At 35.5% G+C, this 57,671-nt stretch carries 52 protein-coding genes (2 of these 52 only partly in view); 16 read left to right on the top strand and 36 right to left on the bottom strand.

The features are described 5' to 3' along the window. Both KO493_RS06090 and KO493_RS06085 read left to right on the top strand, forming a co-directional pair. Positions 1 to 366, top strand: partial view of a PASTA domain-containing protein gene (locus KO493_RS06090; RefSeq protein ID WP_216067052.1) — the 3' portion only. It extends 192 nt beyond the left edge of the window; the window shows 366 of its 558 coding nt (coding positions 193-558); its start codon lies beyond the left edge, outside the window; the stop codon is at positions 364 to 366. A 3-nt stretch (positions 367 to 369) separates the two neighbouring features. Beyond that, positions 370 to 1,404 (top strand): RluA family pseudouridine synthase, encoded by a 1,035-nt coding sequence (locus KO493_RS06085; RefSeq protein ID WP_216067051.1) that lies wholly within the window; start codon positions 370 to 372, stop codon positions 1,402 to 1,404. 619 nt (positions 1,405 to 2,023) lie between these two features. On the opposite strand, the gene KO493_RS06080 is transcribed toward KO493_RS06085, so the two are convergent. The 30 genes from KO493_RS06080 to KO493_RS05935 form a co-directional block, all read right to left on the bottom strand. Then, positions 2,024 to 3,529 carry an aminotransferase class V-fold PLP-dependent enzyme gene (locus KO493_RS06080; RefSeq protein ID WP_216067050.1) on the bottom strand — a complete coding sequence of 502 codons (1,506 nt, stop codon included), beginning with the start codon at positions 3,527 to 3,529 and terminating at the stop codon, positions 2,024 to 2,026. A 428-nt stretch (positions 3,530 to 3,957) separates the two neighbouring features. Further along, positions 3,958 to 5,949, bottom strand: coding sequence for a protein-disulfide reductase DsbD family protein (locus tag KO493_RS06075; RefSeq protein ID WP_216067049.1), 1,992 nt, complete (start codon positions 5,947 to 5,949; stop codon positions 3,958 to 3,960). Positions 5,950 to 6,583: 634 nt separating this feature from the next. Further along, positions 6,584 to 8,926, bottom strand: a complete 2,343-nt coding sequence (locus KO493_RS06070; RefSeq protein ID WP_216067048.1) for a GumC family protein — start codon at positions 8,924 to 8,926, stop codon at positions 6,584 to 6,586. 10 nt (positions 8,927 to 8,936) lie between these two features. Further along, on the bottom strand, positions 8,937 to 9,713 hold the full coding sequence (locus KO493_RS06065; protein ID WP_216067047.1) for a polysaccharide biosynthesis/export family protein: 777 nt from the start codon (positions 9,711 to 9,713) through the stop codon (positions 8,937 to 8,939). Positions 9,714 to 9,733: 20 nt separating this feature from the next. Continuing rightward, positions 9,734 to 10,828: an MraY family glycosyltransferase gene (locus KO493_RS06060; RefSeq protein ID WP_216067046.1), complete on the bottom strand. Its 1,095-nt coding sequence runs from the start codon at positions 10,826 to 10,828 to the stop codon at positions 9,734 to 9,736. Position 10,829: 1 nt separating this feature from the next. Next, positions 10,830 to 11,582 (bottom strand): glycosyltransferase family 2 protein, encoded by a 753-nt coding sequence (locus tag KO493_RS06055; RefSeq protein WP_216067045.1) that lies wholly within the window; start codon positions 11,580 to 11,582, stop codon positions 10,830 to 10,832. Between the two features lie 15 nt (positions 11,583 to 11,597). Next, positions 11,598 to 12,533 carry a UDP-glucuronic acid decarboxylase family protein gene (locus tag KO493_RS06050; RefSeq protein ID WP_216067044.1) on the bottom strand — a complete coding sequence of 312 codons (936 nt, stop codon included), beginning with the start codon at positions 12,531 to 12,533 and terminating at the stop codon, positions 11,598 to 11,600. A 13-nt stretch (positions 12,534 to 12,546) separates the two neighbouring features. Beyond that, positions 12,547 to 13,092 (bottom strand): WcaF family extracellular polysaccharide biosynthesis acetyltransferase, encoded by a 546-nt coding sequence (locus KO493_RS06045; protein WP_216067043.1) that lies wholly within the window; start codon positions 13,090 to 13,092, stop codon positions 12,547 to 12,549. A gap of 3 nt (positions 13,093 to 13,095) precedes the next feature. After that, positions 13,096 to 14,241 (bottom strand): glycosyltransferase family 4 protein, encoded by a 1,146-nt coding sequence (locus KO493_RS16030; protein ID WP_216067042.1) that lies wholly within the window; start codon positions 14,239 to 14,241, stop codon positions 13,096 to 13,098. Beyond that, on the bottom strand, positions 14,234 to 15,268 hold the full coding sequence (locus tag KO493_RS06035; RefSeq protein WP_216067041.1) for a glycosyltransferase: 1,035 nt from the start codon (positions 15,266 to 15,268) through the stop codon (positions 14,234 to 14,236). The genes KO493_RS16030 and KO493_RS06035 overlap by 8 nt, the downstream gene beginning before the upstream one ends. Next, entirely contained in the window at positions 15,265 to 16,554 is a 1,290-nt protein-coding gene (locus KO493_RS06030) for an O-antigen ligase family protein (RefSeq protein ID WP_216067040.1), read from the bottom strand. Before KO493_RS06030 ends, KO493_RS06035 begins: the two co-directional genes overlap by 4 nt. Further along, the gene (locus KO493_RS06025) at positions 16,532 to 17,668 is read right to left on the bottom strand and encodes a glycosyltransferase family 4 protein (protein WP_216067039.1); all 1,137 of its coding nucleotides are present in this window, start codon (positions 17,666 to 17,668) and stop codon (positions 16,532 to 16,534) included. The genes KO493_RS06030 and KO493_RS06025 overlap by 23 nt, the downstream gene beginning before the upstream one ends. Then, positions 17,665 to 18,645, bottom strand: coding sequence for a glycosyltransferase family 2 protein (locus KO493_RS06020; RefSeq protein WP_216067038.1), 981 nt, complete (start codon positions 18,643 to 18,645; stop codon positions 17,665 to 17,667). The genes KO493_RS06025 and KO493_RS06020 overlap by 4 nt, the downstream gene beginning before the upstream one ends. Positions 18,646 to 18,692: 47 nt before the next feature. Further along, on the bottom strand, positions 18,693 to 19,310 hold the full coding sequence (locus tag KO493_RS06015; protein ID WP_216067037.1) for a sulfotransferase: 618 nt from the start codon (positions 19,308 to 19,310) through the stop codon (positions 18,693 to 18,695). A 381-nt stretch (positions 19,311 to 19,691) separates the two neighbouring features. Then, on the bottom strand, positions 19,692 to 20,873 hold the full coding sequence (locus tag KO493_RS06010; protein ID WP_216067036.1) for a glycosyltransferase family 4 protein: 1,182 nt from the start codon (positions 20,871 to 20,873) through the stop codon (positions 19,692 to 19,694). Positions 20,874 to 20,964: 91 nt separating this feature from the next. Further along, on the bottom strand, positions 20,965 to 22,263 hold the full coding sequence (locus KO493_RS06005; RefSeq protein ID WP_216067035.1) for an MOP flippase family protein: 1,299 nt from the start codon (positions 22,261 to 22,263) through the stop codon (positions 20,965 to 20,967). Continuing rightward, positions 22,260 to 22,538: a hypothetical protein gene (locus KO493_RS06000; protein WP_216067034.1), complete on the bottom strand. Its 279-nt coding sequence runs from the start codon at positions 22,536 to 22,538 to the stop codon at positions 22,260 to 22,262. Before KO493_RS06000 ends, KO493_RS06005 begins: the two co-directional genes overlap by 4 nt. A gap of 78 nt (positions 22,539 to 22,616) precedes the next feature. Then, on the bottom strand, positions 22,617 to 23,897 hold the full coding sequence (locus KO493_RS05995; protein WP_216067033.1) for a nucleotide sugar dehydrogenase: 1,281 nt from the start codon (positions 23,895 to 23,897) through the stop codon (positions 22,617 to 22,619). Positions 23,898 to 23,914: 17 nt separating this feature from the next. Then, positions 23,915 to 25,357: a UDP-glucose 6-dehydrogenase gene (locus KO493_RS05990; RefSeq protein WP_216067032.1), complete on the bottom strand. Its 1,443-nt coding sequence runs from the start codon at positions 25,355 to 25,357 to the stop codon at positions 23,915 to 23,917. Positions 25,358 to 25,545: 188 nt separating this feature from the next. Continuing rightward, positions 25,546 to 26,421, bottom strand: coding sequence for a KilA-N domain-containing protein (locus KO493_RS05985; RefSeq protein WP_216067031.1), 876 nt, complete (start codon positions 26,419 to 26,421; stop codon positions 25,546 to 25,548). A 129-nt stretch (positions 26,422 to 26,550) separates the two neighbouring features. After that, a complete protein-coding gene (locus KO493_RS05980) occupies positions 26,551 to 27,564 on the bottom strand; it encodes a GDP-L-fucose synthase family protein (protein ID WP_216067030.1) in 1,014 nt (337 codons plus the stop codon). A gap of 215 nt (positions 27,565 to 27,779) precedes the next feature. After that, on the bottom strand, positions 27,780 to 28,145 hold the full coding sequence (locus KO493_RS05975) for a four helix bundle protein (protein WP_216067029.1): 366 nt from the start codon (positions 28,143 to 28,145) through the stop codon (positions 27,780 to 27,782). Between the two features lie 372 nt (positions 28,146 to 28,517). Then, positions 28,518 to 29,633 carry a GDP-mannose 4,6-dehydratase gene (gene gmd / locus KO493_RS05970; protein ID WP_216067028.1) on the bottom strand — a complete coding sequence of 372 codons (1,116 nt, stop codon included), beginning with the start codon at positions 29,631 to 29,633 and terminating at the stop codon, positions 28,518 to 28,520. Positions 29,634 to 29,929: 296 nt separating this feature from the next. After that, the gene (gene cysQ, locus KO493_RS05965) at positions 29,930 to 30,721 is read right to left on the bottom strand and encodes a 3'(2'),5'-bisphosphate nucleotidase CysQ (protein ID WP_216067027.1); all 792 of its coding nucleotides are present in this window, start codon (positions 30,719 to 30,721) and stop codon (positions 29,930 to 29,932) included. Between the two features lie 5 nt (positions 30,722 to 30,726). Beyond that, the gene (locus tag KO493_RS05960; protein WP_216067026.1) at positions 30,727 to 31,980 is read right to left on the bottom strand and encodes a sulfate adenylyltransferase subunit 1; all 1,254 of its coding nucleotides are present in this window, start codon (positions 31,978 to 31,980) and stop codon (positions 30,727 to 30,729) included. Positions 31,981 to 32,047: 67 nt separating this feature from the next. Next, a complete protein-coding gene (gene cysD / locus KO493_RS05955; RefSeq protein WP_216067025.1) occupies positions 32,048 to 32,953 on the bottom strand; it encodes a sulfate adenylyltransferase subunit CysD in 906 nt (301 codons plus the stop codon). Then, positions 32,946 to 33,554, bottom strand: a complete 609-nt coding sequence (cysC, locus tag KO493_RS05950) for an adenylyl-sulfate kinase (protein ID WP_216067024.1) — start codon at positions 33,552 to 33,554, stop codon at positions 32,946 to 32,948. The genes cysD and cysC overlap by 8 nt, the downstream gene beginning before the upstream one ends. Continuing rightward, positions 33,509 to 33,967 (bottom strand): DUF2061 domain-containing protein, encoded by a 459-nt coding sequence (locus tag KO493_RS05945; RefSeq protein WP_216067023.1) that lies wholly within the window; start codon positions 33,965 to 33,967, stop codon positions 33,509 to 33,511. The genes cysC and KO493_RS05945 overlap by 46 nt, the downstream gene beginning before the upstream one ends. A 41-nt stretch (positions 33,968 to 34,008) precedes the next feature. Then, entirely contained in the window at positions 34,009 to 34,674 is a 666-nt protein-coding gene (locus tag KO493_RS05940) for an outer membrane beta-barrel protein (protein ID WP_216067022.1), read from the bottom strand. A 405-nt stretch (positions 34,675 to 35,079) separates the two neighbouring features. Beyond that, positions 35,080 to 35,541: a UpxY family transcription antiterminator gene (locus KO493_RS05935; protein WP_216067021.1), complete on the bottom strand. Its 462-nt coding sequence runs from the start codon at positions 35,539 to 35,541 to the stop codon at positions 35,080 to 35,082. A gap of 571 nt (positions 35,542 to 36,112) precedes the next feature. Here KO493_RS05935 and KO493_RS05930 point away from each other — a divergent pair. The 3 genes from KO493_RS05930 (at position 36,113) to KO493_RS05920 (ending at position 38,945) form a co-directional block, all read left to right on the top strand. Continuing rightward, positions 36,113 to 38,239, top strand: a complete 2,127-nt coding sequence (locus tag KO493_RS05930; protein WP_252723164.1) for a thioredoxin domain-containing protein — start codon at positions 36,113 to 36,115, stop codon at positions 38,237 to 38,239. Between the two features lie 204 nt (positions 38,240 to 38,443). Further along, on the top strand, positions 38,444 to 38,665 hold the full coding sequence (locus KO493_RS05925; protein ID WP_216067020.1) for a helix-turn-helix domain-containing protein: 222 nt from the start codon (positions 38,444 to 38,446) through the stop codon (positions 38,663 to 38,665). After that, a complete protein-coding gene (locus KO493_RS05920) occupies positions 38,652 to 38,945 on the top strand; it encodes a hypothetical protein (protein ID WP_216067019.1) in 294 nt (97 codons plus the stop codon). The genes KO493_RS05925 and KO493_RS05920 overlap by 14 nt, the downstream gene beginning before the upstream one ends. A 136-nt stretch (positions 38,946 to 39,081) precedes the next feature. Here KO493_RS05920 and KO493_RS05915 read toward each other — a convergent pair whose 3' ends face one another. The 6 genes from KO493_RS05915 to KO493_RS05890 all read right to left on the bottom strand — a co-directional run bounded on the left by KO493_RS05915 (position 39,082) and on the right by KO493_RS05890 (position 49,197). Continuing rightward, positions 39,082 to 40,617 carry a phosphatase PAP2 family protein gene (locus tag KO493_RS05915; RefSeq protein ID WP_216067018.1) on the bottom strand — a complete coding sequence of 512 codons (1,536 nt, stop codon included), beginning with the start codon at positions 40,615 to 40,617 and terminating at the stop codon, positions 39,082 to 39,084. A gap of 112 nt (positions 40,618 to 40,729) precedes the next feature. Further along, positions 40,730 to 41,854 carry a BamA/TamA family outer membrane protein gene (locus tag KO493_RS05910; protein ID WP_216067017.1) on the bottom strand — a complete coding sequence of 375 codons (1,125 nt, stop codon included), beginning with the start codon at positions 41,852 to 41,854 and terminating at the stop codon, positions 40,730 to 40,732. A 453-nt stretch (positions 41,855 to 42,307) separates the two neighbouring features. Further along, positions 42,308 to 44,698: an arylsulfatase gene (locus tag KO493_RS05905; protein ID WP_216067016.1), complete on the bottom strand. Its 2,391-nt coding sequence runs from the start codon at positions 44,696 to 44,698 to the stop codon at positions 42,308 to 42,310. An 18-nt stretch (positions 44,699 to 44,716) separates the two neighbouring features. Further along, positions 44,717 to 45,535 carry a hypothetical protein gene (locus KO493_RS05900; RefSeq protein ID WP_216067015.1) on the bottom strand — a complete coding sequence of 273 codons (819 nt, stop codon included), beginning with the start codon at positions 45,533 to 45,535 and terminating at the stop codon, positions 44,717 to 44,719. A gap of 80 nt (positions 45,536 to 45,615) precedes the next feature. Next, the gene (locus tag KO493_RS05895) at positions 45,616 to 48,006 is read right to left on the bottom strand and encodes an arylsulfatase (protein ID WP_216067014.1); all 2,391 of its coding nucleotides are present in this window, start codon (positions 48,004 to 48,006) and stop codon (positions 45,616 to 45,618) included. 321 nt (positions 48,007 to 48,327) lie between these two features. Further along, on the bottom strand, positions 48,328 to 49,197 hold the full coding sequence (locus KO493_RS05890) for an AraC family transcriptional regulator (protein ID WP_216067013.1): 870 nt from the start codon (positions 49,195 to 49,197) through the stop codon (positions 48,328 to 48,330). A gap of 281 nt (positions 49,198 to 49,478) precedes the next feature. Here KO493_RS05890 and KO493_RS16025 point away from each other — a divergent pair, with 281 nt between their 5' ends. From KO493_RS16025 to KO493_RS05840, 11 genes are all read left to right on the top strand, one after another. Beyond that, entirely contained in the window at positions 49,479 to 49,607 is a 129-nt protein-coding gene (locus KO493_RS16025; RefSeq protein WP_354667425.1) for a HipA domain-containing protein, read from the top strand. Positions 49,608 to 49,631: 24 nt separating this feature from the next. Continuing rightward, the gene (locus KO493_RS15870; RefSeq protein WP_252723163.1) at positions 49,632 to 49,853 is read left to right on the top strand and encodes a hypothetical protein; all 222 of its coding nucleotides are present in this window, start codon (positions 49,632 to 49,634) and stop codon (positions 49,851 to 49,853) included. A 919-nt stretch (positions 49,854 to 50,772) separates the two neighbouring features. Next, complete coding sequence (locus tag KO493_RS05880) at positions 50,773 to 51,438, top strand: DUF4255 domain-containing protein (RefSeq protein ID WP_216067012.1); 666 nt, start codon at positions 50,773 to 50,775, stop codon at positions 51,436 to 51,438. Continuing rightward, on the top strand, positions 51,431 to 52,768 hold the full coding sequence (locus KO493_RS05875) for a hypothetical protein (RefSeq protein WP_216067011.1): 1,338 nt from the start codon (positions 51,431 to 51,433) through the stop codon (positions 52,766 to 52,768). The genes KO493_RS05880 and KO493_RS05875 overlap by 8 nt, the downstream gene beginning before the upstream one ends. 27 nt (positions 52,769 to 52,795) lie before the next feature. Next, complete coding sequence (locus KO493_RS05870; protein ID WP_216067010.1) at positions 52,796 to 54,205, top strand: phage tail sheath family protein; 1,410 nt, start codon at positions 52,796 to 52,798, stop codon at positions 54,203 to 54,205. Positions 54,206 to 54,243: 38 nt separating this feature from the next. After that, entirely contained in the window at positions 54,244 to 55,146 is a 903-nt protein-coding gene (locus KO493_RS05865; RefSeq protein WP_216067009.1) for a hypothetical protein, read from the top strand. A gap of 18 nt (positions 55,147 to 55,164) precedes the next feature. Then, positions 55,165 to 56,082, top strand: coding sequence for a hypothetical protein (locus KO493_RS05860; protein WP_216067008.1), 918 nt, complete (start codon positions 55,165 to 55,167; stop codon positions 56,080 to 56,082). A 27-nt stretch (positions 56,083 to 56,109) separates the two neighbouring features. After that, entirely contained in the window at positions 56,110 to 56,583 is a 474-nt protein-coding gene (locus KO493_RS05855; protein ID WP_216067007.1) for a phage tail protein, read from the top strand. Positions 56,584 to 56,591: 8 nt separating this feature from the next. Then, positions 56,592 to 57,056: a phage tail protein gene (locus KO493_RS05850; protein ID WP_216067006.1), complete on the top strand. Its 465-nt coding sequence runs from the start codon at positions 56,592 to 56,594 to the stop codon at positions 57,054 to 57,056. A gap of 3 nt (positions 57,057 to 57,059) precedes the next feature. Continuing rightward, the gene (locus KO493_RS05845) at positions 57,060 to 57,221 is read left to right on the top strand and encodes a DUF5908 family protein (RefSeq protein WP_216067005.1); all 162 of its coding nucleotides are present in this window, start codon (positions 57,060 to 57,062) and stop codon (positions 57,219 to 57,221) included. Continuing rightward, a protein-coding gene (locus KO493_RS05840) for a CIS tube protein (RefSeq protein WP_216067004.1) crosses the window boundary here: on the top strand, positions 57,221 to 57,671 show its 5' portion. It continues 254 nt past the right edge of the window; only the first 451 of its 705 coding nucleotides appear in the window; it begins with the start codon at positions 57,221 to 57,223; the stop codon falls past the right edge of the window. The genes KO493_RS05845 and KO493_RS05840 overlap by 1 nt, the downstream gene beginning before the upstream one ends.

The raw sequence follows: 57,671 nt of genomic DNA, 5'->3' as shown, positions 1-57,671 counted from the left end.
AATTTGGTTATGAAAATACAGGATTCTGCAAATTATAACCCAAATTACCCTAAGTTTTCTGTTATTGAGCAAGAACCTTTATCTGGGACAAAAGTAAAAGAGGATAGAAAAATATACATTACTTTAAACCCATCGGGATACCGAAAAATGACGATTCCAGACGGACTTATTGATAAAACCTTCCGTCAAGTTAAGCCTACCTTGGAAGCTTTTGGTTTTCAAATTGGAAAAATTACTTACGTAAATAACATTGGTAAAGACATGGTTCTTAAATTATCACATAAAGGAACCACACTTAATGCCGGCGATAAACTGGCAAAAACATCTGTGATAGACTTACAACTAGGAAACGGCAACCGCCCTTAAATTATGGATGATTACACACCGCAATTACCAGACGAAGACGATTTGTTTGAACATCATGCTTTTACAGTAGATAAAGGACAAACCCCACTTCGAATTGATAAATATTTGATGAATTTTATTGAAAACGCCACGCGTAATAAAATTCAAGATGCCGCCAAAAATGGTAGTATTTACGTGAATGACACGCCGGTAAAATCCAATTACAAGGTGAAACCCTTGGATAAAATCCGTGTATTGTTTGCCCACCCACCTCACGAAAATTTATTGGTAGGTGAAGATATTCCACTTGATATCGTTTATGAAGATGACGCACTTTTAGTGGTTAATAAACCTGCTGGTATGGTTGTTCACCCCGGCCATGGTAATTATTCGGGAACACTTATTAACGCGCTTATTTATCGTTTCGAGAATCTGCCTAACAATTCCAGTGAACGTCCAGGACTAGTTCACCGTATCGACAAAGACACCAGTGGATTGTTAGTCATTGCTAAAACTGAAGAGGCTATGGCACATTTATCCTTGCAATTTGCCGAAAAAACAAGCGAACGTGAGTATGTCGCGCTAGTTTGGGGCAATGTGCAAGAAGATGAAGGCACGATTGAAGGTAATATTGGTCGTCATCCCAAAAACAGATTACAAAACACCGTTTTCTTTGATGATGAAGCTGAAAAAGGAAAACCTGCCGTTACCCATTATAAAGTACTTGAGCGCTTAGGCTATGTAACCCTAGTATCTTGTAAATTAGAAACAGGGCGCACGCATCAAATTCGTGTGCATATGAAGCATATCGGACACACACTTTTTAATGATGAACGTTACGGTGGTGAGAAAATATTAAAAGGAACTACCTTTACAAAATACAAACAGTTTGTGGATAATTGCTTTAAAGTGCTACCTAGACAGGCGCTTCATGCTAAAACTCTCGGTTTTGTGCACCCTACCACTCAAGAATTTATGCGATTTGATAGTGCTGTTCCAGAGGATATTGAGGCTTGTGTGGAGAAGTGGCGTGGGTATTCTAGGCATTTGGATGGGTAGTTTGGGGGTTGAAGGAGTTGAGTAGTTAAGGAGTTAGTACTTCGCGGGCTCAGTTTTTTAGGAGTTAAGTAGTTAGCACTTCGCGGGCTCAGTTTTTAGGAGTTGAGTAGTTAGCACTTCGCGGGCTCAGTTTTTAGGAGTTGGGTAGTTAAGGAGTTAGCACTTCGCTGGCTCAGTTTTTAGTAGTTATCACTTCGCTGGCTCAGTTTTTATAGTTAAGGTGTTTGGCTTCGCTAGCTCAGCCTTGTAGTATGGTTTGTCAGGATTTGGCTAGTAGCAGTAGTTAAGTAGAATCATCTTCGCACGCTCAGAGTTAGTACGTTGCGAATTAGAAAAGTTCACACTTCAACGATTTCCTTGTGCCGTTTAGGTAAAGCAAAGCCCTTGAGGGGATCATAGGGGTGTTTGAGTCCGAGTTACTCACCTCTACAATACACTTTTAAAATTTTCACCTAATACCAATTTAACTGTATCATGTCGTATTTTTAATTTGAATTATTTTTTGTTCAGATGAGATAGAAAATTCAAGCATAGCATTAGCTACGGTTTTATTTTATATTGAAATATGGGCGAAAAAGAAACAAATTATATGCGATATAATACAGTTAAATTGGTATAATTACTCAAACCACTTTTCCGTAATGGTTTTTTCTACGTCTAGATTATTCTTATTGATGAATTCGTTTTTAACGGCATTATAAGTGTAGTCCTTTCCCCAGGTTTCATGGTTTTTGGTAACTTCTTGGATGGCGTCGCAAATGAATGTAACTTCTGCATTAGTCATTGTTGGGTGAATTGACATTCTAACCCAGCCTGGGCGCTCAATTAAACAACCTTCTAAAATTTTCTTTTCAATGGATTTGGAAGTCGGTTCATCTACATTTAATAAATAATGGCCATAAGTTCCAGCACACGAGCAACCACCACGGGTTTGTACGCCAAAACGGTCGTTTAGTAACTTTACAATGAGATTGTAATGTGCGTTTTCTATAAAAAATGAAAATACGCCTAGCCTATCGGTGTGTTTTGGTGCTAATATGTTTAAGTGCTTTATCTTAGAGAGTTTTTTAAAAATGAGAGTGTTTAATTCATGCTCACGATCTAAAATATTTTGAATGCCCATTTCCGCTTTCAGCTGGATGGAAAGTGCGATTTTTATGGCCTGTAAAAAACCTGGTGTTCCACCGTCTTCTCGAGTTTCAATATCATCGATATAATCATGATTACCCCAAGGGTTGGTGTAACTTACGGTGCCGCCACCTGGGTTATCGGGTACTAAGTTTTTATATAGTTTTTTATTGAACACCAATACACCGGAAGTTCCTGGGCCACCTAAGAATTTATGCGGTGAAAAAGTAATGGCATCTAAATATTCATCTTCATTTTTAGGGTGCATATCGATGTTAACATACGGCGCAGAACAAGCAAAATCTACAAAACATAAACCATTGTTTTTATGCATGATTTTAGCAATTTCATAGTAATTGGTGCGAATACCTGTTACGTTAGAGCAGCCAGTTACAGCGGCTATTTTTAAAGGGGTATCCTTGTATTTTTTTAATAATTCTTGCAGTCCCTTTAAACTGGGAAGTCCCTTTTTATTTGAAGGAATCACTTCTACCCGCGCAATAGTTTCTAACCATGAGGTTTGGTTTGAGTGATGTTCCATGTGGGACACGAAAATAATCGGTCGTTTTTCCTCTGGAATAACGGTATGATCTTTTAAATTTTCACTAAGCTTAAGCCCCAAAATACGCTGGAATTTATTAATAGCCCCAGTCATCCCGGTGCCAACAGTTATTAATACATCATCTTTAGAAGCATTAACATGGTTTTTTATGAGATGTCTTGCTTCATGATAGGCACGCGTCATTGTGGATCCCGTTATGGAAGTTTCAGTATGTGTGTTTGCCACAAAAGGCCCAATGTCGTTTAATAACTTTTCCTCAATGGGTCTGTATAACCGTCCGCTAGCTGTCCAATCCGCATAAATTATTTTTTGCTTTCCGTAAGGTGAAATAAAATAAGTGTCGTTACCTATAATTTGATTCCTGAAAGGCGCAAAATAGGTTTCTAATTTACTTGGTTTTTGGTCTTTGTTCAAAATATTGGATATGAAACTCATTTGAAAAGCGGTATGTGGTTGGTTGTGATATTTTAAATTTTATAATGTGTGAAAATGTTCTCGACTCCGCTCGAACACCGTTCTAAAGTTGATTACTACGTTTTTGTAGGTCGTAATCAGACTATTATTTCTATACGTTCTCCACTGTACTCGAACACCGGTTTTATCGGGTTTTCGTTACGGTCTTCGAGCGGAGTCGAGAAGTATTCATAAACTGGTGTAAAAAAGCTAACTTCATATGCTTTACTGTTATGTAAAACGTATTCCTAAAAGCGAAAAAATAAATTATTCGAGACGTTCTCGACTCCGCCATTCTGCCGATAGGCAAGCTCGAACACCATTTCTTAAGTTGATTTCAAGTTCAGAAGTGTTTTAATCAACTGCATCGAAACCTGAAACCTAAATACTTCAAACTTCAAACTATTTATCTACTTCTCAAACTTTGAAATCCCTTCTTTCAACCAATTGTAATAGGCATCAGCGTCAGGGGTATACGCCACAGGATCTAAAAGGTTTTCTTCGTTATGATCCATTAAAACATAAAAAGGTTGCGAATTGGTTTTGTATTTAATGGTTTGCAATTCGCTCCATTTTTGTCCGATGTATTTTAGTTTCTTGCCAGGTTTTAACTTTGAATCTACAATCTCGGCATCTTTTAATTTACGTTTATCATCAACATATAATGAAATTAAAATCACATCATTCTTTAAAATATCGAGCACCTTTGGTTTAATCCAAACGTTTTGTTCCATTTTTCTACAATTCACGCAGGCATGTCCTGTAAAATCAATCATAACGGGTTTTCCAACTTGCTTTGCATAAGCAAGGCCTTTATCATAATCATTAAAAGCTAAAATATTATGAGGCGGCATGAGGTGTGCCCCTTCAGGAACTTCATTATGTTGCCCTCCAGGAACATGACTTGAAGCCAATTGCGTATAGCCAACACCATAAGGGGATTCACTGTAATGTTGAGGTGGTGGGAAGGCACTTATTAAATTTAAAGGTGCGCCCCAAAGCCCTGGAATCATATAAATGGTGAATGATAACACAACAAGTCCTAAACTTAATCGGCCTACGGAAATATGTGTTAACGGAGAATCATGTGGTAGCTGTATTTTTCCGAATAAATAAAAGGCAAGGGCACCGAATATGGCAATCCAAATTGCGATGAATACTTCACGTTCTAACCAATGTAATTGTAAAACCAGATCGGCGTTCGATAAGAATTTAAAGGCTAACGCTAATTCTAAGAACCCTAAAACCACTTTTACGGTATTTAACCAGCCTCCAGATTTTGGTAAAGAATTTAACCACCCTGGGAATGCCGCGAATATAGCAAAGGGTAACGCAATGGCCATAGAAAATCCAAGCATACCCACAATAGGACCAATTTGACTTCCACCAGCGGCGGCTTGGACTAACAAAGTTCCAACAATTGGCCCGGTACAAGAAAAAGATACAATTGCTAATGCCAAAGCCATAAAAAAGATGCCAATTAACCCACCTCTATCGGCTTGAGAATCTACTTTGTTTGCCCAAGAATTTGGTAGCATGATTTCAAAAGCGCCCAAGAAAGAAGCTGCAAAAACCAAGAGTAGTAAAAAGAAAATGATATTAAACCACACATTAGTTGACAAGGCGTTTAAGGCATCGGCACCGAAAATAAGGCTCACTAAAATGCCAAGGATCACATAAATAACAATAATGGAAAAGCCGTAAATGACCGCATTTTTAATACCAGCGGCTTTGGTTTTACTCTGTTTGGTAAAGAAGCTCACCGTCATTGGAATCATAGGGAACACACAAGGTGTCAATAATGCTGCAAAGCCTGAAAAGAAGGCGATAAAAAAGATGCCCCATAAACCTTGTTCCTTTGATTTGTTAGTGCTTGAATTGGTATGGTTTTTTAGGGTAGATGTATTAGTATGAGCTTCTTCTTCAGTTATAGGCTCAGAAATTGACGCTGCTTTTTCCGAAAGGGTAAAAACCAAATCCACTTCAGTAGGGGGTAGGCATCTGGCATCGTCACATACCATGAACTCCACCATAGCTTCTATGGATGTTTCGTTTCCTGAAACCTCAACCTTCTGTTCAAAAGTAGCCGTGTTTTCAAAATAGGTGATTTCCATTTCAAAAACAGGATCGTCCACTGTATGTCCTTCGTTTTCTATGGTATTCCCTTTGATTTTAATCGCACCAGCGCCATCATCATAAGTGAACGTTGTTGGAATCGGACCGTTTTCAGGAACATCTTGAGAATATAAGTGCCAACCTTTTTCAATTGTAGCTGTTGAGATCAACTTATACTCGGAATCTGAAAGTTTTTCAACGGAAGTAGACCATTCAACTGGGTTGAAAATTTGTGCTTGTCCAAGTGAAACGAAAAGGAGGGTGCATAGTAGGAATATTTTTTTCATAAGTTGGATGGTTTATTAAAAAAGGTGCTTATCTGAAAAATTAATAATGGTGTCATCACAAGGGTGCCAGGAATCTTAGTGATTAGTAAAAAATTCTTCAGTCGTTCCTCCTTCTGAATGCCAGAATGTGTTACTTTTTAGATAGTTTCTTGTTTTAAGTGTCTTTTAAATTATTGATGCGTTATCATCTCATAGCATGTATACCCAAAAATAGCTAAAGTAAACTTTTGATATACAAGTCCTCTATATAGAGTACAAAAATCGTGTTTACCCTTATTAATGAAATGTTAAATGTTTTCATTTGGTGTTAAAGTTGAGGGTTTTGGTTTGGGATTGTAAGTTTTTGGGGAGATTTGCTATTGGTTTTATTACACAGAGAGGCACTGAGGATTTCACAGAGCCCCATAGAGGATTTTTTTAGACACAGATTACACTGATTTTCACAGATTTTATATCGTATTTTTTGTGACTAAACAAGAAATTAATATTACACAGAGGCACTGAGAAGTTCACAAAGACTCACTGAGGGTGTTTTAGACACAGATTTGTTCTCGACTCCGCTCGAACACCGGTTAAATTGATGATTCGTGACGGTCTTCGAGCGGAGTCGAGAAGTATTGCCCTCGAGGGGACATTATTTATTAAAACGCCACCAAGGTGTCTTTTCTTCGTCGTTACCATAGCCGTAACCACCGTAGCCGTAGCCGTAACCTTTTTTAGGATCCGTGCCATTCATAACGAGCGACATGTTAGGTAAACGTTTTTCGTTATACAATTGTTTAGGTACGTCTAGAAGGCGTTTGTCTAAGTAATTGGCTCTGGTGATGTATAAGAATAAATCGGCTTTAGGAGCGATTTGGATGGTGTCGGTCACTAGGGTAACCGGAGCGGTATCAACAATCACCACATCATAATGCTGCTTGCTGTAGGCTAAGAGTTCATCTAAACGGCCGTTCATAAGGAGTTCGGCTGGGTTTGGGGCGATGATACCGGATTGTATGAGGTCGAAGCCCCTTTCTTGAGGTTCTATAATGTCTTTAAATGTTACAGTTTTATCCGCTAGGTATTCTGTTAAGCCCTTGTGTGTGGCACTAATATCTAAATATTCAACCACTTTAGGTTTACGAATGTCTGCTCCAATAAGTAAAACTTTTTTATCAGTCATAGCAAAAACGGTAGCCAGATTAATGGTGACAAAAGTCTTACCCTCACCAGGTAGGGTAGAAGTAACAAAAATAGCCTTGCCACTTACCTCTGTATTACCTAGCATAAAATTTAGGTTGGTTCGTACCATTCTAAAGGCCTCTGCCAAACTTCCTCGATCTCCTTTAACCAACATGCGATCTTTTTTAGAAGTTGTTGGAATGGCTCCCATAAAAGGTGCTTTGATGGTCTCTTCTAATTCTTTTTGTGTGTGTACCTTATTGTCTAATAAGTCTACTATAAAAATAATACCAAAAGGAATAGCTAGCCCCAGAAGAATTGCTGTTAGATATATCATTTTTCTATTGGGACCCACGGGGTGTGCTGCGCCTTCAGCCGCGTCTACTAATTTTGCGTTAGGTGCAGTAACCGCTAGAGAAATCGCATTTTCTTCTCGTTTTTGTAGTAAAAACAGGTATAACGTTTCAATAATTTGTTGCTGGCGTTGAATGTCCCTAAATTCGCGTTCCCTTTTCGGAGCTGTAGAAATTCGAGAAGCCATTCTTTGCTCTTGGACTATAGCATCGTTCAGAGAAATCTTTAAACTAGATTTTAAATTATCGAGTCCTTGTACAATACTTTCACGTATCTGGTTGAGTTGCGTGTCTAAGTTTATGATTACCGGGTTTTTACCACCGGTACTTTTTGAAATTCTGTTACGTTCTAATAGTAATTCATTGTATTGGCTACTACTTGTGTTGATATTAGAATCACTAAGGCCTAAACTTTCAGGTATTAATGTGTTTTGATTGTCTTTTAAGTGAGCCTTTACATAAGCCACTAGTTTTAATTGGGTGTTGAGTTCAATAATTTGTTTTTCAATTTCAGAATTCGTGGCTAGTACAATACCGGTTTCTGTATTAATGTCGGTAAGTTTATTTTCGGTTTTAAAGGTTTCAGCATTTTTATCTACTTGAATAAGGTCTTGTTCAATAAGTGCTAAACGTTCTTTTATAAAGGCGTCTGTATTATTGCCTATCAGGTTTTTGTATTCTACAGCGTCCTTATTGTACTGGCGCACCAATTCATCTAAAATCAATTGAGCTTTTGCCTTCTTACGGCTTTGCATTTTTAATTCTATAACACTGGCATTAGGATTTAAAAGTGTGACCTGTATTTGATTTCGTAAACCTTGAACTACCTGTTTTAAAGGACTTATTGAAACAGTGAATGTCTCATCGGTGTTTTTAATAGTTTTCGGTGTAATAATTAATTTTAATCCATTGTAATCAATAGGAGATCCAAAACTATGCTGTTCCTTGTTTTCATTCTCAAGATTAGATATTTCAAATGCTGTATCAGATACGATATTGATTTTAAAAGCTGTACTAAAGTCAAAAAGGAAGGAATCAGCGGTTAAGAAGTTAATATTAAAAGGGAGTTCGTTCTTCAGTTGTTCAGTACTTCTTATATTTCCGTCTTTAAAATACGCTATATTGAGTTTAAGGTTTTCTCCAACTTTGTTTATTAAGCTTCTTGATTCTAATATGGTGATTTCGTTGGCAATGTTTTTTTGATTGCCTCCAATGCCTAGTTCTTCAAAAACAGCTAATTCTGGTGAAGCCCCTTTGGCATCATCTTCTATGAGGATGGTGGTAGCTACCTCATAAAGGTTAGGCGTATATCGTAAATAGAGGAAGGCGCCTATTCCTGCTAAAATTATACTCAATACAAACCATTTCCAGTGGATAGCGTATTTTTCAATTTCTTGACGTATGTTGGTGGTTTCCTCCTCAGCAATGATCATATTTGGAGGTATCTCTTGATTTTGCATGTTTGTTTTTTTAAATGATAAGGGCTATTACGGCAAGTAGCACAGAAATAGAAGAAAAGATTACAGAGGTATTAGGGCCAACAGATGAGGCATTAACTCTCGTTTTATTGGGTGTCACGTAGATGATGTCGTTTTGTTTCACATAAAAATAAGGGGAGTTAATTATATCACTACGCGTTAAATCAAGATTGATGTGTTTTTTTTCGCCGTTTTCGGTGCGTATTAAAAGTACATCATCGCGTTTTCCATAAATGGTTAAATCTCCTGCTATAGAAATAGCTTCAATAATAGACATGTGTTCATTAAGTACCGGAATAGCACCTGGGTTTTTGACTTCACCAAGCACCGATACTCTGAAATTCGCAAAGCGTATGTTAATCACAGGGTCTGAGATGTAGTTTTTTAGCTGTTCCTCGAGATTTTTAGTAAGTTCTTTCGTCGTTAAACCTAAAATATTTAATTTTCCTAAGACCGGAAAATTAATAACCCCATCGGTATCCACTAAATAAGCTTGAGGTTTTGCTGCCGCGGCAGCGCCAATTATAGGCGATTCGTATAAATTAAAGGGGATTGCCGCTTCGGCATTGGTGGCACTTATGTTAATGAAAATTAAATCACCTGTTTGTATTTCTGGTTCGTCATAACTTATATCGCTTTCTAAAGCCTGACCCTCAGTCTCCTGGAAATATTGAATTTTTTTTGGAGACGCACAGGATCCTAAACATAAAACACTAAGGCAAAAAAGGATAGCATTAAAAGTTAATTGAAAAGGGAATTGTTTATTCATAAGAAGTGATGGATTAATCTTTATTTGGTTTGCTTTAGGGTATTAATACGATTACTAAGCCTATAAAATACAGCTAGTAATACAAGAAAGATTAATAGTATAGCCCCAAGCATGGCAAAACTATTAAGATTCGCTGACAGGTAAAATATTAAAATGGCTAAGCAGTAATTTAGACCGCCCAAAATTAAGGCTATTTTATAATGCGGCAAGCCTAAATCTAGTAAAATGTGGTGGATGTGGTTACGGTCGGCAGTTAAGGGATTTGATCCTTGAAGTAGTCGGACTCCAATAACCCGAAGCATGTCGAAAAAAGGAACCGCCAATATGCCAGACACCAAAAAAAACTTGTTTTCTGTTTTAAAGGAAAAAAGCTCATGTAAATTACTATCCATGGTTAAAAACCGAAGACATAAAAAAGCTAAGCAAAAGCCGATGATTAAAGAACCGGTGTCTCCCATAAAAATTTTCTTTTTATGGGAAAAATTATACTTTAAAAAGGCTAATAACATGCTTATGAGGACTAAGGCTAATATAAAGTAAAAATGAAAATCTATTTTATGGAAAATTAAAGCCAGAATGGAAAAGCCACTGATACCTATGGCAGAAGCTAAGCCATCTACACCATCTATAAGGTTATAGGCATTGATAATAGTTAGAATGATTAAAATATGCAGAGCATCTATAATCAGTTGAGGGACTTGGCTAAACCCTAAAAAACCATCTAGAGAGCTGCTATGAAAGCCTGGGTGAAAGAGAACAATTAGTATAGCTGCAGCTTCTATTAAAAGCCGTGCTCTAGGGGTTGACACTGATAAATCATCTTTAAAGCCTATTATAAATACCAAGGTTAAGGCAGCGGCTAAGTTTAAGCCTATGGCATCTACATCAATATGTTTGAATAAAAACAAGTTAATGATGAGGGCCACAAAAAAAGCGAGACCACCCATAGTAGGTGTTGCTCGGGTATGTGAACTTCGATGTCCTGGTGCTTCACTTAAATTATGGTGATTGACCATAAAAATAATTTTAGGAATCATGTAATTTACCAAACCAAAGGACCCACAGCAACAAATGATAGCTAGAATAATAGGATTAGATAAAGTGGTTGTAAGCATATTATTTTTTATAAAACTGACTTAGTTTAGACACATTTTTGATGATTAAGGCATTCCAACTGCCTATATTATTCTTATACAGTGCCTTATAATCTTCTTTCGACTTTAAGATGATATTTTTTAAGCTTCGGTTACTGGCACCGCCAATGCGCATTTTTGTAATGACTTCTGGAATGTACACAAAACGAAGCTCCGGATTTTTAAAAACTCGTAAAATAAAATCATAGTCCGCTGCAATTTTAAAATCTAAATCAAATATACCATGTTTTTTATAAATGTCAGATTTTAAAAATAGGGTAGGGTGGGCGGGCATCCAACCTTTTTTTAGTAATTTTTGATCAAAATCACAGCTTTTCCAATAGCGAATCACTTTATTGGTGTTTTGTTGGTCTACGTATTCCAAGTCGCCATAGACCCCATCACAGTTTTTTGATTTAAAAGCCTTTACGATATTAGAAATTACGCTGGGGTTGGCTAAAAAATCATCGGAATGCACAAAACCAATCACATCACCAGTAGCCCTTTGTATGCCTTTATTTAGCGCATCGTAAATTCCCGAATCGGGTTCGGAAATTACTTTGATGTTGGCATACTTCTTTTGGTATTCAACAACACGATTTAATGTATGGTCTTTAGATTGGCCATCGATGATGATGTATTCAATATTAGGATAATCCTGATTTAATACCGACTGCATGCAGTTTTCAATAACATCGGCACTGTTATAGGTGGCTGTGATTATAGATACTTTCATAAAAGCGAAGCTGCTTTATATTTTAGTTTTAAAATATTTGATGGTTTCAAGTAGCCCTTCTTCCAATTGAATGTTCGGTTGCCAGCCGTCTAACTTTTCTTTAGCTAAATTGATATCTGGCTGACGTTGTTTAGGATCATCCTGAGGAAGCGGCATGAATTTAAGTTTAGAGTTAGAATTGGTTAATCGAATCACTGCTTCGGCCAATTCAAGCATGGTAAACTCATTCGGGTTTCCTAAATTCACAGGTCCTAAAAATTTAGGGTCTGAGTTCATCATTCTGATGATCCCTTCTACCAAATCATCTACATATTGAAAGCTTCGTGTTTGTTTTCCGTCACCAAAAATGGTAATGTCTTCCCCGCGTAAAGCCTGCATAATAAAATTAGAAACTACGCGACCATCGTTAGGGTTCATACGTGGTCCATAAGTATTAAAAATTCTAATGATTTTAATCGCCACGTCGTTTTGACTGTGGTAGTCCATAAATAAAGTTTCAGCGCAGCGTTTGCCTTCATCGTAGCAAGAACGAATACCAATTGGGTTGACGTTCCCCCAATAACTTTCTGGTTGTGGATGTACGGTAGGATCTCCATAAACTTCAGACGTAGAAGCCTGTAATATTTTAGCCTTAACACGTTTTGCCAAGCCTAAAGTGTTTATAGCCCCCATCACCGAGGTTTTAATAGTTTTTATAGGGTTATATTGGTAGTGTACGGGCGAAGCAGGACAGGCCATGTTATAAATTTCATCCACTTCGGCGTAGAAAGGTTCTGTAATGTCGTGACGTACCAACTCAAAATACGGGTTGTCCAACAGGTGTACCACATTTTCTTTGTTCCCTGTAAAATAATTGTCTAAGCAAATGACGTCGTTACCTTCGTTTAATAAGCGTTCGCATAAGTGGGATCCTACAAATCCGGCACCTCCTGTTACTAGAATTCTTTTCATTTATAGTGTGTTGTTAATTTATAGTTCTTTTTTTTGTGTTTATGGCTGGATTGCCTTGATAAATATGATAAGCTTCAAGATCTTTAGTTGCTATAGAACCTGCAGTTAAAACAGCATGGGTATGTGCAGTAACGCCTGGGCAAACTGTAGATTTTGCGCCAATCCACGCCCCTTCTTTAAGGGTGATTGTACCGAGAAGTAAATCAAAGCTTGATTTTTTATAATTATGATTGCCACAGAGTAGCATGGCGCCTTGTGAAATGCACACATGGTCTTCAATGCGTACTTCGGTTAAGTTGTCAATCCAAACCTTTTCACCAATCCAAATGTTGTTTCCTAAGTTTAAAAACCAGGGGTGTTTAATATTAACACCCGGTTTAATCATAACTCCAGATCCAACCCTTGCTCCAAAGCATTTTAAAAGTATGATTTTTAATTTAGAAGAAGGATTCAGTGGGTTTATAAAAAACAGTACGTTGGTAAAATACCAAAGTAGCCGTTTTAGTTTGCTGCCTGGACGATACCAAGCATTGTTATAACTGGATAGATCGGTTTTCATTTTTTATTCAAACAGGGCTTTTGTTTTTGAAATTAACTCTGGGTTTTCTGTGAATTTTTTAGCAAAATTAAAACTCGCTTGTGACCAAACATGAAATTCTTCTTCGTTCATTTTAGCAAATTGTTCTATTTTTTGCTTTAAAGTATCTTGGTGATCTAATGGGATGTCAAACCCTATTTGCTTTGGTTCTAAATTTTTCCATGGGGTATTTTTAGAAATAATAACTGGGCAGGCGTTTTGCCAGGCCTCCATAATCACGTGACCAAAATTTTCATGCTGTGTAGGTAAAAATAAGACATGTAAATCTTTTAAAGTGTCTTTTAGTTTAAAATTTGGGATGGCTCCTAAATATTCACAGGTCACGTTACTCGGTAATTTCTCAATTTCCCTTTGGCACTGCGCCCAGTATGTTTTTTCTTCAATTGGACCAATGATTTTAAACTGAATAGCTAGTTTTGAATTTATAGCTTGTAAGGTCTTAACACAAGCTAATAAATTTTTTTTAATTGAAATTCGTGAAACAAAAAATAAGTTTAGGCTATTAGTTATTTTTAGTTTAGGTGTGGGTTCGCTATTTATTTTTGCCGAAAGGTTTGGAGCGACATTGATCTTCATATTTTTACCAAAATGCGCTTCTATTTCTAGTTTCTCTGAAACATCTGTAGCATGCCAATAAATTTTACTAGGCAATCCAGAAGCTTTAAGCGCAGCTAAAAAGAGCTTCTTTTTTAAAGGTTTAATAGCTAATGCCCCTTTACCTAGCATTCCACGAGGGGCTAGTACCTTTTTTATATCTAAATTTTGGGTAAGCCACAGGGGAAGCAATGTGAACTTAGGAGAAAATAAAGAATTAAAATATACCGCCTTAAAATTTTGTTGGGTTATAATCTCCTTATATGCCTTTAAATTCTGATGCTGAGCATCTAGATAAATGACTTGGTAATTATCCTTTTGTAGCCATACATTAGTTTCCTCAGACCTTAGTGGTAGGGGAGCGTCCAAATCGGTGTTTGAGGTTACCACCCAGAAATTGTAATCCTGACCTAAATGATTGACCAAGTTGGCTACCGATTGAATGGGCCCACCTGCCTTATAAGCTGGTAAAAACCAGTCGCTAAATATGAGGATATGCGGTTTTGTGTTACTCACGAATTATAGAATTAATTTTAGCCGACCAGTCGTTCAGGTTTATTTTATGAGCAAGCGCTTTGCTGTGTTTCGAATATTTTAAATAGGTGGTTTCATCGAAAACCGCATATTTTAAAAGTAACTTTTTTAAAGCCTCAGCATCGTTTGCTTGGTAGGTATGACCGTTATAATTATTGATTACGAATTCTGAAGCCGCTCCAGTTTCTTCAGTCGTAATGATAGGCATACCAGCTAAAGCTGCTTCATGTACCACGACTCCCCAGGCTTCATAGAGGCTTGGTAAAATAAAGGTTCCTGCGTTTTCTAATAATTTAGGTAAAGCTTCAGGCCTTACAAAGGAGGTATGCTTAATATTATTATGTTTTGGTATTTGCTCAGCTAAGGGGCCATTGCCTATAAAATGAACTTTAAAGTTGATGAGTTCTTCTTGAATTAACTCGTTAAGAACTTTAAAAAGTACTTTTAAGCCTTTATGTTCCACTAGGCGACCTATAAAAACAAACTGCTTGTTGTGTGATGTTTGCACGGTGTTTTTAAATAAATTTTCATCAGCACAATAAAGACCGGTTAAAATATTTGTAGATTCAAAACCTAATTTTTTAGCATAATAATACTGCGGCATGCCGGCTACCCAGATATGCGAAAAATAAGGGCGGATAAACAATGGGCTTAAATAACTCGCTAAATGCTGTTTAGGATTTCCTAACCATTGGTTGTCCATACCTGTAATGACCGGGATACCTGATTTTTTATAGCTTTTTGCGATTTGCAAGTAGCGTTTATCGGTCCAGCCTGCCACATAAATTAAATCGGGATTAAACGTTTTAACCTGTTGTTGCAAAGCTTCTGAATCTAGTGAGTCAACATTTTTAAGTGCTATGTTTTCTGTAGAGTGTAATTGAAAAGGAGCGTCTGGACTAGGTGTCTTTCTAAATACTAAATAGCTGTTGTTATTAATGGTTGCATCATGTTGCATGCAAGCCATCCAATAGCCAGTTAGTTTTGTAAATAGGACTAAAATTTTCATTGATAGATGCGTGTGTGTTTAAGAGGTTGATTTTGAATAGCAAAATATAAAAATAAAAGTGGCGTAAAAGGATTCATAGAGGCTGCCATCCAAGATTCTGTAATGCCAATTAAAAGTATAGTAATTATGTAAATAACGGCTGTGGCTTTTAATGTTGCTTTTTGATAGAATTTAAAAAGCATCCACCCAAAAGCAATTACACCAACAATACCCACATTTAAGAGTAATGAAAAATACGAGCTCCATATACCACTCCAATGACGTGCACGTACGGCGCCTATATATTTGTCGGCATAGTCTTTAATGAAATAATTATCATACATAAAGCCTTGACCATACCACAAATGAGTAGAGATTTCCTCCCAAGCCACCTTCCAGACAATGGTTCTTCCACTGGCAGTTTCAAGGCTATTTAAACGTAGCTCTATGTTAGAGCCAATAAAGGTTAATAGATCTTGAAGGCTTATATAGTAAATGAATAGCACCCCTACAGTTGCTAGAACGGCATAAGGTACAAAGGCTTTTTTGTTAGTTAAAACCTTGTTGGCCAACGTGTAAAAGAGCATACTGACCAATGCAGTTCTAGAGCCAGTCAATAGTATTAATAAAACTATTATGAAGATGTTAATTAAAATGAATTTTTTATTGACCCCTAATAATTCACCACGTTGTTTTAATAAGTCTATTATGGCATAAATAAAAACGAGAAGCATGCCTAATCCATTAGGATTTCCAGTAAGTCCCATGAAACGACCAACTAAATAATAACTTGGGTTTATTAATAGAACAAAATTTATTAAAATAAAACCAAATAAAAAGTAGAATAAAAGAATACCAATGTTATTTTGTTTTATGTACAGGATGTTTACCAGATTAAAAAGAGCATAGCCAACAAAAAAATAGGCTAGACATCGTAAAATGGCATCATAACCTAGCGGCGAAAAAAGTAGAGTAATGATTAAACTGATGAAAACAAAAGGAAGCGTGAACCAAGCTAAATTCAGTTTTTTAATCTTTATTTGATATACTTTTACTAGTGTTAAGGCTAATATGATAAAACGTAAATTGCCATTATAGGCGAGGGGACCAGAAAAATTGTTGGCTAAAAAAAAAGTTAGTAAAAATGAAATTAATAAAAAATCTAGTTTTTGTTTTGTAGGTAAATATGATATAATCGCTAAAAGCGCCAAAATAGCACCTGGTAAACCTACTCCAATTCCAAGTAACAGGAAAATGAAGGTAGAAATAAATAATTGTTTATATTTATGATAAACTTGTTGTATCAATTAATAGGTTTTTAATTAAAGTTTGAATGACACAATCCCATTGGAAATTCTTTGCTTTTTCAATAGAGTTTTGCTTTAATTTATCTAATTGAGACGACTTAATAGCTTCATGAATGGCAATGGATAGACCTGTTTCAATATTAGAGGCCTTTAGTAACCACCCATTATTTTTATCAACCATTTCACTAACCGCGCCAACATCCGTTGCAATAATCGCGCAGCCGCAAGTCATAGCTTCTATAATAACTGTTGGCATGCCTTCTGAAAAACTTGGGCAAACCATAATATCCGAATTATATAATATTTTTTTTATTTCATTACTGTCATGAATGGTGCCTAGATATTTTACATTATGATGTTTTATTTGTTTTTCCTTTGGAATTGGTCCAACAAATTGCACCTCGTAATTAAGACTATCAATTGTGTTTTTTATGACGTTATGAAACTCTTCAATACCTTTTCTTCTTTCATATCTACCAATGAATACTAATTTTAGTTTTTCTGAGGTATCATTAAAATCAACTTTATTACTAAGCCAACTATCATCAATAGCATTAGGTATCTCAATTACTGAGTTGTTTTTAGCTTTATTTAGATAAAGTATGTTAGTTAATTTCCCTCCTAAAGAAACTTGTAGGTTAGCATTTTTAATAATTGTCTTAGCAGGAATTCTTAATAAGAATTGCTCTAATTTATTTTTTAGATTAATACTGTATTGAAACATTTCTAATCCATGTAAATTAGAAATTAAATTGTTTAAAAAAGGGTTTTTCTTTAGAAAATACCAAGCAGTAAAACCTTGTGCGTAAATAACATTAGGAGCCTCTGTTAAATCAATTTTATTATACAATGCTTTTGAATATAAGTATGATGCATAAATATAATGACCAGGGAATTTAGGTGTTTTAGGAAAAGGGATTACAATAAAACTTAAATAGTCTAGTTCCTCATCTACAAAATAGTTCTCTATGTTAATGTCATTATTACTAGTAGGGTGGTATACATCTACGTGAATTTTGTTTTTCGCTAAATGTTTTGCTAAATTGAAAGAGTGTTTCTGCATTCCTCCAATAACATATGGGTATATGCCATTTGTTAGTAAACTAATTTTCATAAACAAAGTAAATATTTCATAGTATAATTAAAACCCTTTATTTTCCAAAACCCTTTTTTATATAAATAAACATAAAAATTAATGTATTTAAGTTTGAATAGATTAGAAGGATGTTCTTTTATGAACTGAATTATTTCTTTATAAATTTCGACATGTAAACTTACTTCATTATTTAGTACTAAGCAGTTATAATTTAGCGCTGTAATAAATTCAAATATAGTACCGTTAATAGCTCTTTTTTGTTTATTTGTTTTCAATAAAGGAGTTGTTTTTTTGAGATATGTTAAAACGCCATTTTTCTGTTTTTCTAATTGTTGTTTGATATCTTGGCCTGTTCTTTCGGTATCTATTCTATAAAAAGCATCAGCAAGATGTGTGGGGTATGTCTCGAAAGAGACACTTTTATCTAGAAGGGCGCGTGTATGTAGCTCTACATCTTGTAATCTTGTAAAATCTGTATCAAATCCATTTAACTGATTAATATAAGTCCTATCCCATACAACAGACATGATATTCCAGGGTAAGTTATGTTTTAAAAAACGAATTAAGAAATTATCTCCTTTTGGAACCCATATGGAGTTACTATCTCCAATTTTTTTATAGAAAGTACCTGTTGAAAACACCCAAAAGTTGTTGTTGGGGGATTGTGAAATCAGAGACAAACGTTGATTAAGGCATTCTTGGGCTAATAAGTCATCAGCATCTAAAAATAAAATATATTTTCCTTTAGCTTGTTTTAATCCGATGTTTCTACATGTTGAACCACCTTTAGGGAGTTTTACCCTTTCATATAACTTTATTCTTGAATCTTGATTACAAAAAGCATTTATTATATCAATAGAGTTATCTGTAGAGCCATCATCAACAATCACAGCTTCCCAGTTAGGATAGGTTTGATTTATTAAAGACTCCAGGGTTTCTGCTATAAAAGGAGCTTTGTTATAACTTGGAATAATTATACTAATAAAATTTTTCAATTTGTCTCAATTTTTATTATGCTTTTTTAAGCCGTCTTACTCAATAACTAATTACTAGATTCATTAAATCTTGGAAAACTTTTTCGAAAACTTTCTTTACCTAAAAACAGTGCCAATTTTTCAAAGCCATATTTATCCTTAACGTTCAAAATAATAAAATCTTTCTTTGGGTGTGTTTTAAAATAATCTAAAACAAATTTCTCATGATTTTTATAATCTTCCCACCCTTTTTCGATATCCGGATAATGTCCTTTTACTTTGTAAGTCCAATTATAAAAAGATTTTTTCCATTCATTTTCATCTCTAGTTAAGTATATAAACTTACTTTCAGGGAAAGTTTTATCTAAAATTGGTATCATATCTTCCTTTAACCACGGTAGATCGTCAAATGACTCAAACTTAGCAGTATATTTTAATATTTTACTATAATTTTTGGTTAAATAATATTTACGGTATATTCTCCTGTTAAAAGAACTATTTTTATAACCTAACATTTCTAATGACTTACCCAATGTAGTTGTACCCGTTTTGTTGTACCCTATACAAAATACTTTAGAATTATAATTTGATTTTCTAAAATAGGTAAATAGTATATTTTTGATTATGAAAATTTCATTTTTAGATGCCTTAATAATTTTTTTAGATACGTAGATTACATTTTTCATGTTAAATCTTTTTTATTTGAAGTTGGATATAGTTATTTTCTTTATAAAAGAGCCAATTGGAAATACCTAAAACTTAATGTTATGATATTTTACAATAGGTTTAGCTGCCTTTTTTTTAAAATATTTAACTAGAATATTATAATCGTATTATTTATAATTATTTAACCGTTTACTTTACCACATGTTTCTACAATAGAACCTTCTTTTTGTGTATAATGACTTGTGAAATACTACTAACTTGCTTATGAAATCATTATCTACAGTTAGAGCTTTTAAGTTAGGATATTTCTGATCAAAAGAAGTTTTTGAAGGTGTCTGTTATTATAGTGTTTTGTGATTGCTCCGTATGAGTATATTAATAAAATTTACGGGATATTTGATTTATATAGTTTTTTTAATTGAAGATTTTACTAATTCTTTAATTTTTTCAACTCGGGTTTTAGTACAACAAAGGTTAATAATATGTTCTCTACCTGCTTTTCCCATTTTTTCAGCTACATCGGGATTTTCAATTAAATATATGATTTTTTTGGCCATATCTTCAAAATCAAATTCCTTAACTAATAGACCCGTTTCTTTGTCTAATACATTTTCAGGAATTCCATTATGATAAGTAGACACTACTGGGATTTCATGTATCGCAGCCTCAGCTAAACTTATAGCAAACCCTTCTTGATCACCAGAGCTAGCAGTAACGCTATGCTGGGCGTACACCCAGTGTTTATTCATGATCGGAAAGGATTGTTCACGATTTAATACACCAAGCATATCAACTTTTTCTTTTATACCTAGTTTGTCTATACATTTTTTAACAGCATTTTCTAATGGACCACTTCCTATAATCGTTAACTTAGCATTTGGTATTTTACGTTGTACGATATTAAAAGCATGTAATAAAGCAATCGGGTGTTTCTTAGGTGTTAAACGGCCTAAAAATATTACAGAAGGGTTTTCGTTCTTTCGTTTATTCCAATTAAGAGGCTTTACTTGTGATGAGTTAAGTCCATAACGAATTACTTTTATTTTTTCCTTAGAGCATCCTTCTAATTCCAGGATCTTGCGGATATAATGACTTGCAGCTATAATATAGCTCGCACTTTCAAATACTTTTTTAAGTTCTTTCTTGTAGAATTCATCATTTAAGGCAGAAGTCACATCATAACCATGGACATGAACAATAAATGGAATTTTATTGTCGACCATGTATTTCCTACACATAACTGCTGAAGTTCCATAATCAATAAAAGCAACATCAGGCTTATTAATTATGTTGTTTTTGAGTGCGTGATAACCATTATAAATTTGAAATTTATTTTTAAAATGATTTCCTTTTCCTCCTAAAAATTGACCTAATTTATATAACTTAAACGAATTTTTATAACCTTTTTCAGAATACCCTGTAGATATTGTTTTAAGGCCATCGATACCTTTTATTTTGTGTTTTTTATTTCCACCGTATACAGTAATATTAATATCTTCATCGTCTTGAAGAGCAGATATTAAATCAAAAATAAAAGTTTCTGATGGAGATACATTTGTGTGTGTGAAATATCCTAGTTTCATTTATAATATAATTTTAATTTTTTGGTAAAAAAGGGCAAACTTGATGAAGTTAAATAACATGTTTATATGAATTTAAAGCTTTATTTTTCATCTAAATGTTGTTCTTAAACAGCCTCAATAATATCAAGGGGTTAATAATAGTAGCTTTAGTATATTCTTTAAAGCTACATGAAATCATTTTAGAAATCAGTAATTTATAAAAAGGGTAAAAAGCTAATAGCATAAACAAGCTAAGTCCAATGGCTATGCCATTTACCCCCATGAAAGAGCTTATGTATACGATTAAGGGGACTACACATAAGGCTAAAATATTCCAGTAAAATTCTAGATCTGTTCTTCCTGTAGCCGTAACTAACGCTCCTACAGGGTTTCCTAATGAACGCAAATACATGTAAATGCATAGGATTTGTACAATACTAACGATATGTATAAAGTCTGTTCCATATAAAATTAAAACTACGGGGTAGGCTAAAATTGCTAATAAAACATATGCCACGAAATTTAAAGAACTAACAATATTTAATATTTTTAAATACCCCTCTTTAAGTTGATTTTTATTGTGTTGTATTTTTGCTAATGTTGGTGCGGCGACTTTAGATAGGATGGGGTTAATAATCATAGTTGGTCTAAAGACCAATTGTTTTGCTAGGCTATACCCACCTAGCACTTCCGCACCAAGAATTTTACCCACAATTAAAGTGTCAATGTCTCTATTAAAGTAATTTACCACTTGTCCACCTACTTGATACATGCCTATTTTTAAAAAGGGCTTAGTCTCTAACATTTTAAAATGCCATTGAATGCTATTTGAGTTGATGCCCGAAATTAGATAGGTTAAGTTACTTAAAGAAAATTGAAGTAGGGCAGAATACACAATAGCGTATACCCCATAATTTAAATAAGCCAAAATAATTGCTAAAATAAGTGATAATGTAGAGGTAATTACATCAACTATAGCAATAAATTTAAAATCTAGGTTTTTTGCTTTCACAGTTTTAAACTGTCTACCTGTTGCCGAAATAATTAAACTTAAACTCATTAAAATTAGTAGTAGTGGTAATTGCTCTTCATTATAAAAATCCCCTATGAAGGGACTTACAATCATTATAATAAGCATTAGAGTAAGACTAAAAAAAACATTTAGCCAATATAAACTAGAATATTCGTTTTTAGTAATATTTTGTTTATGCAATATGGCAGAAGTTAAGCCCATATCCATAAATAAACTCATAAACCCTAGAACTACATTCACTAAAGCCATTAGTCCGAAATCTTCTATTGCTAAAAAACGAGTTAAAACCGATAATTTAATTAAAGACACGAGAGCTATTACAATAGTACTGGCTGTTGTCCATTTTGTGCCAGAAATAGCCATTTGTTTTAAGTTCATTTATTTAATGTTTTTAAAATATCATGTAATCGTTTTTGTGGATTACAAAGTTGAGCAATATGTATTCTACCTGCTTCGCCGAACTCTTTACATAAGGTTTTGTTTTTTAATAATAATTTGTTTAAAAACCTTGTTTCATGATTAAAGCCTGTGGTTTCTTTTTCACCAGAAAAGTAAGTGATGTCTCCATGTTTTTTAAACAAGCCTTTAAGTAAATCGTAAACAAATGTTTCTGAAATACTAATCTTTGTATCATTGAAATAACCGATCTTCATACTAAATTCTTATTTGTTAGAACCTTAAGAAAGGTTGCTATTTTATTAATTATTATTTCTTTTAAATTTTATATGACATTACAGCTTACCATCAGCATCTGTTAAAATCCCTTTAACATCATATATAATGCCCTTGGGGTTTAAGAACTTTTTAAGGTTCATTTTAGAAAACTCATTATGGGCTACGGTTAACACAATAGCATCGTATGTTGTATTCGGTTTTTGGTTACTGGTTATTAGGTTGTACTCATGCATGACTTCTTCTGGGTTTGCCATCGGGTCGAAAATAGTGACTTGGGTTCCAAATTGTTTTAATTCGTTAACCACATCTACGGCTCGTGTATTTCGAACATCTGGACAATTTTCTTTAAAGGTGATGCCTAAAACGAGAATATTGGCATTCTTAATTTTAATTTCTTTATTAATTAAGAGTTTGATAACTTCTGTGGCCACATATTTTCCCATACTATCATTAATACGACGTCCTGCAAGTATTATTTCGGGGTGGTAGCCAATTTGTTGTGCCTTTTGAGCCAAATAATAAGGATCGACCCCGATACAATGTCCGCCTACTAAACCAGGTTTAAAGGGTAGGAAATTCCATTTGGTACCTGCGGCTTCTAATACGGCATGGGTATCGATATCTAATAAGTTAAATATTTTAGCCAGCTCGTTTACAAAGGCGATGTTGATATCGCGTTGTGCGTTTTCAATCACTTTAGAAGCTTCGGCCACTTTAATAGAAGGCGCTAGGTGGGTACCTGCTGTAATTACCGATTTGTATAAATTGTCAATTTCTAAGCCTACTTTAGGTGTAGATCCCGAAGTGACTTTTAGAATTTTTTCAACTGTATGTTTTTTATCTCCTGGGTTGATGCGTTCTGGTGAATAGCCTGCATAGAAATCGGTATTGAATTTTAAACCTGAATGTTTTTCTAGAACAGGGATGCATTCTTCTTCTGTAGCGCCTGGATACACTGTAGATTCGTATATCACGGTATCTCCTTTTTTTAAGACTTTAGCAACCGATTCACTGGCTTTAATTAGGGGTGTTAAATCGGGGGTGTTGTTTTTGTCTACCGGTGTTGGTACGGTTATGATATAATAATTACAGTTGGAAAGGTCTTCTATTTTTGTTGTACAGAATAACCCTTTTTCTTGAGTTGGTTGCGCAACTAAAACCGATTTGAGTAAGGCATTGGTTATCTCTAAGGTGGTGTCGGTCCCTGAATTTAACTCGGCTATTCTTTTGGTATTGATATCGAACCCTATGGTAGGATATTTTGTAGCAAATAAGCGTGCTAATGGTAAGCCCACATACCCTAAACCAATGACTGCAATGTTATAATTTTTATTCATTTTAATCTTTTGAAATATTACTTCCCAATACTCTGCACAATAAACCCAATCTTTTCCAATTCAACCTTATCCAACACATTACGGCCATCAAAAACAAAAGCCGGTTTGCTCATGTTATTGTAAATGGTTTGCCAGTTATAGGTTTTAAATTCGTCCCATTCGGTAAGCACGGCAATGGCGTGGGCACCTTCTAGGGCTTTATAAGGGTCGGTTTCTGTTTCTAGGTACTGTTTGTTTTCGCTTTCGCTACGGGTGTTTAGGTAATTGATATCCCCTTGCATTTGTGTAGCGGTAACTTTAGGATCGTACACGGTTATTTGCGCACGTTCGTCCATCAGGCGGTCCGCCACATAAATGGCAGCTGATTCTCTGGTGTCGTTGGTGTCTTTTTTAAAAGCCCAACCTAAAAAGGCGATTTTTTTACCTGACACGGTATTGTATAAGGTAGAAACGATGTTATTGGCAAAACGATTACGTTGGTGGTTATTCATTAGGATGACCTGCTCCCAGTAATCAGCGACTTGATTTAAGCCTAAAGATTTGGCGATGTAAACCAAGTTTAAAATATCTTTTTGAAAGCAAGAGCCACCAAAGCCTACAGAAGCTTTTAAGAATTTTGGTCCAATACGAGAATCCATTCCGATAGCTTTTGCCACCTCTTCTACATTAGCTTCGGTAGCTTCGCAAAGCTCAGAAATAGCATTTATGGAGGACACACGTTGTGCTAAAAAGGCATTGGCAACGAGTTTTGATAGCTCAGAAGACCAAATGTTGGTTGTTAAAATTTGCGATTTTGCTACCCAAGTCGCATACACATCGACTAAAGCTTGAATGGCTTTTTTACCTTCAAGCGTTTGCTCACCACCAATAAGTACACGATCTGGATTTGCAAGGTCAGTCATCGCGGTCCCTTCAGCTAAAAACTCTGGGTTGGATAAAATTTGAAACTTTACCCCGTTTCCGGTATGGTCTAAAATACTTTTAATGGCCTGAGCGGTTTTTACCGGTAGGGTAGATTTTTCGACAATGATTTTATCGGTGGTTGCTACCTCGGCGATTTGTCGGGCACAAAGTTCGATGTATTTTAAGTCGGCAGCCATACCTTTTCCTTTTCCGTAGGTTTTGGTTGGCGTGTTTACTGATATGAAAATCATTTCTGCCTCTTGAATGGCTTGGTCAACTTCTGTAGAAAAAAATAAGTTACGGCCTCTGGCTTCTTCAACGACTTGATCTAGCCCTGGTTCAAAAATGGGTAATTTTGATAGGTCAGCATCGTTCCAATCGGCAATACGTTGTTTGTTTAAATCAACTACGGTTACCTTGATATCAGGGTTGCGTTGTGCCATGACTGCCATGGTTGGGCCGCCCACGTAGCCTGCGCCGATGCAGCAGATGGATTTTATTTTTTGTTGGTTGTTGGTTGCTGGTTGTTGGTTATTGGTTGCTTCTACTTGGGCCATTATTGTTTATTCGTTGAATTGTTTATTTGTTTAATCGGGACGCTTTGCTTTGTTTAATTGTTGAACTGTTTAAGCGATGTTTTATTTGGGATGCTGAATCGAGTTCAGCATGACGCTACGTTTTCAATTAAAAATTAATAGTTAAAAATTAATAATTTGTAGTCGCTTGTTTTTGTTTAACGTTAAAGTTAATCTTGATTATTTAAATTATTGTCCTCACGAAGATAAGTCGTATTGTTTTCTTTCTTAATGGATTTAATAATGTTTATTTTGTTTAAAACCTCTAATTGTTGTTCCGCTATGCGATTTAGGTTTTGATATCGTATTTTTTTATCAATACCACTTTTTATAAATTCAGAATTTAAAGACTCAAGATTTGATAGTACCGCTAGTTCATTTATACTTGCAAAGTCTCTCATGTTTTTACCATGTAAAGCTAAATTGGGATTAGCCTCTTTCCACTGCTTTGCTGTACATTTAAATAAAGCGAGGTTTAATAAGTCTGCTTCCTCTGCATATTCCAACCAACGGAGGTCTATATTTTTTTTACTTTGAGGTATTATATGGTCTTTAATTGCTTCTGTTTGTATTTGATAGTTTACTTTACTAAGTACTCTTTTGACATTCCATTCTAAATTATACTGATTGGATTCAATTTCTTTAAGACGTTGAAATTCTTTGATTAGCAAGAGCTTAAACATTGGGCTTATCCATGCTCCGAACTCGAAAGCTATATCTTTGTGCGCATAAGTGCCTCCATATCTACCACTTTTTGATAAGATACCTATGGCTCCTGTGGCTTCTACCCATTTTTTAGGGGTTAAATTAAAGGAATTTAAGCCTGCTTGATTTTTAAAGGTGTCGAATTCGACACCTTTAAAACTAGGGTTATTTAGTTGTTCCCAAATTCCAAGAAATTCAATTGTATTTCTATTGCGCATCCAATTTCGAATATGGTCGTTTCCTTCTTCTCCACGTACCATATCGGTTAGGCATATATAATCCTTTTCAGCAAATGATGCTATTGAAATAAATTTATTGTCAACTTTTAATTTGGGAGACATGACACTTAATTTTAATTAAAAATTAATAGTTAAAAGTGAATAATTGATAGTTGCTTGTTTTTGTTTTATGATTGGTGTGCTCTTTTGTGAGATGCTGAAACGAGTTCAGCACGACGAAACGTGTACTCGTTATAATTTTACTTTTTTATAATTATCTACATTTTCTAAAAACCATTTGTAGGTACTCGCGATACCATCTTCTAGTGATGTGGTGGCTTGCCAGCCCAGTTGGTTCAGTTTCGAGCTGTCCATGAGTTTACGTGGGGTGCCGTCTGGTTTGCTGCTATCCCAAATGATTTGGCCTTGGTGGCCCACCACCTTTTGAATGGTTTCGGCGAGTTGTTTGATTGTGACATCAGAACCTGTACCTACGTTGTATAGGTACTCAGGTAACACGTTCTTTACGGCATGAACTACAGCCTGTGCCATATCATCTACATGTAGAAACTCACGCATTGGTGTTCCGGAGCCCCAGAGAGTTACTGCTTTGTCTTGACCTTTGACTGTTGACTCTTTTTGACCTTTGACTGTTGACTGTTGACTGTTGACAGTTGGCTCTTGACCTTTGGCTTCGTGGAATTTTCTTAGCATGGCAGGTAAAACGTGCGAGGATTTTAGGTCGAAATTATCGTTTGGACCGTAAAGATTTGTTGGCATTAGGCTTACGAAATCTTTGTTGTACTGGTCGCGTATGGCTTTACATAGACGAATCCCTGATATTTTTGCTATGGCATAGCCATCGTTGGTAGGTTCTAGAGGGCCGGTTAGTAGGTATTCTTCTTTAAGCGGTTGATCTGCAAGTTTTGGATAGATACAAGAACTTCCTAAAAAGATGAATTTGATAACATTATAGTTGTGTGCCGCATCAATCAGGTTGTTTTGTATTTGCATGTTATGCAATAAAAATTCGTATTGTTGCTGGCTATTGGCTAGAATACCACCCACTTTAGCCGCTGCATCTATGACTACATCTGGTTTTTCGCTTTCAAAAAACTGGTTTACGGCTTGTTGATTACGTAAATTAAGTTCTTTACTGGTTTTTCCCATTAGGTTGGTATAGCCTAGTTTCTCTAAACGTCGCCAAATAGCGGAACCTACCATTCCGCGGTGGCCTGCTATGTATATTCTAGATGATTTGTTCATTTTTTTGAAATGTTTACTTTTGACCATTGACCATTGACTATTGACTATTGACTGTTGACTGTTGACTGTTGACTGTTGGCTTTTGACCCTTGACTTGTTCAGGGTACGTTTAAGTGTTAGTAGTTATTTTGTGTTTATTCAAACGCGTCAAGCGTTACACCTAAACTAGTCAACGGCTAAGGGTCAACAGTCAAGGGTTTTTTTTAAGTCAATGGTTATTTCAGATCTTCTTTCCTAATTTTTTGAATAAACGCATTTATTCGTTTTTCCAAACTCTCAACTTTTTCTATGAGTTGATTTGTTTTATCTGTATTACAATAGTTTAAGTTCTGTATAGTTTTCAGAAGCGTTTCGACTTCAAAAGCGGAACCTAAACTCATTTCTAAAAAGCGATGAAAATCTTTAGATGACGATTTTGCAGCACCTTCAGCAATATTATTTACAATGGACACCGCTGCTCTTCTAATTTGAGAGCTTAAACCATAAACTTCTTCTTTCGGTAAGTCATTCGTTAAAAGGTAAATTTCCTTTACGAATTGCATCCCGTCGTTATATATGTCCCATGTTCTAAAGTTTCTCATCTTTTTTTGTTTGGCTGTTGATTATTGACCTTTGACTGTTGACTGTTGACTGTTGACTTTTGACATGTCAACGGCTAAGGGTCAAGAGTCAAGGGTTTCTTGAAAGTCAACTGTTATACCATGTTTCCCAAACGCGCATAGCGTAAACTTAATTGTGGTCAAAAGTCAATGGTCAACGGTCAATAGTTCTTTTCTGATTGTCAACGGCTAAGGGTCAAAGGTCAATGGTTATATCATGTTTTCCAAACGCGCATAGTGTTAAACGAAATCGTTGGTCAAGAGTCAATAGTCAACGGTCAAAAGTTGTTTTGTGTTTGTCAACGGTTAATGGTCAACGGTCAAGGGTTTTTTTGCAGTCAAGGGTTTTTTTTATTACTCATAATAATTCAAAGTCCTATAATTCCCATCCTTTAAATACTGATCTTTTTTCATTAAATTTAAATCACTCTGCATCATGTCTTTTACTAGATCGGCTAATTCATATTGGCATTCCCAACCTAATTTTTTATTGGCTTTGCTAGCGTCTCCTATTAATAATTCGACTTCTGTTGGTCTGAAATATCTTGGATCTACAGCTAGGACTTCTTTGCCTATTTCGATTTGATATTCTGGGTTTGAACAAGATCTTACATAGGCTTTTTCATTAACACCTTCACCTTTAAATTCTAACTCCACACCAACTTCTGCAAAACTTAAGCGTACAAAATCTCTAACCGTGGTTGTTTTTCCTGTGGCGATGACCCAGTCTTCAGCTTCATCAGCTTGTAAGATCATCCACATCATACGCACATAATCCTTGGCATGACCCCAATCACGTTTGGCATCCAGATTACCTAAGTATAATTTGTCTTGTAAACCTAAGGCAATTCTAGAAGTGGCGCGGGTGATTTTTCTTGTTACAAAAGTTTCCCCACGAATTGGCGATTCGTGATTAAATAATATACCGTTACAAGCATAAATACCATAAGCTTCACGATAGTTTACCGTGATCCAATAGGCATACATTTTGGCGACAGCATAAGGGGAACGTGGGTAAAACGGCGTGGTTTCGCTTTGTGGTACCTCTTGTACTTTTCCGTATAATTCGGAGGTAGAAGCCTGATATATTCTAGTTTTGTTCTCTAAACCTAATAATCTGATGGCTTCCAGTAGTCGTAGCGTCCCAATACCGTCTGCGTTAGCGGTGTATTCTGGCATTTCAAAAGACACTTGAACGTGACTCATTGCGGCCAGGTTATAAATTTCGTCAGGCTGAATTTCCTGAATGAGTCGCGTAAGGTTGGTACTGTCGTTCATATCGCCGTAGTGTAAAATAAAATTACGGTTTTCGATATGCGGGTCTTGGTATAAGTGATCGATTCTATCGGTATTGAATAATGATGAGCGGCGTTTTAATCCGTGTACTTCATAACCTTTTTTTAATAGGAATTCACTAAGATAGGCACCATCTTGTCCTGTTACCCCTGTTATAAATGCGACTTTTTTCATTAGGTTTAATTTGTAATTTAATTTTGTTGGTTTTTATGATTTGTTCGAGTCTTGCCGTATGATTATGAGACCCTGAAATAAATTCAGGGTGACGTACTACTACTACTACTACTACTACTACTACTACTATTTATGACTTGTTCTCGACTCCGCTCGAACACCGGTTGAATTCATGCTGCGTAACGGTCTTCGAGCGGAGTCGAGAAGTTATTTTACTGCTTCTCTTGACAAACTCGTTCTCAACTGTGCCTGTCTACTGACAGGCCGGCTCGACCTGACATCACGACATTCAACTTTTACTTCACCAAAAACCAGTTATTCAATAATTCTTTTCTGTTATACTTCATATTTTCTCCGGTACCTTGATCAATAACATCAAATCCTGCTGCTAAGCAAATGGCATTTCCAGCGGCGGTGTCCCATTCCATAGTAGGGGCAAAACGCGGATAGCAATCAGCAACACCTTCGGCCACCATACATAGTTTGAGGCTACTCCCTTTAGATATGGTTTCTACGTCGCCATGCTTGGCTTTCATGGTATCGATGAAGTCTTGTGTTTCTGGAGACAGGTGTGATCGGCTAGCGACTATGGTGAATTTTTCTTTTTTGATATCTAAAGGCATTTTTTCAGCGTTGGCTAAGATCTGTTCCAAAGAAAAATCTTCTGATGGATTACTTAATTTAAACGCACCCATTTCCGCATTAGCGAAATATAAAATATGTTGTGCTGGAACATAAATCACCCCAATGGTAGGGATCTGGTTGTCTATAAAGGCAATATTTACCGTAAACTCCCCATTTCTTTTGATAAATTCTTTAGTCCCATCAATCGGGTCAACAATCCACAATTGGTTCCAGTTTTTCCGGTCTTCATAAGGAAGATGTTGTCCTTCTTCTGATAGAATCGGGTAGGAAAGGTTTTCTAGTTCTTTAACTATTATATGGTGTGAAGCGACGTCTGCCTTTGTTAGAGGCGAATCGTCACTTTTAAAGTTAACGTCAAAATCTTCGGTATCATAAATTTCCATGATACGTTTCCCTGCTTTTAAAGCGGCTTTGATGGCTAATTCTGTAAGGTTTGTCATCATATATATTAAATAATCATTCCTGCCGCAACAGTTTCATTAGTAGTATCATCTACTAAGATTAAACTTCCTGTTGTTCTGTTTTCACGATACGAATCAACCATAAGCGGTTTTGTCGTTCTAATTTTTACTTTTGAAATGTCATTCATTTTAAGTTCACTATCATCGGTAATGCGCCCTAAAGATTCAATGTCAATTTTATAAATCACCTCTTTAATCATGGCTTTTTGATCGTTTGAGGTATGACGAATACTGTATTTCGCTCTAGGTTTTGCGGTATCATTATTTAACCAGCATAACATCACTTCGATATCCTGTGAAGCTTCAGGTTTATTATTAGAGCGTACAATCATATCCCCACGACTGATATCAATATCATCTTCTAAAGTTATAGAAACTGACATGGGAGCAAAGGCTTCCTCTAAAGAGCCTTCAAGGGTATCAATTGATTTTATTTTTGAATTAAAACCAGATGGCATGATGGTAACTTCATCTCCAGGTCTAAAAATACCACTAGAAATTCTACCGGCGTAACCTCTATAGTCCCTAAAGGTAGCACTTTGCGGTCTTAAAACGGTTTGAACTGGGAAACGGCCATCGACTTTATTAATATCGCTACTAATGTGCATGGTTTCTAAAATATGTAGCATAGGCGCCCCTTGATACCAAGGCATGTTATCTGATCTATTCACGACATTGTCCCCTAAAAGGGCACTCATAGGAATAAAACGCACATCCTTGATCAGTAATTTAGAGGCAACTTCTTCAAATTGAGAAACGATATCATTAAATACCTCTTCAGAAAAATCGACTAAATCCATTTTGTTAATACAAACAATAACATGAGGAATTTGAAGTAAAGAGGCGATAAAAGCGTGACGTTTGGTTTGCTCAATTACCCCGTGACGGGCATCTATTAAAATTGTAGCTACATTGGCAGTAGAAGCTCCAGTAACCATATTTCTGGTGTATTGAATATGACCAGGGGTGTCGGCTATAATAAATTTACGCTTTGGGGTTGTAAAATAGCGGTAGGCCACATCAATGGTGATGCCTTGCTCGCGTTCATCACGTAATCCATCGGTAAACAAGGCTAAATCAACACCGTCATGGCCTTTCTTTTTACTTGTGTTTTCAATAGATTCTAGTTGGTCTTCGAATATAGATTTAGAATCGTATAATAATCGGCCGATTAAAGTACTTTTTCCATCATCTACACTTCCTGCTGTTGTAAAACGTAATAATTGGTTGTTATCTAACATGTGACTTTTTATAGGATTGCTAAATTGAATTTAGCTTGATCTTTTATGCGTTGAGTAATATATAAATTTAGAAGTAGCCTTGACGTTTACGGTCTTCCATGGCAGATTCTGAACGTTTGTCATCAGATCGATTCCCTCTTTCGGTTTGACGCATACCAGAGACTTCATCAGCGATCTTTTCTAAGGTGTCTGCATCAGATTCAATACCACCAGTTATGGTGATGTCCCCAAGTGTTCTAAATCGGATTTTTTTGGTTACAACTTCTTCATGGTCTTCTAAAACAAGAAATTCAGAATTCGGAATCCAAGCATCTTGTCTCCAAACCACTTCACGTTCGTGAGCATAATATAAGGAAGGAATGGCGATATTTTCGCGTTTAATGTAGTTCCAAACATCCATTTCGGTCCAGTTAGAAATCGGGAAGGCTCTAAAATGTTCGCCTTCAAAATGTTTTCCGTTAAAAATGTTCCATAATTCTGGACGTTGATTTTTAGGATCCCATTGTCCGAAATCATCTCTATGAGAGAAGAAACGTTCTTTAGCACGAGCTTTTTCCTCATCACGACGGCCACCACCAATGGCACAGTCAATTTTATTCGCTTCAATAGCGTCTAATAAAGTTGTGATTTGTAAAGCATTACGTGTGGCGTTTTTACCTTTTTCTTCAGCAACACGACCTTCGTCTATAGATTCTTGAACAGAACCCACAATGAGTTCAGCATCTAATGCTTTGATGATATCATCTCTGAATTTAATGGTTTCTGGGAAGTTGTGTCCGGTATCGACGTGCATTAATGGAAAGGGTATTTTAGCAGGATAGAATGCTTTTTTAGCCAAATGGGTAACTAAAATGGAGTCTTTTCCTCCAGAAAACATGATGACAGGGTTTTCAAATTGTGCCCAAACTTCTCGTAAAACATAAATGGCTTCCGACTCTAACTCGTCTAAATAATTTAAATAGTACTTACTCATTAATGCTATTTTTAAGTGCTAATTTATTTTTAATGGCTTGAAATATGATTTCAACCGATTCTTCAATAGTATTTAAATGGGAAACTTCCACATCTGGATTTTCAGGAGCCTCATAAGGTGCTGAAATACCAGTCATGTTTTTAATTTCACCGGCACGTGCTTTTTTGTATAAGCCTTTAACATCGCGTTCTTCACAAACCTTAAGACTGGTGTTTACAAAAACTTCCACAAAATTTTCCGGACTTACGGTCTCTCGAATAAAATGCCGATCTTTTTGATAAGGCGCTACAAAGGCTGCCATAACTACCAACCCTGCATCGATGAATAATTTTGAAATCTCCCCAATACGTCTGTTGTTTTCAGAACGGTCTTCAGGTGAAAAGCCTAAATTCTGATTTATACCACGTCTTACGTTATCACCATCGAGTACGTAAGTGTGAATTTTATTATGGTTTAAGCGTTCTTCTAAAGCGTTGGCTATAGTTGATTTCCCAGAACCAGATAAACCGGTGAAAAAAATTAAAAAGGAATTGTGCCCGTTTAATTTTTGACGCTCTAGTCTACATATTTTGTATTCGTGCGCTGTGATGTTTTTTTCCATTTGCTTAATCGCCTTCTTTTTTCTAAACCAAAATCTATTTTGTACCAAACTCTTTCATGTAAGTAGTAGAGCACCATTTTCGTGATGACTTCTGCAACACCGATGCTTAAACCGGTTAACGGGTTTCCTGTAATAACCCAGGCTAATATCATGGTGTCTAAAGTACCAATGATTCGCCAAGTAACCGTCTTGAGTAAATGTCGTTTTTTACTTTCTGCAATTTTAACTTTAAACCAAACCTGCTCATGAACATAATACAATAGCATTTTTGTTACGACCTCAAAAGCACCAATTTTTAAACCGATAAGTGGACTGCCAGAAATGATCCATGATAATATGACAGTGTCTAATGTGCCTACTAAGCGCCAGGTTATGGCTTTAACAATATGTCTTCGGTGTATTTTTTTTGGCATTTAAAATGAGGGGATTCTACTTTTTCGGTTTTTGGACCAGTTTACTTCTTCGAAAGTAAATATACAACAGCTAAATTGTATTGTAAATAATGTGAGGCGTCTGAGGTGTATGTGAATTTAGCCGCAGCATCCATATTTAAGGCCATGTTTTTTGTAAACCAGATGTTTAATCCTAATGACGCATTACCTGTTATTCTTGATTTAGGTTGTATTTCTTGCTGATTTTTCTTGTTGATGTATTCCTCTATAGAAGTGTAGCCAAAACCGTAACCCATATAGAAATCGAAGGTTTCTGATTTTATTAATTTTCTGAACGAATATTTAGCACCCAGGTCGAATGCAAAAAAATCGGGATTTGATTCTGAATCGACTATGGTACCATCGATAGATTTTCCAGGTTTAAAACTATTGAAGGACGCTTTGGCATAAAAACTAAATTGTTCCTTGAAATAATATTCTGCACCAATAGTAATAGGGGTTTGGAATGCCCAATTGTGTGCTTGATTTTCTTTAAATTTGAAGAGGTTGTTAAGGCTATTTCCTGAATCGTCTACGATATTGACACCTGCGGTGAAACTCCAATTGTTTTCAAATTGGCTTGTAGTAGTATTTGACTTTTCTGGTGCTTTTAAATCTGTGTAGTCCTGTGCTGTGATAAGGTTAATCCAAACTAGAGGTAGTAGTAGGTAGAGCTTAGAAATTTTCATAAAATAGTAATGGGGTTGTTTAAAGTTTTGGGTTGTGTAAATTAAAGTCAAAATTATTATTTTTCATAACAGTTGACTTATAAATACGATGTATTGCGGTTATTTTAGGTGGGTGACCATATGCTCTGGTGTTATTTTAAGTAGAATGTCAAACCGAGCGGCGTCGAGATTGGTTTCTTTTGACATCGAAAGATTCTCGACTGCACTCGAACTGACAATAGTATTTTATTTAAAAGGATTATTTTCAAAACAATAATAATTTTTTACTTGACGCACTTAACTACTGCCCTCGGGAAAAACATTTTGATATGTAAAAAGGCTGTTTTGGTGACTTTATTCCACCGCTACGCCTCCTGAGTCACAGCAAAGGTTGTTATGCTACCAAAAAAAAATACTTGAAACAGTTTAATTTCTGTTAAAAGTAATTTTCATATCTAAATCCAATAAAATTAATTGGATTCTGTTGGCGTTTATTTCATGAACCAGTGCTTTTTTGCCTTCAAAAAGCCCCGATTTTATTTTTATACGGTCGCCAGGTTGGATGTTTTCAACTTGAGCCTGCGTATTTTCCTTACTCAGCCAATTTTTCATGACTTCAATATCGCTATCCTTAACTGTGGCTGGTTTGCCTAGCCAAAAAAGAAAACGTACCACACCTGGGATTTGGAACACCAAATCATGTTCAATCTCCTTGATTTTAACAAGTACATAGGATGTGAGTAGTGGAATTTCTACTTTTTTTTTTCTATCAGACCATTGACGTATTTCTGTCACAGTAGGGCTGTAAGCCGTTATGCCAAGTTTGGAAAGCGCGGTTACTACCTTCTTTTCATTTCTTGGTTTTACGTATAAGACCTTCCAATCCATCACGATACTATGCTTAATTGTTTATTAAAATATTTAACAACACATAATAACATAGAGGAGGGATAAAGATGAGCCAATAATTAGTAAAGAGAGAGAGATCATACTAATAAGTTTAATTTTTTTCACGATCAAAGGAATTAATGGATTAATGTAATAAACTCTATTTATATCAAATCATAGCGTAATATTTTTCATAGCAAAGTTATGGAATTTTATTAACATTGCTTTAACTTAATATTAAAGTGCTGTAAAGGATGGATGCTTTTATGGATTATATAAAATTTTAATAGCAATTTTAGTAATTTGATGAGCTATGTGGATTTGGTGTGCGATTTTTTTTAATACGGCCTTGTTATATGGGTTTTGCTAGTTTATGGGATAGGTAAATTTCAGGCCACAGCGTTTATGGTTTAAATGGCTTTTACCATAATGAATAATAGAAAAGGAAATAGAAATATTAAAGCATTGCCCTGAAAATGGCTGCAAGGTTGTTCGCTTAATCTCCAAATTTAATGGCAATACGTGTATTCATTTTAAAATGTATATTTAGCCATACAAACAAAAACTATACATGACCTATAATATTAAGTGTTTTTTATTCCGTTTAATGCTTCTCACGCTTTTTCTATGTGGATGTTCGGATAAGAAGAAGGCTGCATCCAAACATAAATACACCAACGATTTAATAAATGAAACAAGTCCTTATTTATTGCAACACGCGCATAATCCAGTTGATTGGAAAGCTTGGAGTCAAGAAACTTTAGATTTAGCAAAAAAGGAAAATAAGCTTATGGTGATATCGGTAGGTTATGCCGCTTGCCATTGGTGTCATGTTATGGAAGAAGAGAGTTTTCAAAATGATTCTGTGGCTGCTATTATGAATTCTAAGTTCATTAATATTAAAATAGATCGTGAAGAACGCCCAGATATCGACCAGGTTTATATGCATGCTGTGCAGCTGCTAACAGGAAGTGGTGGTTGGCCTTTAAATTGTATTGCGCTGCCAGACGGTAGACCTATATTTGGAGGTACTTATTTTGAAAAGGAGCCATGGATTAAAATTCTAAAAGACCTTTCTGAATTATACGAAACAAATCCAGACAAAGCGATTGCTTATGCAGATCAGCTTACAGAAGGTATAAAAGAATCAGACTTAATTACAGTAAATAGAAATCCATCCGACTTCCAGAATAGCGTCCTTGTTGATGCCGTAGATACTTGGAAAGAAAATTTTGATATAATTGATGGCGGTGAAAAGGGTGCACCTAAATTTCCGTTGCCTAATAATTTAAATTTTTTATTGCGTTATGCCGTGCAAAACAAAGATACCGTAGTAGAAAATCACGTTGAAAATACCTTGGTAAAAATGGCTTATGGGGGTATTTACGACCATATTGGCGGTGGGTTTTCTAGATATTCGGTAGATGCAAAATGGCATATTCCTCATTTTGAAAAAATGTTATATGATAACGCCCAACTGGTAAGTGTGTATTCCGAAAAATATTTGACGCATAAAAATAAACTATTTAAACAGGTTGTTTTTGAGACTTTAGCTTGTTTAGAGCGGGATTTTTTTGATGGCAAACAGGCGTTCTATTCAGCTCTTGATGCCGATAGTTATACCGAAAAAGGAGCGCTAGAAGAAGGCGCGTATTATGTTTGGGGTAAAGAAGCTTTAAAACAACATTTAGAAGGAGATTTTGAAGCCTTTAAGGTGTATTATAATATCAATGAAACAGGCGCTTGGGAAAATAATAACTATGTGCTTTATAGAAATAAAACACATGCTGAAGTGGCGAGCTTAACAGGTCTTACAGAAGATGAATTGGAAGCAAAGCTTACCACATGGAAGCAGGTGCTCTTAGAAGTACGAGATAACCGTAAACCGCCACGAACGGATAATAAAGCATTAACCGGTTGGAACGCCTTAACTTTAAAGGCTTATACAGATGCTTATCGCAGCTTCCAAGATCCCAATCATCTTAAAATGGCCGTAAAAATTGGAGATTTTATTATCGATATTCAGAAGCAAGAGGGTGGTGGTTTAAACCGGGTGTACATAAATAATGAAAGTTCCATAAATGCGTTTGCTGAAGATTATGCGCTAACAATTCAAGCGCTAATCGGGTTGTATGAAGTGTCTTTAGATGAAAAATGGCTTACTGAGGCCAAGCAACTCATGGATTACACGTTGACTCACTTTTACGATGATGCTTCGGGAATGTTCTATTTTACATCAGATTTAGACGCCACTTTGATTACAAGAAAAATGGAAACGGTAGATGGCGTTTTACCTTCATCTAATGCCGTTTTAGCTCATAATTTGTTTGCCTTAAGTTTGTATTATCATGAGGATACCTATTCCGAAAAGGCAAATCAAATGTTACATAATATAAGTAACGACGTTCTGTTATCCCCCTCAGGTTATAGTAAATGGTTGGGGTTAATGCAGAATTTTACAAAACCGTTTTATGAGGTTGCTGTTTCAGGTGATAATGCCAAACAAAAAATAAGTGCATTGCAACAGTATTATCTGCCTAACGTTATTTACGCTGGAGCACGTTCAGAAAGTGAATTACCGTTGTTAGAAAATAAATATGTTGATAATCAAACCTATATTTTTGTGTGTAAAAAAGGAAGTTGTAAAGCACCGCAAACTGAAGTTGAAAAGGCTATTCAATTAATTTTAACTGATTAGTGTTTATAAGGCTTCAAATAGATACTATTTTTAGTGGCCACCAAATTGCAAATCGATTTTATAAGTTGGCAATATTGAAAAACCATTTAATTGAACTCTTAAAATTTATATGTAATAACATATAATAAAGATGGTTTTACAAGAATTGTATGTATTTACATATAATTTAGTGTTTTTGTTTAAAATTATATTTAATTGCATATAATGAAAGAGTTGTCTGAATTTGTAAAAGAGGGCAGGAAAGCCGTTGATTTAACACAAGTAGAGTTCGCCGATAGAGCAGGAGTGGCGCTTACGGTAATCCGAAAAATTGAGCAAAACAAAACCAATTTAAACTTAGGTAAAGTGAATCAAGTTTTAGAAATGTTTGGTCATAAGCTTGCTCCTATAAGTTTAAAAGAATTTGATGCTAATGAGACAAGCTAGAATATATTACGATACCGTGTTTTGTGGGGTTTTAGTAGAGACCAATGACGGCGATTTTACTTTTAATTATGATAGCGATTTTATAAATGATAATGCTTTGGATCTTGATCTAGCTTTAGAGGTTGCTCCTTATTTTAGGCTAGCCGAAAAGGAGGCATCACAAATAATAGGCGAAATAACCTTTGTTGTAAGCAATTGGAGGGTAATTGGCAATAAATATGGATTATCTAGGAGGGAACAAGAATTAAAAGCCTCAGCGTTTGTTAAGATAGTTGACTGATTTGTAGATATTGCAACTAAATTTGTTAACGCAAAAATAAAAACCCCATAAACAAAGGGTTTACAGGGTCTATATTAAAACATTTTATCTGTTAAAATTCTCGGGGTTTAAAAATAGAAATATTCAAAGCATTATTCTACCAAAGCATCACATCAACATTGACTCCAAAAGCATAAGAATCGTAATTAACTTTATGGGCTTCCTGAGGTAAATATGTTGGAGCTCCGTTATTAAAATCATCCATTTCAACCACATTATATTTTAAATCTCCTATGTTATAATCAGCGTAAAGGCCTACTGAAAGATTTTTATTTAAAACACGTTTATAATAGATACCCGATGCCCAACTGAAAGAGGTTTTAGGATCAAAATCGGCATAAACAAATTGTTCTAAAGGTTCTTCTTCACTAGCTTCATTTGTACTGGTTAATTCTTGCACATACAATTTAGTACTAGGTCCTGAAATTACCCCAGTAAGTAATTTGACTCCAATGGAATTCTTCCCAAAAGGTATTTGATAATAAGCACCTCCATAATACATCATATTTCCTGAAGCTTCAGGCAACAATTCAAACCCTTCAGCATTAAAGCTTTGTTGTAGCGACTCATCTATTGATATAGGAAAACTTTGAAACCCTATCTCACCGCCTATTCCAATATTTTTAGTTATAAAATAAGCACCCTCCGTAGAAATTCTATAGCCATCTTGAGATGATAATCCCAGAACATCTGTTTCTTCAATTAAACTAGCATAACCCACTTTAACACCAAGAAAAGACGGTTTTGATTCATTTATAATTCTATTGGTTTCTTCAATTTCATTGATTCCATTTTCTTTCCACCAGCCATCATTTAGAAAATAAGCAAGTTCGGTGGTTCCAATACCTATCCCGGCACCAGCAAATACATCGGAAATCCAATGGCGATCATTTAACTGTCTCATAACGCCAGTAAAAGTCGCCAAGGTATAAGCAGCTATACTGTAAAATGGGCTTCTATGTTTATATTCTTTATGGAATATGTGTGCACCCATAAAAGCGGTGGCTGTATGTCCTGAAGGAAAGGAATTATTACTAGAACCATCTGGTCTTAGCTCTGCAATACCATATTTCATACCTTGAACAACAACGAGATTTATGGCAATAGCGGTTCCTATGGTAGATGCTTTTCTTAAAGTACTATGCTTACTCCTTATGCCCGCGGCATCTAATGCAAACACCCCAATGTATGGTAAGTACTGCGTAAGGTCATCAATCGGACTATGAAAATCAGGAAGATATCTATTAATATCCTCTTTTACACTTACTTTAAAATCGTAGTTAAAATGCATAATAGTTCCGGCCGCAATTAACCCTCCTGCAGCAATCAAAGATGCACCTGTATCTGTTTTATACCATTTATCTTTTATGTGAGTTACATCCTGATAGATTAAACTATAATTTGGTTTATTTAATAAAAAATCATAAGTATTAGAAGCAATGACACCATCTTGAAATTGATTTACAAAGTCATTATTGGTGATAAAATGAGAGGATGAGGACGAAATTAAATAATTATTAGCCTCAGTAGAAGCAAAACTAAACTTATTACTTAATTGGTTTGAGGGTAATGCGTATTGCGCAAAAGTAAATCCATATGCTAAAAAACATAAAATATAAAGACATCGTTTCATAAGTAACTTTAAGCCGGCTTAAAATTTAATAATACTAAGTTAAGAAAGAAATTAAAAAAATAAATATAAATGATAAAAATCAGACGATAAAAAGGTCCGAAAAGGCCGCCTCTTAAAATGCTTCCATTACTCCAAAATATAAGCCCTGATTACCATCTACCCCAATTGCATAATCTAAACGTAAATTAATACGTTTCTCACGTGAAATCATAAAGCGCATACCCATACCCGCCGCTGGTAACAATCCACGTTCAAAGGCCTCCTCTTCTTGGTCGTTGCCCCAAATAGAACCAAGCCCTGCAAATGCAACGGCTCCCCATCGGTTATAAAATCTCCAGCGATATTCTGCTTGAGCGGCGATCATATGCTTGCCCTTGTATTTTCCGGCCTGATATCCTCTTAAGTTATTACGTACACCATAATTTTGATAACCGTCAAAAGGTACGTCACCCGTTGCAAAACCACCACCTATTGCAAAACCCAGTACCTGATTAGAAGCTATTGAGGTGAAATAAGCGCCTTCAAAATCAGTGTCGGTATAATTGTTATCACTACCCAACCAGGCAGTATTAAACTTTGGTCTGATACTAAACATAAGTCCCTTGGTAGGGTAATACACGTAATCTCTGGTATCTATTGAAAAATTTAGCCCTATGCTGGATACAAAGTTGTCTGTAATATCGTTTTGATCGAAAAAATCACGGGCAAATTCATTTTCTTCATCCGTACCATTTTTAAAGGTGTAATTGGTTTGTGTCCCGAGGTATAACATCCCGAGGTAGAGCTCTCCAAGGAGTTTTCGACTATACTCTAAAGTTATGAATTTACGTTTTTCGGTAAACACCAGTCGCACATCATCTTCGCCTTCAATATTATAAAGGAAATTATTGTTTACATTAGATATTCCAGTGGCAAAGTTCATGCGGTTTCTGTCCTCACCCCAAAATAAACGACTTATAATCGTAATTAAATGGCTATCATTGGTCGAATATAAGCCCATGACATTTACATTAGATGGCGGTGAAATTGTATCGTTTTGGTTAAGTTTAAAGAAATACATACCCATACCACCAAATCCTGTTTTCAATGTTGGGTTATTAACAATTAATGGCACAGCTGTAAGCGTATTGCTCGATTCATCAAAATGCTCGTCTATGTCATGATTTTGAGCTTGAAGTATGTTTGAACAACCGATAGTTAGTGCAAATAAAATTATAAATATTTTGTCGAAATTCATTGTTTAAGGATTAAATCTTTTTGTGTCTGTAATTATTTTAAATAACCAAAAGTGCGTTTATATCATAAATGAAACTCCAAGAAATGGACCTAACACGTTTACTTTCGCATTGAATTCGTCAGGCGTTCCCTCGTCGTCTACTCGTTTACAAGAATAATTTCTGAAACCAGCATTAACAGACATTCAATTTAATACTCTAAAATTATTGACAGATTTAAAATAGTAAGAAAACTTTTAAGGGTTAGCTATTCCAAAACCACCGATATTAAAACTAACACCTAGCATAACTTTATCGCTAAGAACAAATTTTGTTTTTGCTCCAAGCATTCATTTCATCTATGTCCATGTATTTATCGTCTGCGACTTGGTCAAACAAATGACCTATACTCTCAAATAATATAAAAAGGATAAGAATGTTTTTAATCATCTTATAGTTTGCAACATGAATAACTTCTAATTTATATATTTTATATTGATTTTCTGAATCTTACCATTAAACCTAAACGGTGCACGGTCAAAATAATCTAATGCTACGGGTGAACCGAGATCCGCGCCGACATCAAAAGTTTCAGATGCAGTATGACCTCCTGGTACTGATCGATCCATGCGCATTTGCCCCACTTCCTTGCCATTAACCCTTAAGGTAACCGTGGCTGGAGCAAGACGTGCTTTCGAATCGTATTGCGTTCGCACTTCAATCTGAACCTTTCCAGTGGGAAGAGGAGACTTTGAAGACGCTTTAAAACGGTTTAATGTCATGGCGTTATACTCCGTTTTTAAGTAGCCTTTATCCATATAAACTGTAAAGCCTGAAGAAATACCGCCAAGTGCAAAAAGTACACCTTCTGCATTTTTACCAATCTCTGCATCAATCACAGCCAAGGTTGAACGACCACTTACAAACTTAGGAGCCATAGCTTCAGGAATACGATCTTGTCCTTCATAAAACGACCATTCCTTTAGGGTTGAGGAAGGCAATAATTCTGGGTGCATAAACACAGTGTAAAAGGATGCTCCAATTGGATATACGTGATTATCTGTAGCCTCTTGATCAAATAGGTTTTTTAGTTCAACTAATTTCTCGGGGTGCAATGCGGCAAGGTCTTTTGATTGCGAATAGTCTTCGTTTAGATTATACAATTCCCAAGTATCTTTAGATGGATCCCAATTTGCAAGATCAACCAAGGCAGCCGACCAGGGCTGTCTTGGGCCTGCAACCCCAGCATACCAGCCATCATGGTAGATGCCGAGACTACCAAATATTTCAAAATATTGAGTTTTATCAGCTGGTTTTGCATCTGGCTGGTCAAAGGTATACGCCATCGAAACACCATCTAACGGCTGTTGCTCAATACCATTTACGGTTTTCGGTGCAGTTATGTCCAATACGTCATAAATGGTTGCTGCTATATCGTTCACATGATGAAACTGGGAACGTACCTTTCCGTCAGGTTTAATTTTATTTGGCCAAGAGATAACCAGTGGTGTTCTTGTGCCTCCAAAATGTCCAGCAACAAGCTTAGTGCCTTGAAATGGAGATGCGCCTGCATAGGCCCAACCATGGTGATACATCGCATCAAGTGTTGGACCACCTAAAGCTTCCATGCCGCCATAATCTTTATTGAGGATCTCAATTTGTTGTTCAATAGTAGAAGGCATGGCATTCTGTGCTAAAAGTTCTGAGATGGTACCGTTGATACCCTCAGCTGAAGGTCCATTATCAGAATTTATGTATATGATTAATGTATTATCTAATTCACCTTGACGTTCCAATTCGTCTACAATTTTTCCATATTGAACATCGGTATGCTCCAAGAAGCCAGCGTAAATTTCCATGAGTCGTGTTTGAAATTCTTGTTGAGAAGCCGGAATATCAGACCATTTCTGCATGGTTTCTGCCAAAGGATTAAGTGTTGCATCTTCTGGAATCCATCCGAGTTCCTTTTGCTTTTCAAAGGTCATCGTTCTCAAAACTTCCCAACCTTCATCAAACTTACCATCGTATTTGTCTGCCCATTCTTTAAATATATGGAAAGGGCCATGTACCGCTCCAGGTGTGAAATATACAAAGAAAGGTTTTTCAGGCTCTAAAGTTTTACTAGTTCGCATCCATTCAATGGCTTTTTCAGCCATATCTTCAGTCAAATGGTATTTTGGGCCATGTGGCGCTTCAATAGGATTGGTGTTTTCAAATAAAACGGGTTCATATTGAGAGGTTTCTCCTGCCAAAAACCCATAGAAATAATCAAATCCAAGTCCAGTAGGATAACGGTCAAACGGTCCGAGTTTTGTAATGTCTGTTATCGGTGTATTGTGCCACTTTCCAAAGGCAGAAGTATTGTATCCATAGTCGGAAAGTACCTGAGCGAATGTAGCCGTTGTTTTTGGTATTTTACCTATATAGCCATCCCAGTCTGAAGCAAGCTCAGCGATCTGACCAGCACCTACACGGTGATGGTTTCGACCTGTTAATAAAGAAGCTCGTGTTGGCGAACACATGGCGGTGGTGTGAAAGGCATTATACGTTATACCTGATTCTGCTAGGCGAGTCATGGTTGGCATATGGACAGGGCCTCCAAATGTCGATGGGTTAGAAAAACCGGCATCATCCGTCATGAAAATAACGATATTGGGAGCGTCTTTTGGTAGATGATTTTCGGCAGTTCGCCATGTATGTTTTGAGTCTGCTAACGTTTTTCCGGTGGTGCTCGCAGAAGTGGGTTCTGGAAAAGGTAAAATGCTACCGTCTGTTATAGTTTCGCTAGTTTTATTGTTTTTTTGTTCTTGGTTACAAGAAACTAAGAGTCCTGCTACTAATAAAATCAGAATAAATTGGTTTTTCATAGTAATTGATTTTAGTACTTAATTTATTTCTTTTGTTTTTTTTGAAAATATACGCTTTGGTAGCATGATTTGTAATTGAAAGCGCCATTGCCATTCTGGTCCAAAATCTGGACGTACCACATTATAATAGAATTGGGTTTGTAAATTTACAGGAAGTTTACCACCTAGCATTATTACTTTACCTCCACCACCTCCTATGGGTACAATCCATCTGTCTTCAGATGCAGCTGTCCAGTCAGATGTAATGATAGGGGCACTATTTACATACCAGCCATTCCCTAATTGCTTAACTACAAATAAATTAAGAAGCATGCGGTTAACGTCTTCTCTATTAGATTCGCCTGCAAACGACCACGTATTATTTAATAAGGCGCCAACGGTCCAATCACCAGGTTGTACTAATGCGACAGCCGATGGTCCAGCACTCCATTTTTGCGAACCACGCAGACTTCCACCCGTTGGTAATTCTATCACAGGTCCAAATCCCCACATCACCCCTTTACTTTCAGGTACATAAAATGCCGTGAATACAATGTCACTTAATCCCGATGTTAATTTTCCGCTCTCGCTTCCAAAATCTGGAATATTAACTATAGGTAAAATTGTTCTAGTGATTAGTTTACCACCCATTAATGGAATAACTGGCTGAATGTTAAGTATATTAACATTACGGTTAAATTCCCCATAATTCATGTTCAGGTTATTCTGGAATGGAAGACTTATCAAATCGGCTAGTGGATTCGCTGCGGCTTCAGATAATTCTTCTTGGGATTGTTGCGCATTTAGAGAGGCAATCATTAAAATGATAAGAGCTATGGTTGTTAAAAAGCTTTTCATTGTTTCAATATATTATTTAGGATGCTTATAAAACAAGAGATATAAAAGAAACTATTATTTCCTTTATATCTCGTATTGGTTTAATTCAAATACTTAATATCGATTTTATTAATTTTTCCGTTGAATTTGAAAGGTGCGCGATTAAAATAATCCATGGCAACTGGTGAGCCGAGATCCGCGCCAATATCAAATGTTTCAGAAGCTGTGTGAACGGCTGGTACTGATCTATCTATACGCATTTGCCCCACTTCTTCGCCATTCACAGTTAAAGTTACTGTTGCTGGTGCAAGACGTTCTTTTGTGTCGTATTGCGTTTTTACTTCAATTTGAACCTTACCCGTTGAAACTGGCGACTTTGAAGCCGCTTTATATCGATTCAAGGTCATGGCGTTATACTCCGTTTTTAAGTAGCCTTTATCCATATACACCGTAAAGCCAGAAGATATGCCTCCAATAGCAAATAAAACGCCTTCTGCATTTTCGTCAATTTCGGCATCAATCACTGCCAAAGTAGAACGTCCACTCAAGAATTTAGGTGCCATAGCTTCAGGAATCCGATCCTGACCCTCATAGAATGACCATTCGGTCAGCGGTGAAGAGGGCATCTCGCTAGGGCTAAAAAATATGGTATAGTAAGAAGCTCCTATCGGATAAACTAAATTATCAGTGGCCTCTTGATCAAATAGGGTTTTTAATTCCCTCAATTTTTCTGGATGCGCTGCAGCAATGTCTTTTGATTGTGAGTAATCTTCGTTTAGATTATACAATTTCCAGGTATCCTTAGAAGGATCCCAATTGGTAAAACCAGACACATCTACTGACCATGGATCTCTAGGGCCGGTAACATTTGCATACCAACCATCGTTGTATATGCCATAGCTACCAAAAATTTCGAAATATTGCGTCTTATCCGCTGGTTTTGCATCTGCATTACCAAAAGTATACGCCATCGAAACACCATCAAGAGGCTGTTGTTCTATGCCATTTACGGTTTTAGGTGCTGTAATACCCAAAACATCATAAATGGTGGCTGCGATATCGTTCACATGATGAAACTGTGAACGAACCTTTCCATCCGCTTTAATTTTATTTGGCCAAGAGATAACCAATGGCGTTCTTGTGCCTCCAAAATTTCCAGCAACAAGCTTCGTGCCTTGAAATGGAGATGCTCCTGAATATGCCCAACCATGGTGATACATCACATCTAAGGTTGGCCCGCCCAAAGCTTCTAGACCACCATAGTCTTTATTGAGTACCTCAATTTGTTGATCAATAGTAGATGGCATGGCATTTTGCGCCAAGAGTTCTGAAATGGTACCATTCATACCCTCGGCAGAAGGTCCATTGTCAGAGTTAATATATATAATCAAGGTATTATCTAACTCTCCTTGACGTTCCAATTCATCTACAATCTTTCCATATTGAACATCGGTATGCTCCAAAAAGCCAGCATAAATTTCCATGAGTCGTATTTGAAAATCCTGCTGAGAAGCTGGAATATCAGACCATTTCTGCATAGTGTCTGCTAGTGGGTTTAGTGTAGCGTTTTCTGGAATCCATCCGAGTTCTTTTTGTTTTGCAAAGGTCATTGTTCTCAAAACTTCCCAGCCTTCATCAAACTTACCATCGTATTTGTCTGCCCATTCTTTAAATATATGATGAGGTCCATGTACAGCTCCAGGCGTGAAATACACAAAGAAAGGTTTTTCAGGCGCTAATGTTTTACTTGTCCGCATCCATTCAATCGCTTTTCCTGTCATATCCTCCGTCAAATGGTATTTTGGACCATGTGGTGCTGCAATGGGATTTGTGTTTTCAAATAAAACGGGTTCGTATTGTGACGTTTCTCCGGCCAAAAAACCATAGAAATAGTCAAATCCAAGTCCAGTAGGGTAACGGTCAAAGGGTCCGAGTTTTGTAATGTCTGTTATTGGCGTATTGTGCCACTTTCCAAAGGCAGATGTGTTGTAGCCATAATCAGAAAGTACCTGTGCAAACGTTGCCGTTGATTTTGGTATTTTACCAATATAGCCATCCCAATCTGAAGCAAATTCAGCAATCTGACCTGCGCCAACACGGTGATGGTTTCGTCCTGTTAATAAAGACGCTCTAGTAGGAGAACACATAGCCGTAGTATGAAAAGCATTGTACGTGATCCCGGATTTTGCTAGGCGAGCCATGGTTGGCATATGTACAGGACCTCCAAAGACTTCCGGATTGGAAAAACCGGCATCATCCGTCATAAAAATAACAATGTTAGGAGCGTCTTCTGGAAGATGGTTTTTTTCTGTTCGCCACTGGTGTTTTGAATCTGCCAACGTTTTTCCAGTTACACTCGCAGAAGTGGGTTCTGGAAAAGGTAAAACACTACCATCTGTCATGACATCAATGGTCTTGTTGTTTTCTTGTGATTCTTTGCAAGAGGTCAAAATCAGGACAATTAGTCCGATTAAATAAGTTAATTTTTTCATGTCTTTACTGATTGTGAGCAGGTACTACTTTATTGGTTTTAACGTGAAGCATAAATACGTTTAGTGACATTTAATTTTGATTGGGTCTGGATTTAACCTGTATAACTTTTTGTCATTTTCGTAATTTTCCGTTTTATTTATATCCAGAGCTTTGGTAGTGCTGTTAACTAAGCTCCTTCAAGTTAGTGCTATTTTATGCTATCTCATTTTAACTCATTGTCAAATTTCTATTTGATAATGAGTATTCAAAATTAATCAGAGAGTGACTTTTGTAAAAGGTTAGTCTTTAGTAATTGTGGTTAATCCTTACGCTGATTAATATTATTTAACTGAGTTGTAAAATGATTTTGGAGTTTGGGTTGTATGTTTTTTAAAGAATTTCGTGAAATTTGTGATCTCGTCAAAGCCTAGCTTGTATGATATTTCACTTATGTTTTTGCCTTTTTCTGATAATAATCGTTTGGCTTTTAGAATTAAAAAATAATCAATAAACTCTTTAATTGTTTTATTGGTTAATGTTTTACAAGTGGTGTTGAGTTTTCTATAGCTTGTATTAAGAAAAATACAGTAATCCTTGGCATTTCGGGTAATTGCAATTTTATTTTCTAACTCTTTTTGAAAACGAATGAATAATTCCTTTGTCTCAGAATCAATACCCTTGTATTCTTTTGAGGGGTAAGATCGAATTTTAAGTAAGATAGTCCTTAATAGGTTTTGTAAAATTTCTTGTTTGTTAGGTGAGTTCTGCAAATGATATTCTTGAAATAGATAGGTTATAAGCGCGTAAAAAGGTTTATATTCTTGTTGATTTAAATTTATTATTGGCTCATATAGACTATCATTATATGGGTAGGTGTAAGAGATATCTTGAAATTTCACTTGATTATTATACAAGTAGTCTTCGGTAAAAAGAATTATAAATCCTTCGGCAAGTTCATGTTGCTCCCAAGCGTGGATTTGATTTTTTTCAACAAAGAATACACTCCCTTTACCGTAATCGTACGATTTAAAGTCAATACTATGTTTCCCTTTTCCTTTTGTTATACATATGATGGCATAAAAATTGATTTTGTGTGGTCTTGTCAATTCAATACTTGATAGCTGCTTAAAAAAATAGTCTAACTTGATGATTTTAAATCCAATGTCTTCAATTTTCTTTCTGAAAGCGTATTCTTTTATCTCGTTTGTCATTTTTGTCTTATCCTGAAATATGGTTACAGGTTAGTCCCGATAGTTATCGGGATGGACTAGTGCTTTTCAGAACCTAACAGTTCAGCTATTTTTAATCCGCACTGCTCAATATGTATCTTCTTTGTTTTTTTACTGAAAATGCTCATTTCTAATGTTGCCTAACGTATGTACAAACACACTGGTGTGTATATTTTTAAAATTCTACCCAAAGATATGCAATCCTTTAGACATCAATTGGGTTTTTTATAAAAGCAAAACTGCTTTTTGCTACATGGGTGTAAATTTCAGTTGTTTTTATAGAGTTATGGCGAAGAATCGTTTTTAGTATTTGTGTCTCTAACACAGACGATCATTTAAGAAATCGCGGATTTTTATTGACTTATAAAGGTTGGATATTATCACCTGCTTAAGATATAAATCCAGTGGAAACTGGAATGGGGTTAAAATTAAATATTTCTGAAAATGATAATGGTTTGGATCTTGATCTAGCTTTAGAGGTTGCCCCTTATTTTAGGCTAGCCGAAAAGGAGGCATCACAAATAATAGGCGAAATAACCTTTGTTGTAAGCAATTGGAAGGTAATTGGCAATAAATATGGATTATCTAGGAGGGAACAAGAACTAAAAGCCTCAGCGTTTGTTAAGATAGTTGACTGATTTGTAGATATTGCAACTAAATTTGTTAACGCAAAATTAAAAACCCCATAAACACTAAGTTTACAGGGTTTAAAAGTGGAGTCGGAGACAACGACCATAATTTCAACTTTATAGTGTTTACAGGGCTTCCAAAAGGTGCTATTTATAGAGGTCACCGAATTGGTCTCGATTTAACAAACTTTAACGTTTGGGTTTTAATTTTGATGTCAAAATGCATCAAATCACTATGCCTTTAATTTGAAATTAGTTTTTAGAGCAAATGTAAATGAGCTCAATAGTATAATTTGCTTAGTATTAATAAACATTAAAGAGTAATGAGTAGTTTTTGTTTTACAGATTTTTCTTTAAAAATCTAATTAATTTAGTAAAGTTTTTTTGAAAATCTTAATATTGAACTCATTTTTTTTAGTCAAACTCTATCTGCACTAAGAAATAATCTTTCTACGGTGATACAGGCTTGCTGCGAAGTTCTTGTAGCAACCAAACAGTATTTCAATATTGTAAAGTTCACTATGATTGCCCGCGAGAGGTTCGGACATTGTAATAGGTGTTCTTTGTCAATCATTTAAATTGAGCACATGGGGGCTTTGCGTTTTTCCTATCTTGGTACCGCACTTACTCTTACTTCAAAAAATACCATGTAGCTACATATTAGTAATTGATGCTTTTGGACACCTGTTGTTAATTTATAAAGAAAGTCATTTACAATCCCAATTATTAAAACGTTAAAGAATTTTCTTTCAATTTCTTGGTCATTTTATTTTAATCAAAAAATTTGACTCACTTTATTGTTTCACTACTAATCATTTTTCATTAGGATATCATAAATCCCTAAAAAAGGGGATTGGCTAAATGTCTTATTATGAATATCTTACATCTTAAGTTTTTAATGATAAATCAATCCCAGAAAATAAAAAAAATGATTGCTCTCGCATTAAAATTATTAAGAGACGAATTAAGTGACTATATCGATCAGAATAAAAGGTCGGGAGATGGTATTACAAATGCAGGAATTATACTGGGTAATATCGCTTTGATGGATACGGATGATACAGGTGCTTTTAATGATAAAGTTATTCTCACTCTGGTCAATACAGAAGAAGAAAGCACACTGAAAAATGGCAGTCACATTATAAAGACCAATACAGGAGTACAGTATGTGGAACCTCCAATACATTTAAACCTATACATTTTAATATCGGCAACCCTAAAAGAAAATCCATCCTCGGATAATTATCAATTTGCCTTACACAGAATATCTCTGGTCTTACAGTTCTTTCAGGCAAAAAAAAGTTTTACGGTTCAGAACTCTCCTTTTAGCACAGTATCGTCAGATCAATCTGGTATAGAGGATGATTGGATAACAAACGAATTAAGAGACGAGCTTAAATTAAATGTTGAATTATACACCTTGACCTTTGAACAAATTAACCATTTATGGGGTTCCTTGGGAGGCAAGCAAGTACCCTTTGCCATGTATAAAGTTAGACTGGTTAAAATTCAAGAAACTTCTGGTATTGAAGCTCCAGTTATTGAAGAAATTAAGAATAAAGTTTTAGTAACTAATGCCGAATGTGATGAGTGAACTCCTGTATAAGCCTTTGTTTGAAGTTAATCTACTTCACGACTATTATTTGATCTCATCAGATGGCGGTTCATTTTTTGAAAAAACAAAAGCAGAAAAAGAGGCACTAATTAAAACCAAATTAAGTCAACAAACATATAATGTTACAGATTTTTTCGGAATAGAACCGACAGAAGCAACCAAAAAAATCTTGAGTGAATATAAATTGATATACAAAAAAACAACGTTAGGGTTTTTAGTAGGAATTGAAGTTATGGAAGAGCTCAAGTTGGGAGCTAAGGTATATAAACCTCGTTTTGAACTTCCAGACAACCTTAGTCTAACGTTTTCAATAAACGTAGTAGTGACTAATTTTTTGAGCATGACCAATATTAGCATGAGACCCACTTTACCTACTATTTATTATTTCACAAATAAAGACAAAATAGAGTTTGTAGAAGCCGAATCCAGCTATAAAACTTTGCCCATATCTGTAGAGGCAGAGCCCTATCAAAATGGTATACGTTATGAAATGGGAGCTTTGGTGAAATTTGGAGCAGGCTTAAGAGAGGCTTTGGAATTTACAATGACCAGCAGTAGCAATCTAAGTTTTTGGGGGAAACTCAATGATAAACGTTATGTTACTAATGCTGATAGGGTTTTGTTACCAGCTATTTTCAATTATCCTGTGAAAAAAGAACAAAATATAACCCAACTACAAGTTGTATTAGAAGATCAGGATGGTAACCTAATAAAATCGATTACCAAGAGTAGTATCAGCCCTCTCCAAAATGTACACTTGAATTTTGAATTTATAGATGAAACTATTGAAAATCCAGTAGCAATATCTGAAGGTTTTTACAACTTGAAGATTAAGGAAAATGGAGGTTCGGAAATCAGTTATTCAGTGTATTTAAATGAGAGTTTGTATGTCAAGAATCAGTTAGGAATTATAGATGTACGTTTGGACGTAACCGATTCTCCTTTCAGTCTGTTGGATGTAGATGGATATATCAAAACCAGAGTAGAAAATACTGGTGAGTACACATCGCATCCTGTTTATGAACTCAGGTTTAAAAACAGAAAAACATATTGGAGGTATAATAAAGATCCAAAATTTCAAGCTGAAGATGTATCGGTTGATCTCAATCCACATGTCGTATTTGAGCCAGTTACAAAAAAAATAATTTCTAAAAAGCCGAAAGGATTAACACGCGCATTAGTGCCTTTTATAAGTGGAGCCAATGAGAAAATATTGCCATACCCTAAAACACCTTCATTGAAGGTTGAGGGGAGAAGAATGTTTTCTGAAATCTATATTAATAAATCAAACAGATTAGTCGATAGTTAAAATTAATCTTAAAACAAAAATGACATTATGAATTACAAAACACCAGGAGTTTATATTGAAGAAATCCCTAAACTCCCGCCGTCAATTGCACAAGTAGAAACAGCAATTCCAGCTTTCATTGGATATACGGAAAAGGCTTTGGATGAAAGGGGAAATCTGTTGCTTAACGATCCCAAAAGAATTAGGTCTATGTTAGAATATGAACGTTTTTTTGGTAAAGCCGTTCCTGAGGAAAATCTTTCGGTACTTATTAAGGAAACACCAGGCGCACCAGTAAACGTACAAGCATCTATTACAGATAGAGCAAAATATATTATGAAATATTCATTAGAAATGTTTTTTGCTAATGGAGGAGGGCCATGCTGGATTGTTTCAGTAGGTGATTACTCTACTGGAATAGTGAACTTTGCCGATCTTAAAAAAGGCCTTGATGCTACCGAAAAAGTAGATGAAGTAACACTTTACGTTTATCCAGATTCTCAGGGTATAGATAATTTTTCAGACTTCTATAATCTTTTTGGAGAATCGATGGATATGTGCGAAGAATTAAAAGATCGTTTTACAGTAATGGATATTTGGTTAGATCCTACGCAACCAGACTTATTGGCAAATATTGAAACGATGAGAAATAATACACCTCCAGAAGAAAATACAATTAAGTACGGCGCAACATATTTTCCAAATGTAGAGACTATACTAGATTACTATTATGGAGGAGAAGGAATAGGTGATGCAAGAGTAACAATTGTACACGAAGGTAGTGACGGTTCTTTAAATGGAACATTAGAGGAACTAAAAACTAAAAACAATGCACTCTATTTTCAAGCGCAAAATTCGATACGAAACCTGCCAATGGAGATGCCTCCATCACCAGGAATTGTTGGGATATATGCCAATGTAGATTCTTCACGTGGTGTTTGGAAAGCACCCGCTAATGTCAATATGGATTATGTAATCAAACCAGTTATAAAGATTACAGATAAACAACAAGAAAGCTTAAATGTAGATGTTAATGCTGGTAAGTCAGTTAATGTGATACGTTCTTTTGTTGGTAGAGGTAATGCCATTGTTTGGGGAGCTAGAACTATGGCTGGTAATAGTAATGAATGGCGATATATCTCTGTTAGAAGATTTTTCAATATGGTCGAAGAATCTGTTAAAAAAGCATCGGTGCAATTCGTTTTTGAACCTAACGATCTCAATACTTGGGTAAGAGTTAAATCAATGATAGATAATTTCTTAGTGCAACAGTGGAAAGCAGGGGCTTTAATGGGAACTACTCCAGAACAAGCTTTTTATGTAAAAGTTGGATTAAATGAAACTATGGATGAAGTAGACATTTGGGAAGGACGAATGATAGTTGAAATTGGAATGGCTGTAGTAAGACCTGCAGAGTTTATCATTTTAAGATTTAGTCATAAAATGCTATCAGAGTAATCTTAGAAGACGATAATTAAATTTAAAACAATAGTAAAATGGCAAATACAAATGGTAATGATGGCGATTTGCAAAATCCTGAAAAAAAGATTTGTGAAAAGCTGAAATATATCAAAAACGAGAAAAAAGCTGCAGATAGTTTATATAAAGCTAATGACACAAAAAGGGAGTCTAAAGAAATCTCTCGTGGTTATAAAATATGCTGTCTTAATAAAGCAGAAGAAACTCATAATCTATATCAAGATTTAATGAGCTGTATAGTCTTAAAAAACTACACGAAGGCAGGGATTATTCAAAAAAGTGTTGATGATTATTGTAAAAAAGACGATGACCTTGAAAAGCTTATAAATGAATCTTCAAAGCTTATCAATGATTTACGCATCAAAATAAACGAAGCGAATGATGCCGCTTGTGTTATGGTTAATTGTGTAAAAGAATGCATTATTCCTAAACCTAAAAGAGGTAAAGATTCAAGTGTGGCTAAAGAAGTTAAAGATGTTTCTAGAACACTAACTACTATAGCTGAGAAAACTTCCGAATTAGCGTGTAAAGGACAAAATGCATTCAACGGAGTAGTGAATATTGCTGGAATACAAACATTTACAAACACAGGTGGTCTTAAAAGTTTTGCAGCTAAGCTCATGAGTACCATGAAAATACTAAATGATTGTATCACTGAAAATATAAAAACTTCCGAAAAAGATGTGATCATCTATCGCGATGAATTAAATGTAATTATTGAAGAATTAGCAGAAGTTAGCTGCACCATGCTTACAGAGGGAAGTAAAAGTCAAGGATTAGAAAACACTCGACTATTTATTTGTAAAGGGGAATGTAAAGAAGACGATTTAGATATTTTATGTGAATGTGAAGATGAAGGAGGTTGCAATGACGATCACTATTCTGGAAAAAATAAGCAACAAAGCGTAGATAAAGATTAATAAATAAAAAATTGAATTATGGGCATGATAAATTTTTTGAACAACAAAGCCTGTTGTGAAGATGACCAGAGCAACGGAGGTAATGGTGATAAAAATTGCTTAACACAATGGGAAGAGCAATTAACCGATGCAAGTAATGATTATAGTGAGAAGTCTGCAGAATCAGATAAAGCAAAAGAAGCGTATGACAATTCCTATAACTGGAGAGATAAATTAACCAATTGGTTAAATCTCATCGAAAAGTCAAACGAAAAAGCCGATAACATTGTTATTGAACTTGAATTCTTTTATGGCCAAGTTATAGAGGTTTGTAAAAATGCAGAATGTACCAGTAAGGCTTTAGAAAAATTGCTTTGTCAATTGAAATCAATTTTTGACCTTTTGTATACCTATGAAAATGGAGAAGAACAGCTAAAAACTCTTGTTACCAAACTAATTAAAGAAATAAACTGCGTTAAGGATGTCAAAGATAAAGACAAAGAAATCGCTATTAATTGTGTAAAAGTTTACGAAGAGAAAATTAAAATGGTGTGCGAACTCCAAGGTGATCTCTTATGTAAGCTTATAGATGCACTCAAGTGTGCCAATCTCCTTTTTGCATATATCTGTGATGAACAAGGGTTGCGTTTTAAACTGAAGAAAATCTTAGATGAATTTAACGGAGATATAAAAGAGGAACCTGGTTGCTCTTCGGATGACGATGATTCTGAATCTTATCCATGTGATGCACAAGCTAAAAAGCCTCAACCAACAATGCCGATTGATAAAAGCGATTACTTTAAGAACACTAAAAGTAGCCTAGATATTGCGATTGTTAAAACGGATAAGTTTAAAGAGGGTTGGACAAAAAAGAAAAAGAAAAGCGATGATGCTCTAACAAGAAAAAATAGTCTTGCAGAAGCTATAAAAGCGGCAAAAGCAGCAGAGGGCAAATAACATTAAAAACAATAAAAAAATAAGATCATGGCAGAAAAAAAAATAGATTATCCTTTACCAAAGTTTCATTTTAAAGTAGAGTGGGGTGATAAATTTCGTATTGGGTTTACAGAAGTAAGCGGATTAGATTTCGAAACAGAAGTGATAGAATATAGAGAAGGTGATAGTGTGAAATATAATAAAACAAAACAGCCTGGGCTCACTAAGTATAGTAATGTAACACTTAAGAGAGGTACGTTTCAAGGCGATTTCGACTTTTATAAAGAATGGCAAAAAACATATTACTTCCAAGAGGGTAATAGTACGAGATCCAAGTTTAGAAGGGCTGTTACCATTAGCTTGTTAGATGAAAACCATAAAGCAATAATTACATGGGTTTTAGAAAATGCATGGCCTAGTAAAGTGCAGTCTACAGATTTAAAAGCAGACGCCAATGAAGTTGCGATTGAAACTATGGAGCTTGTTCACGAAGGCTTAACCATTCTTGAGGCGAAAGGATAGTCGTAATTATGAAAAGCACTCATCAAATAGTTGGGTTTCACTTTAAAGTAATTTTTGAGGGGCTTTCTGGTACAAATGGTGCAGATGTTAGCTTTCAGTCTGTTACAGGTTTAGATGTGCAAATAGAAAAAGAAGCTTTAAAAGAAGGTGGAGAGAATCGGTTTGAACATCAAATACCTGGACGTACAAAGTATACTACTTTAACTCTAAAAAGAGGAATTATTAAACCTAAAGATTCTAAGCTCACTACCTGGTGTCAAGATGCCTTTCAAAACAAGATAATAAGCCCTCTCGAAGTTGTTAATGTACAATTGCTAGATCAAGAATCTAAACCGCTAATGCAATGGCAGCTTTCACATGTATGGCCAGTAAGTTGGAAAATAGGAGAGTTTAATGCCGAAAGAGGTGAGGTGCTAATAGAAACCTTAGAACTTCATTATAATTATTTCAAACTAACACCTAAAAAAGAATAAAAAATGCCTTTAGAAATTAGAGAATTAGTTATAAAAGCTTCTGTAGGAGATGAAAAGAGTAGTTCTAGTTCAAATAGTGCTGCTGGTAGTACAAGTGATGAATCTACTATTAATGAAATTGTAGAAAAAGTACTTAGTATAATAAAAGAAAAGTCAGAAAGATAATGAATGAGTCAGGAAAATTAGTAAAGGTTTTAATTCATGCGTATGATGACGAGGAGTTTAAAATAAAATCCTCAACAAGTCCAGACCCCATTGCTTTGCCTGTTAATCCAGAGAGTTTTAACAGAAACTTAAAAGTAACATTAAATAGACAACAAGGTCAGGGAAATCAAGGAACTAATCCAGACTACAGAGGAACTGATCCAGAGGTGCTCAAGCTTGATTTTGTGCTCGATGAGACAAATTCTATTCAAGGATACAAACCTATTGCAGGAAAACAGTTTGTCAAAGATGAATTAAAAGCCCTAATGAATGCCGTTTATAAAATGAACTGTGGCATACACCGTCCGAATTTTTTAAAAATTCATTGGGGAACATTAGTGTTTACCTGTGTTTTAACCGATCTCGCATTAAATTATACACTATTTAAACCTAATGGAGATCCGTTACGTA

This window comes from Pseudotamlana agarivorans (assembly GCF_018860245.1).
In the GTDB taxonomy this organism is placed as follows: domain Bacteria; phylum Bacteroidota; class Bacteroidia; order Flavobacteriales; family Flavobacteriaceae; genus Pseudotamlana; species Pseudotamlana agarivorans_A.
Note: the sequence above shows the minus strand (reverse complement) of the source record. Positions and strands in the feature narration are given on the sequence as shown.

Coding starts and splice junctions, on each gene's coding strand:
- KO493_RS05995 (WP_216067033.1), bottom strand. CDS start 23,897: ATGAATAAAAATTATAACATTGCAGTCATTGGTTTAGGGTATGTGGGC.
- KO493_RS06045 (WP_216067043.1), bottom strand. CDS start 13,092: ATGAAAACCGATCTATCCAGTTATAACAATGCTTGGTATCGTCCAGGC.
- KO493_RS06000 (WP_216067034.1), bottom strand. CDS start 22,538: ATGAAGATCGGTTATTTCAATGATACAAAGATTAGTATTTCAGAAACA.
- KO493_RS06025 (WP_216067039.1), bottom strand. CDS start 17,668: ATGAAAATTAGTTTACTAACAAATGGCATATACCCATATGTTATTGGA.
- KO493_RS05925 (WP_216067020.1), top strand. CDS start 38,444: ATGAAAGAGTTGTCTGAATTTGTAAAAGAGGGCAGGAAAGCCGTTGAT.
- KO493_RS05880 (WP_216067012.1), top strand. CDS start 50,773: ATGATTGCTCTCGCATTAAAATTATTAAGAGACGAATTAAGTGACTAT.
- KO493_RS05940 (WP_216067022.1), bottom strand. CDS start 34,674: ATGAAAATTTCTAAGCTCTACCTACTACTACCTCTAGTTTGGATTAAC.
- KO493_RS05890 (WP_216067013.1), bottom strand. CDS start 49,197: ATGACAAACGAGATAAAAGAATACGCTTTCAGAAAGAAAATTGAAGAC.
- gmd (WP_216067028.1), bottom strand. CDS start 29,633: ATGAAAAAAGTCGCATTTATAACAGGGGTAACAGGACAAGATGGTGCC.
- KO493_RS05850 (WP_216067006.1), top strand. CDS start 56,592: ATGAAAAGCACTCATCAAATAGTTGGGTTTCACTTTAAAGTAATTTTT.
- KO493_RS05960 (WP_216067026.1), bottom strand. CDS start 31,980: ATGTTAGATAACAACCAATTATTACGTTTTACAACAGCAGGAAGTGTA.
- KO493_RS06070 (WP_216067048.1), bottom strand. CDS start 8,926: ATGCAAAATCAAGAGATACCTCCAAATATGATCATTGCTGAGGAGGAA.
- KO493_RS15870 (WP_252723163.1), top strand. CDS start 49,632: ATGGGGTTAAAATTAAATATTTCTGAAAATGATAATGGTTTGGATCTT.
- KO493_RS06085 (WP_216067051.1), top strand. CDS start 370: ATGGATGATTACACACCGCAATTACCAGACGAAGACGATTTGTTTGAA.
- KO493_RS05945 (WP_216067023.1), bottom strand. CDS start 33,967: ATGCCAAAAAAAATACACCGAAGACATATTGTTAAAGCCATAACCTGG.
- KO493_RS06005 (WP_216067035.1), bottom strand. CDS start 22,263: ATGAACTTAAAACAAATGGCTATTTCTGGCACAAAATGGACAACAGCC.
- KO493_RS06015 (WP_216067037.1), bottom strand. CDS start 19,310: ATGAAAAATGTAATCTACGTATCTAAAAAAATTATTAAGGCATCTAAA.
- KO493_RS06050 (WP_216067044.1), bottom strand. CDS start 12,533: ATGAAAAGAATTCTAGTAACAGGAGGTGCCGGATTTGTAGGATCCCAC.
- KO493_RS05985 (WP_216067031.1), bottom strand. CDS start 26,421: ATGTCTCCCAAATTAAAAGTTGACAATAAATTTATTTCAATAGCATCA.
- KO493_RS05875 (WP_216067011.1), top strand. CDS start 51,431: ATGAGTGAACTCCTGTATAAGCCTTTGTTTGAAGTTAATCTACTTCAC.
- KO493_RS05860 (WP_216067008.1), top strand. CDS start 55,165: ATGGGCATGATAAATTTTTTGAACAACAAAGCCTGTTGTGAAGATGAC.
- KO493_RS05900 (WP_216067015.1), bottom strand. CDS start 45,535: ATGAAAAGCTTTTTAACAACCATAGCTCTTATCATTTTAATGATTGCC.
- KO493_RS05910 (WP_216067017.1), bottom strand. CDS start 41,854: ATGAATTTCGACAAAATATTTATAATTTTATTTGCACTAACTATCGGT.
- KO493_RS06080 (WP_216067050.1), bottom strand. CDS start 3,529: ATGAGTTTCATATCCAATATTTTGAACAAAGACCAAAAACCAAGTAAA.
- KO493_RS05980 (WP_216067030.1), bottom strand. CDS start 27,564: ATGAACAAATCATCTAGAATATACATAGCAGGCCACCGCGGAATGGTA.
- KO493_RS05870 (WP_216067010.1), top strand. CDS start 52,796: ATGAATTACAAAACACCAGGAGTTTATATTGAAGAAATCCCTAAACTC.
- KO493_RS06035 (WP_216067041.1), bottom strand. CDS start 15,268: ATGAAAATTTTAGTCCTATTTACAAAACTAACTGGCTATTGGATGGCT.
- KO493_RS05845 (WP_216067005.1), top strand. CDS start 57,060: ATGCCTTTAGAAATTAGAGAATTAGTTATAAAAGCTTCTGTAGGAGAT.
- KO493_RS06010 (WP_216067036.1), bottom strand. CDS start 20,873: ATGAAACTAGGATATTTCACACACACAAATGTATCTCCATCAGAAACT.
- KO493_RS06065 (WP_216067047.1), bottom strand. CDS start 9,713: ATGAATAAACAATTCCCTTTTCAATTAACTTTTAATGCTATCCTTTTT.
- KO493_RS05915 (WP_216067018.1), bottom strand. CDS start 40,617: ATGAAACGATGTCTTTATATTTTATGTTTTTTAGCATATGGATTTACT.
- KO493_RS05855 (WP_216067007.1), top strand. CDS start 56,110: ATGGCAGAAAAAAAAATAGATTATCCTTTACCAAAGTTTCATTTTAAA.
- KO493_RS05865 (WP_216067009.1), top strand. CDS start 54,244: ATGGCAAATACAAATGGTAATGATGGCGATTTGCAAAATCCTGAAAAA.
- KO493_RS05975 (WP_216067029.1), bottom strand. CDS start 28,145: ATGAGAAACTTTAGAACATGGGACATATATAACGACGGGATGCAATTC.
- KO493_RS05990 (WP_216067032.1), bottom strand. CDS start 25,357: ATGGCCCAAGTAGAAGCAACCAATAACCAACAACCAGCAACCAACAAC.
- KO493_RS05920 (WP_216067019.1), top strand. CDS start 38,652: ATGAGACAAGCTAGAATATATTACGATACCGTGTTTTGTGGGGTTTTA.
- cysC (WP_216067024.1), bottom strand. CDS start 33,554: ATGGAAAAAAACATCACAGCGCACGAATACAAAATATGTAGACTAGAG.
- cysQ (WP_216067027.1), bottom strand. CDS start 30,721: ATGATGACAAACCTTACAGAATTAGCCATCAAAGCCGCTTTAAAAGCA.
- KO493_RS05905 (WP_216067016.1), bottom strand. CDS start 44,698: ATGAAAAACCAATTTATTCTGATTTTATTAGTAGCAGGACTCTTAGTT.
- cysD (WP_216067025.1), bottom strand. CDS start 32,953: ATGAGTAAGTACTATTTAAATTATTTAGACGAGTTAGAGTCGGAAGCC.
- KO493_RS05935 (WP_216067021.1), bottom strand. CDS start 35,541: ATGGATTGGAAGGTCTTATACGTAAAACCAAGAAATGAAAAGAAGGTA.
- KO493_RS05895 (WP_216067014.1), bottom strand. CDS start 48,006: ATGAAAAAATTAACTTATTTAATCGGACTAATTGTCCTGATTTTGACC.
- KO493_RS06055 (WP_216067045.1), bottom strand. CDS start 11,582: ATGAAAGTATCTATAATCACAGCCACCTATAACAGTGCCGATGTTATT.
- KO493_RS05930 (WP_252723164.1), top strand. CDS start 36,113: ATGACCTATAATATTAAGTGTTTTTTATTCCGTTTAATGCTTCTCACG.
- KO493_RS06060 (WP_216067046.1), bottom strand. CDS start 10,828: ATGCTTACAACCACTTTATCTAATCCTATTATTCTAGCTATCATTTGT.
- KO493_RS06075 (WP_216067049.1), bottom strand. CDS start 5,949: ATGAAAAAAATATTCCTACTATGCACCCTCCTTTTCGTTTCACTTGGA.